Source organism: Flavobacterium oncorhynchi (assembly GCF_002217355.1).
In the GTDB taxonomy this organism is placed as follows: Bacteria; Bacteroidota; Bacteroidia; order Flavobacteriales; family Flavobacteriaceae; genus Flavobacterium; species Flavobacterium oncorhynchi.
In genome coordinates this window covers 115,344-161,566 of record NZ_MUHA01000013.1, presented here as the reverse complement: position 1 = coordinate 161,566, position 46,223 = coordinate 115,344, and the positions used below count along the sequence as shown (strand labels likewise).

Genomic DNA, 46,223 nt, shown 5'->3' with positions numbered 1-46,223 from the left:
ATATAACCGGAATTTGCAATAAAATTCTAAAGTAATATTTTCGAAATCAATAGTTTTGTACTTAGACGAATACTCTTTTAAATATTTGAAAGTAGTATTGTAAACTTTTATCGTTCCTTCTCTTTTATTCAATTTACTTTCTTCGATGTAGTTTTCGACAAAAGTTAGGAAAGATTTCTTTTTAGGTTTTAAAAGGTGATCACTTAATTCGTTTTCAATTTCCTTTTTTAGTAAAATATTTGTTGGCTGAATACCATCATTCAATAGTCTTCGGAAAACGTTTTTGATTGCACTTTCAATTTTATCAAGTCTAGTATTGAATTCAGGATATTCTTTAAACTGTTTTGTTTCCTTAGCTCGCTGGCTTGTTGGATTCCAAAATTTAGGATTTATACTTTCACCTGTAGAATATTTAAATCTTGAGTACTGATAGTTATAAATTAAATAGACCAAAGTGTTATTTTTGGAGCTAGGTTCTTTGAGTATAAATTTTGCTTTTGCCATATAAACAAATATATACAAAAATTGATAGGGGACGAATGAGGGGACGAATTTTTTTATTTTAGTCTTTTTTCTTCTAATTTCATTTTGCTAAAATATCCCTATTTTTAGGTTTTAACGCCAGTAAATACGGTAAAATACGATAAAAATTGATAAAGTTATCGGTGGTGCAGGTGGGACCACTTCTTTAGAAATAGAAAGCCTTTACAGTGATGTAGAGGCTTTTTTGTTTTTCTAAATCTTTGCTTACTAGGGGGTAATAGAAGATTCTTGTTATTCCGTTTTTAAGTAAAATCATTTTTTTTATTTCAATTTTTATAATTCTAGAGGCGTACATTTAGGATTGCGGCTGTTTTATTTAGGATTGTACATTTAGTTAAAAGCTAATTTTAACTTTAGACTATGGTACAAAATCGTAAAATTAACAGCCTAATGAAATTTTTAATAACTTTATTATATTACTAACATATAAATTATTAGCGTATGGAAAGAGTGATTTTAACAATCAAAGTATTTGCTTCAATTTTAGTTGTTGTTGTGTTATTAACTTTTACAAGTTGTTCAAACAAAGATGGTAATTCTTATAATTTGCAAGCAAAAGTAGATTCTCTACAAATTGAACTTAAAAAGTTTAAAGATGAAAAAGCTCTCACGGAAATGAGACTTGTAAGGTTTGATTCGCTGGATTTTGATTTTTACAGCAATCAAGATTGGAAAAACTTCAATATTAGTCATGCCGATGATATCAAGGTGTACTATCCTGATGGACTGATTACAAAAGGTTTGGCCCCGCAACATATTGATATGTTAACGCCAATGTTTGTGTTTGCGCCTGATACAAAAATAAAGAAACATCCAGTTAGATTTGGAAGCGGTGATTGGACTTGTGTGATTGGTGAAATGGAAGGAACTTTCTCTAAGCCTATGCCAATTGGAAATGGTAAAACAATTCCGCCGACAAATAAAAAATTCAAACTTTCTATGGCAACTATCGGACAATGGAAAGACGGAAAGATGGTGGCGGAATATTTGTTTTGGGACAACCAATCATTTATGAAACAAATTGGTTTGGCTAATTAGTTAAAAAAAGTGTGACTTGATGAGTGAAATTTAATTATTCTAGAACAATTAAAAATAGGAGTTTATAGCAATTATATTAAATTTTTGTGCAACAAACTATAGTCGTATGATCTTTTGATTGGTTGTATAATCATGAGATAGCTACGGTCAATACACATATTTAGAATAGAAAGCCTTTACAGCAATGTAAAGGCTTTTTTGTTTTTGGGCTTTTAGGTAAGTTGTTGAAATTTCATTGTTTAATTAAAAATGAATTAAATTTATACTGCAAAGACAAATTTAATCAGGACAAGACAATGGATAATTTAACGCCTGAGCAGCGAAGAAAAAATATGCAGGCTATAAAAAGCACCGCAACCAAAGACGAAGTTAGGATTGCAAAGGCTTTATGGCAGCTTGGCTATAGGTATCGAAAGAATAATAAAAAGGTATTTGGTAAGCCTGATTTGACTTTTGCAAAGTATAAAATTGCCATTTTTATAGACAGCGAATTTTTTCACGGTAAAGATTGGGACTTAAATCAAGAACGCATTAAGTCGAATCGTGAATATTGGATTCCTAAAATAGAACGAAATAGGAAACGCGATGCTGAGGTTAATGCTTATTTAATTTCAGAAGAATGGAAAGTAATACGTTTTTGGAGCAAAGAAATTCAGAAAGAACTAGATACTTGTTTACTGAAAGTTCAAAGCGAAATTGAGTTTTCAAAGAGTAAAAGCGAAGGGAAATAGAGTTTAAATGTTTTTCTTCTTTTCGACTTTTTCGATAACTTTAGAAATCTCATTAGCCAATCTTTCAATAACAGGCATGCTTACCGAATTTCCTGCTTGTTTGTATAAGTTAGAATTTGAAATAGAAGGAAGTTTAAAGCTGTCTGGAAAACCTTGAAATCTAAAACATTCGCGAGGCGTTAGTTTTCGAAATCCATGATCTGTTATAATAATTGGAACGTTATGTCCGCCAGTTCCCATATTTGCAGTCAAAGTTGGGCATAAACCAGCTTTGTTTTCTCTAACATAATGTCTCCTGAATTGATAAATTTTGCCTTTATCGACAATAGATTCTTTTAGCGTATTGTACATGTATTTATCCTCGCCATAATAAAACTTATCCGGTACTTTTTCAGTAAGGATTAAATCTTTTACTGTGGTAGTCAGATTTTCTTTTTTGGGAAACTCAAATCTAAACTTTTTGTTATTGACAAAGTTTTTGTCAAAAGCAACCATAAAAAGCCTTTCCCTGTTATGAGGCGTGTTTCCGAAATCTTTAGTATTTAAAATAGCGCTGTCAAACGTGTAGTTTCGTTTTTTTATTTCGCTTTCGATGACCTTAAGAGTATTGCCTTTGTCATGTCCTCTTAAGTTCTTAACGTTTTCAAGGAAAACGACCTTAGGTCTCATTTCGTCAATAAAATCAAGGATTTTAAAAAAATGATTTCCCCTTCTGTCTTCAAAACCTTTTCTGTGTCCCGCAAGCGAAAAAGGCTGACACGGAAATCCAGCCGTTAAAATATCTATTTTTTCAAGAGAACTTAAATTTAAGTTCATTACATCGCCTTCAATTAAATCGTGTTCGAAATTTGATTTGTAAGTTTTGCATGCGTGTTTGTCAAATTCATTGGCCCATTTTAGATTAAAACCGGCTTTCTTAAAACCTAGACATATGCCGCCTACACCTGCGTACAAACTTCCAACTGTAAATTTATTCTCCATTATTTGTTTGGCTAAAGGAATGATGTCTTGCGCTTTTTATTCTGTATTATTTCCTGCAAATATATTAATTAGAGTATAGTTGATGATGGTCAGGACTTAAAAAGAAATTGTATTTTATTTTTCAGTCTCGTACTTTACAGTTCTTTCTGACTTATTTAAAGAAGATGCGTTTTTTGAAATTTTATTCTGTGGGAAGTTTTTAAATTTCATGATGCTAAAAAGTGTTTTAAAAAGATCTAAAAGGGAAACAGTTGGGAAATTTTGTGTTTTTTATAAAATACGCATATATTTGATATAAGAATTATACTACAGGTAAATTTATTGGATAGGTGGGACTGTTTTGGCTTATCAAAGTTGCTTTTTTGTAAAAGATTGTTTTTTGACAATGAAATTTGGAATTTATGAGAATTGTAAGAACTGTTTGGCTGGTCTTTTTTTTGATGGTATTTAACCCGCTATATATTTTGGCTGAGGAGATGCCGCCTCCGCCGCGTGCTGGAGAAACGAAGCCTCCGCCGCCAACAAAAGTGCCAATTAATGAGGATCTTTCTTTTTTAATTGCAAGCGGATTAATTCTGGGAATAACAATTATATATCGAAATAAAACAAAAAAAGCTTCAATTTAATTTGAAGCCTTTTCGTTTAAAATTTTTTCTAAAACTATTTGTTTATTGAATAAAGTCTTGAAATGTATTTTCCAACAACATCAAACTCTAAGTTTATTTTAGAGCCAACCTTGAAATTTTTGAAATTAGTATTTTCAAAAGTATAAGGAATAATAGAAACGCTGAATTCGTTGGTTTTAGAATTTACAACCGTCAGACTTACTCCGTTTACTGTTATAGAGCCTTTTTCAATTGTAATATTGCTGAGGTTTGCGTCGTAATCGAAAGTGTAATTCCAACTTCCGTTAGCCTCTTCGATTTTTGTGCATGTACCAGTTTGGTCAACGTGGCCTTGTACAATATGTCCGTCAAGACGGTCGCCAAGTTTCATGCCTCTTTCTAGATTTACAATATCATTAACCTTCCAGTCGCCAATATTGGTCTTTAAAATAGTTTCTTCAATTGCAGTAACCGTATAAAATGAATCGTTTATAGCAACTACCGTAAGGCAGATTCCGTTGTGCGAAACACTTTGGTCAATCTTTAATTCGTTTGTAATAGAGGAGTCGACAGTTACATGTAAGTTGTTTTTGTCTTTTTGTATTTCGTGAATCCTTCCTAGGGTTTCTATAATTCCTGTGAACATTGTGGTTTTATTTTACTAAATTTGCACATCAAAATTAGTAATAAATAAGCTGAGCTCATGAATAAAAAAGCAGAAAATATAATTGTTGGAATTTCAGTTGGAGATTTAAACGGTATTGGAAGCGAAGTTATACTAAAAACATTTGAGGATTCTCGAATGCTTGAATTGTGTACACCGGTTATTTTTGCAAATGCTAAAATTCTATCCTTTGTTAAAAAAAGTTTTACTTCGACTGTTCAGTTTCATGGAATAGATAAATTAGATCAGATTGTTCCAGGAAAAGTAAACGTGTTTAATCTTTGGAGAGAAGGAGTTGATATTAACTTAGGAACTAATGATGAAAAAATAGGAGAGTATGCTATAAAATCATTTGTAGCAGCAACAAAAGCTTTAAAAGAAGGTTTGGTTGATGTACTCGTTACGGCTCCTATAAATAAATACAATATTCAATCTGAAGAATTTAAATTCCCAGGTCATACCGATTATCTAGACCAAGAGTTAGAAGGTAATGCTTTAATGATGATGGTTCAGGATAATTTAAGAGTAGGTTTGTTGACAGATCATGTGCCTATAAGTGAAGTTTCTTCTCATTTAACAGAAGAATTAATCACAAGAAAGATTGAAACAATCAGAAAATCTTTAATTCAAGACTTTAGTATAGTAAAGCCAAAAATTGCAGTTTTAGGATTAAATCCGCATTGCGGCGACGGCGGAGTGATTGGAAAAGAAGATGATTTAGTTTTGAAACCGGTTTTGAAAAAAATATTCGATTCTGGAACTATGGTTTTCGGACCATTTTCTGCCGATGGATTTTTTGGAAGCGGTCAATATGAGAAATATGATGCCGTTGTAGCGACTTATCACGATCAAGGATTAATTCCGTTCAAAACATTATCTTTTGGTAAAGGGGTTAACTATACAGCAGGTTTAAATAAAATTAGAACATCGCCGGATCATGGAACTGGTTATGATATTGCTGGAAAAGACATGGCAGATTTCAACTCGTTTAAAGAGGCCGTTTATCTTGCGCTTGATATTTTTCGCTCGCGTAATCAGTATGAGGAGATTAGCCAAAAACCTCTTAAAATAAAAGAAAAACAGTTATAAACAAAAAAAGGTGAATAAGATTATTAGATTTATAATAATTTTATATCTTTGCACCCCAATTCAGATATGTAGTTTTATATTCGGATTGTACAAATTGATGTTGAAATGAGCAAAACAAAAGAATTTTTAATTCCTTTTATAGGGTTAAAGCTGGGAAAACACCATTTTGAGTATCAAATAAATAACACGTTCTTTAAAGACTTTGACTATGAAGAGTTTCAAAGTTCTGAAATTAAAGTGAGTTTGGTTTTCGAAAAGAAAAGCAACATGTTAGAGTTAGAATTCAAACATAAAGGGACTGTAAATGTACCTTGTGATCTAACAAGTGAAGATTTTGATCTTCCTTTAAAAGGGAAAATGAAATTGATTGTTCGCTTTGGAGATGAATTCAATGATGATAATGAAGAGTTGTTGATTTTACCGCATGGAGAGCATGAAGTGAATGTAGCACAATACATTTATGAAATGATAGCGCTTTCAGTGCCTCAAAAACGAATTCATCCAGGCGTTAAAGATGGGACTTTACAGACCGAAGCTTTAACAAAGTTGAATGAATTAAGTGTAAAAGAACAAAAGGAAGAGAGTAAACAAGAAGAAGATATTGACCCGCGTTGGGAAAAATTAAAGAAACTATTAACGGATAAATAATATAGTAAAATGGCACATCCTAAGAGAAAGACCTCGAAAACAAGAAGAGATAAGAGAAGAACACATTATAAAGCTACTGTAGCTCAAATCGCTACATGTCCTATTACTGGAGAAGCACATTTATACCACAGAGCTTACTGGCATGAAGGTAAAATGTACTACAGAGGGCAAGTTGTTATCGATAAATCTGAAGCGGTTGCTTAATACGTTTTTGTAAATTATACTAGAACTCTCACATAGTGAGAGTTTTTTTTGTTGGTTATAATTTTCGTTTTTTAAGAAAATACAGGCAAATTCGTTTTGATTTTTTTTGTAATTTTCAAGTCTTTTAAAAATTTTTCAAATAACAATATTTGAAAGGAAATAATAGAATATAATGAATACAATCACAGCCGCAATTACCGCTGTTGGAGGATACGTTCCAGACTTTGTGCTTTCTAACAAAGTGTTGGAAACAATGGTAGAAACCAATGACGAATGGATCACCACTCGTACCGGAATTAAAGAAAGAAGAATTCTTAAAGATGCTGACAAAGGGACATCTTATCTTGCTATACAAGCAGCAAAGGATTTAATAGCAAAAGCAAATATCGATCCTTTAGAAATTGATATGGTTATTATGGCAACAGCAACACCAGATATGATGGTGGCTTCTACAGGAGTTTATGTTGCAACAGAAATTGGAGCAACTAATGCATTTGCTTATGATTTGCAAGCAGCTTGTTCAAGTTTCTTGTACGGAATGTCAACTGCTGCGGCTTATGTACAATCTGGAAGATATAAAAAAGTACTATTAATTGGTGCAGATAAAATGTCATCAATTGTAGATTATACAGACAGAGCCACTTGCATTATTTTTGGTGATGGAGGCGGTGCTGTTTTATTTGAGCCAAATTATGAAGGTTTAGGTTTACAAGATGAGTATTTAAGAAGCGATGGAGTAGGTCGTGATTTTCTTAAAATACCAGCTGGAGGATCTTTAATCCCAGCTTCAGAAGATACTGTAAAAAACAGACAACACAATATTATGCAAGATGGTAAAACAGTATTTAAATATGCTGTAACCAATATGGCAGACGCTAGCGAGCTGATCTTGAAAAGAAACAATCTAACAAATCAAGATGTTGATTGGTTAGTGCCGCATCAAGCAAACAAACGCATCATTGATGCAACTGCAGGAAGACTTGAACTAGAAGAGTCTAAAGTATTAGTTAATATTGAAAAATATGGTAATACAACTTCAGGAACATTACCTTTGGTACTTTATGATTTTGAGAAACAACTCAAAAAAGGAGACAATATTATTTTAGCTGCATTTGGCGGTGGATTCACTTGGGGATCTATTTACCTAAAATGGGCTTACGATAAAAAATAAATCAAAACTAAAAACGAGTCATTATGGATTTAAAAGAAATTCAAAACCTAATCAAATTTGTAGCAAATTCGGGAGTTGCAGAAGTGAAGTTAGAAATGGATGATGTAAAAATCACGATCAGAACAACTTTAGAAGGAAATGTAACAGAAACTACTTATGTACAGCAATTGCCAGCTCAGGCAGCATTACCACAAGCAGCTGCACCGCAAGTAACAGCGCCAGTAGTTGTAAATGTAGCGGCTGAGCCACAAGCTCCAGCTGAAAATTCTAAATTCATAACGATAAAATCTCCAATTATTGGAACATTTTATAGAAAACCATCTCCAGACAAACCAGTTTTTACTGAAGTAGGAAGCACTATCGCAAAAGGAGATGTTCTTTGTGTAATTGAAGCAATGAAATTATTCAACGAAATCGAATCAGAAGTTTCAGGAAAAATTGTTAAGATTCTTGTTGACGATATGTCTCCAGTTGAATTTGATCAACCTTTATTCTTAGTAGATCCATCATAAATAAATTTAGATTTTAGATTTTAGATTTTAGATTGATCTGACAGAATTAATACAGACATCTAAAATTATCTAATTATCAAATTGTCTAATTATCTAATTAAAATAAGATGTTTAAAAAAATATTAATTGCGAATAGAGGAGAAATTGCACTTCGTGTAATTCGTACTTGCAAGGAAATGGGAATCAAAACTGTTGCAGTTTACTCTACAGCAGATGCAGAAAGCTTGCACGTTAAATTTGCTGATGAAGCGGTTTGTATTGGACCTCCTCCAAGTAACTTATCGTATTTAAAAATGTCAAATATTATTGCTGCTGCAGAAATTACAAATGCAGATGCAATACACCCAGGATACGGTTTTCTTTCTGAGAATGCTAAATTCTCAAAAATTTGTCAAGAGCACGGAATCAAATTTATTGGTGCAGCTCCTGAAATGATCGACAGAATGGGAGATAAAGCTTCTGCAAAAGCTACAATGAAAGCGGCAGGAGTACCATGTGTGCCAGGTTCAGATGGATTATTAGAATCTTACGAACATGCACTAAAAATAGCTAAAGAAATTGGTTATCCAGTTATGATGAAAGCTACTGCTGGTGGTGGTGGAAAAGGAATGCGTGCTATCTGGAAAGAAGATGAGCTTTTAAAAGCTTGGGAAAGTGCACGTCAAGAAGCTGCTGCAGCTTTTGGAAATGACGGAATGTACATGGAAAAACTTATTGAAGAGCCACGTCATATCGAGATTCAAGTTGTTGGAGATTCTTACGGAAAAGCGTGTCACCTTTCTGAAAGAGATTGTTCTGTACAACGTCGTCACCAAAAACTTACTGAAGAAACACCTTCGCCTTTCATGACAGACGAATTACGTGCTGCAATGGGAGAAGCTGCTGTAAAAGCTGCTGAATTCATTAAATACGAAGGAGCTGGAACTGTAGAATTTTTGGTTGACAAACACAGAAATTTCTATTTCATGGAAATGAATACACGTATTCAGGTAGAGCATCCAATTACGGAACAAGTAATTGATTACGATTTGATTCGTGAGCAAATTATGGTTGCTGCCGGAATTCCAATTTCAGGAAAAAACTATTTACCACAATTACACGCTATTGAATGTCGTATTAATGCCGAAGATCCTTATAATGATTTTCGTCCTTCACCAGGAAAAATTACTACGCTTCATATGCCAGGAGGACACGGAGTTCGTCTAGATACTCACGTTTATTCAGGTTATAGCATTCCGCCAAATTACGATTCAATGATTGCTAAGTTAATTACAACTGCACAATCTCGTGAAGAGGCGATCAGTAAAATGAGAAGAGCTTTGGACGAATTTGTTATTGAAGGTGTAAAAACTACAATACCTTTCCATAGACAATTGATGGATGATCCTAAATATATTGCAGGAGATTATACAACTGCTTTTATGGATACTTTCAAAATGAATCCAATTCAAGAATAAATAGTAAAGCTGTCGATTTCGACAGCTTTTTTTTAATCTATGTCATAAACCCGATAAGTTTACTTATCGGGTTTTGTTGTGTTATAGGGTTAAGTAAACACAAAAAGTGTTTACTTTTTACACACTATATAATTGATTTACACACTATTCGTATTTTTTGTATTTTTGTGTATTCAGTGTTAACCTGTTGATAATAAGTGGTTTTGCTGCTTTGGGGTTTGGTATTTGGTTTACGGCACGATAGTTTCTTTATCTAAAGTGTAAAACAACTATTAATTACTAAATATATACATTATGAAAAATCTATTTTTATCAGCCGCAATTGTTTTAGGAAGTTTAACTTCATTTGCTTCAACTAGTCCAGTTACAAACACTATTGTAAAAGTTATTTCGATTGAAGACGAATACACAGAGATTAAACTAGAAGAGCTTCCAGCTCCTATTACTGAAGCTTTGAAAAAAGCATATCCAGATGCAGTAATTACAAAAGCATACAAAAACGAGAAATCTGAATACAAATTAGACGTTACAGTTGGAGAAAAAGTAGGGAATCTTTTCGCTAACGCTGACGGAACTTGGATTAAAAAATAATCCCTAAAGAGTGTTCTCTTGAAAATTCGAATTAGTAATACTAAGATTAAATTAACAATATTAAAATATCACTACCATGAAAAATTTATTTTTATCAGCCGCAATCGTTTTGGGAGGTTTAACATCATTTGCTTCAACTTCGCCAATTTCAAATACAATCGTAAAAACAATTTCAATTCAAGACGAATACACTGAAATTAAAATTGAGGAAGTTCCATCTGCAATAACAGACGCTCTTAAAAAAGCGTATCCAGATGCAATACTTTCGAAAGCTTTTAAAAACGCAAAATCAGAGTATAAATTAGATGTGACTGTGGGAGACAAAGTAGGTTCTCTTTATGCTAACGCTGATGGATCTTGGATCAAAAAATAAGTCAAGTCAACTTTAAAAAAATATAATTATGAAAAAGTTAATCTTATCGGCAGCTATCCTTTTAGGAAGTTTGTCAATTCAGGCAGAAAATACTGTTGCAGCAAAATCAGTTGTAAATACAGTAAATTATCAAGATGAGTATAAAGAAATTGATGCCGTTCCGGCAGCAATCAAAACATCTTTAGACGAAGCTTATCCAGGTGTAAAATTGGAGAAAGCATTTGTAAACGACAAAAAAGAGTACAAAATTGAAATCACTGTTAGAGGTGAAAAATCAACTGTGTACACAGATGCGACAGGAAAAATTATTAAAAAGTAACCATAAAAACTAAGCATTATGAAAAAGTTAATCTTATCTGCAGCACTTATTTTAGGAGGTTTGACATCTCAGGCGGCAATTTCGAATCAGTCAGTTTCTGTTATTGCAACAGTAAACATTCAAGATGGATACACTGAAGTTACAGCAGATGCTGTTCCGGCAGCAGTGAAGTCAACAATCGAGAAATCTTTTCCAGGTACTAAACTTGAAAAAGCGTACAAAAACGATAAAAATGAGTACAAGCTTGAAATTTCAAAAGAGGGTAAGAAATATACTTTTTTCACTGATGCTTCAGGAAATATCATTAAGAAATAATTAAAAACAGAGCACTATGAAAAAGTCAGCCCTTGCAGTAACTATTATTTTAGCGAGTTTGTCACTTCCTGCTTTAGCAGAGACAACTTCAAATAAAGTACAAATGTCTATTTCGGTACAAACAGAATATACCGAGATTACTTCAGATGCTGTTCCGGCAGCTGTAAAAACCGCTCTGCAAACCGCTTATCCAAATGCAAAACTGGAGAAAGCTTTTGTTAATGATAAAAAAGAATACAAACTAGAAATATCGGTTGGTGACCAGAAGGCTACTGTTTTTTCAGATGTCAATGGCAACTGGTTGAAAATATAATTAGGTGAAATTAGATTTATGTTTTTGGTGAAAAGAGATTGCAGCGTGCAATCTCTTTTTTTTTGCATAACTTTGTGAAAATACAATTTTAATAGTCTTATTTTAGCAAAAAAGTCCCTAAAAACAAATGCCAAAGATTTTATTGATAGAAGATGATATTTCGTTTTGTAAACTGCTGGAGAAATTTCTAGTAAAAAAACAATACGAAGTAACTATAGCATTCTCTGCTGCAGAAGCAAGATCAGCAATTAAAACTGAATCGTTTGATTTAATTTTGACAGATCTTCGCCTGCCTGATTCTGACGGCATAGGGCTTATGTCTGAATTTAAAAATTCTCATCCTCAAATTCCAGTTGTATTAATGACTGGATATTCTGATGTAAATACAGCTGTAAAAGCGATAAAGAATGGTGCTGCCGATTATATCTCAAAACCATTTAATCCAGATGAGGTTCTCCTTGTCATTACAAATGCGCTGCAGGTTCCTGAATCAGAATTTGAAGATGAAGCACCGGTTAAAGAAAAAAAGCGAGTAAAAAGGACAGTATCAACTGAAAACGAATTTGTAAAAGGAATTTCGGTTGCTTCAAAAAAACTATTGGATCACATTCAATTAGTAAGTCCTACAGATATGTCTGTTTTAATTATCGGCGAAAGCGGTACTGGAAAAGAAATTATTGCCAAAAGTATTCACCAGCAAAGTCATCGAAAGAATAATAATTTTATTGCAGTAGATTGCGGAGCTATTCCGAAAGAGTTAGCGGCGAGTGAATTTTTTGGGCATTTAAAAGGATCTTTTACGGGAGCAATTAGTGATAAAATGGGGTATTTTGAAGCCGCAAACGGAGGTACACTTTTCTTGGATGAAATAGGAAATCTTTCTTATGAAAATCAAATTCAATTATTACGTGCGCTTCAAGAGCGAAAGATAAAACCTGTTGGAAGCAACAAAGAAATAAATGTCGATATCCGAATTATTACTGCTACAAATGAAGATTTACGTGAGGCAGTAAAAAACGGCGATTTTAGAGAAGATTTATACCATAGAATCAATGAATTCTCGATTCAGTCTCCCTCTTTAAAAGATCGTGATGAAGATTTAATGGTTTTTGCGGATTATTTTCTTGAAAAAGCAAATCAGCAGTTAAATAAAGATATTATAGGATTTTCTCCAGAAGTTGTTACTATATTTCAAAATTACAACTGGCCGGGTAATTTACGCGAATTACAAAATTGCGTTAAACGGGCTACACTTTTGTCTCAGGGCGATTTTATAAAAAGTGATGTATTGCCGGCTGAATTCTTTCAGACTCAAAAGCAGCAAAACACTGGAGGTTCTTTTTCATTATCTGATAACGAAAAAGAAGCCATTATTCAGGCGCTGAATAGAACTCAAAACAATAAATCAGAAGCAGCAAAACTGCTTAAAATTACTAGAAAAACTCTTTACAATAAATTAAAACAATACAATATAGATTAGATTATTTCTTGTTGTAAAGCGTTAAACAGCAAATCTCTTTTGATTTTTAGATCCTGATAAATGTCTTTTACTTGTTCAATTTCAAGATCATTTTGTTCCAGTATTTTTAGAATAGCTCCAATTTCTCGTGCTTCAATCTGTTTGAACATAGGCGCAATTCGATGAGCGATTGCTCGAATATCTGCAATGTTTTCTTTTGCAATAGCATTTTCAAGAGCCGTAAAATTCTCGTTACTGCTAGCCATGAAAGCTTTTAAAATGTCTTTTAAAGCATCATTATCTTGACCCAAAAACTCTTTCAATGTTTTTAAGGAATACAACTGTGCAGCTGTTTCTTCAGCTTCTTGCTCATTTATCACTGTATTTGGGAGTCTGTCATCGGCCAAGATAGACTGAATTGTTTCTATTAGTACTTTTGGCGAATATGGTTTCTTTATTACCGTTGTAAAACCAGCTTCGGTGTAAACAGATGGTTCTAAATCAGTTCTTCCAGTCAAAGCGATTACAGGTTGGTTTTTGTATAATCCTTTCTCAGAAGTCTGAAGTTTGTTTAAAAACATAAAACCATCCATCTCAGGCATCTGAATGTCGGTAATAATAAAATCAAAAGGCGTATTTTGAATAGTTTCCAATGCTTTTACGGCGCTGTTAAAGGATAAAACTTCATGCTTTTCTTGTCGAAGCACACCGCTGGTTAAATTCAAAAGATTAGTGTCGTCATCAATTACAATAAAAGTTAGTTTTTGCGTAAAACCAAGTTTTGGCTTTTCATTTTGTTCAATAGTATTAGTACTGCTGTCAAACTGCAGAGGAAGTTTGATTTTAAATGTGCTTCCTTTTCCAAACGTACTTTCGAGTTTTAAACTTCCACCAAGAATTGCAATTATTTTTTGGCAGATTGATAGACCTAATCCTGTACCGCCGTATTTCTTTTCAATGTTTTCATTAGCCTGTGCAAACTCTTCAAAAACTAATTTTTGATTGCCTTTTTCGATTCCAATACCAGTGTCTTCAATTGTAATTGCAAAAGAGTTTTTATCATCAGTACAATATGCGCTGATCTTAATAAAACCTTCTTCGGTAAATTTAAAGGCATTACCAATAATATTAGTTAAAATCTGTTTTAATCGAAACGGATCGCCAACGATTCTTGTTTTTAATTTTTCGTCAACATTTATAATTAAATCAATGTTTTTTTGTTCGTAAACAGATTGAATGCTTTTGGCAGTATCTTCAATAATTTCAGTTAAAGAAAAAGGAACCTTTTCGATAGTAATTTTTCCAGCTTCAATTTTAGAGAAATCTAATAAGTCCTGAACCAGTTGTGTAATATATTCCGAAGAATTTTTGATGTTCTTAATAAAGTAAGATTGTTTTGTGCTGACATCAGAATTCCCCAAAAGCTCAGAATAACCCACAATGGTGCTCAAAGGAGTTTTTAAATCATGGCTTACTGTCGAAATTAACTGCTCTCGGCTTTTTAATAAATTTTTAGTTTTAAAATTCGCAATTTCAAGCTGTTTCTTATACAATTGCGATTTCGAGTAATCGCTCACAATTAAAATCGAAAAGAAAATAGTCAGTATTAATCCTATAATAGCGGAAGCAGTCACAATTTCATTGACTTTGCGTAATGATTTTTCTTTGAGCGAATTGTTTTTTATCGAATTAATAATGATCTCTCTCTCGATAATTCGAAGAACCTTTCTAAGTTGCTCAGAAATGGCAATTTCGTTTTTTAGTAACTTGTTTTCCTCAAAATTTAAGGATTCCTTTTTCTTTTCAGCCTTCAATTTTACATTACTCAGCAATTTCTTCGAATTGGCTAAAATAGAATCAGAAGCTTGTTTGCTCAAAGTATTAGTGCTGTCATCAGGAATATTTTGGTTCAGATAATCTACGTACTTTTGAAGTACATTTCGCTGATAACTCCCTAATTGATTTGGGTTTTTACTAAAATCCTGAAGCTCCAGTTTTCTGAGCTTAAACTCCATTTTAGTGATTTCATCAATTGCGGTATTTACAGAAACTTCATCATCAGCTTTGTTTTTTATAGTTTTTAGCTTGCGGATGTTTTCTGTTTTTTCAGACAATAAATAAGTAACGCTGTCTAATAGAACTTTTTGATATTCAGTAGTAACAATTTGTTTTAAAGTGTCAATTCTTGCTCTTAAAGAATCTGTTTCGATAAGATAATTTTTAAAATCACTTTCAGAGTTGGTTTGAATTGTTTTTCGGGCTAAACTTTCTGTTTTATAAACGTTTGAAAATAGTTTACTGACTCTTAAAATTTTAGTTTTTTCAAAAGCAATTTTATCTTCCAATTTATTGTAGACTACATTTTCAGAGTATAAAAACCATCCAACAGTAACGACCAAAGCCAGTAATGCAACATAACTGAACAAGACTTTGAGTGCTGTGTAACTTTTTTTACTCTCCATAAATATTTAGGTGTAGATTGAGGAAGTGTTTGAGATATTGGAATTATCTGCAATTTATTCAAAATTTTGATCTCAAAAAAACAAAAACAATCCAAATGTTTATATAATTAAACAGTCTTAAAAAGAAATCAGCCTCAGATTATATAAATATCTGAGGCTGATTTTTTGTTTTTATTTTGAGATTAAAGAGTTTCGTTTAACCATTTAAAGAATTCACCTTGCCAAACTTGAGCGTTTTGAGGTTGTAAAACCCAGTGATTTTCTTCAGGGAAATAAACAAATCGGCTTTTAATTCCTCGCAATTGTGCCGCTTGAAAAGCCTCTTGTCCTTGTCCGATTGGCACACGGAAATCTTTCCCGCCTTGGAAAATCAAGATAGGTTTATTCCATTTTTCAACCATAGTGGCAGGGTTAAAAGTCGTATATGCTTTTTGTGCAACAGCATTGTCTTTTTCCCAATAAGCACCGCCAAAATCCCAGTTGTTAAAGAAAACTTCCTCAGTAGTTCCCAACATACTTACCGTATTGAAAACACCATCATGAGCGATGAAAGTTTTAAAACGGTTTTTGTGAATTCCTGCTAAATAAAATACTGAATATCCACCGTAGCTTGCACCAACACATCCTAAACGGCTTTTGTCGACATAGCTTTCTTTGGCAACATCATCAATTGCAGAAAGATAGTCGTCCATAACCTGTCCGCCCCAGTCTTTACTAATCTGCTCGTTCCATTCAACACCATGACCAGGCATTCCGCGACGATTTGGCGCCACAACAACATAACCTTTCGCTGCCATTAATGAGAAATTCCAACGGAAAGAATACGATTGTGTCAATGCACTTTGAGGTCCGCCTTGACAAAATAATAAAGTTGGATATTTTTTTGAAGCATCAAAATTTGGAGGCAAAATTACCCAAACCAACATTTTTTTACCGTCAGTTGTAGTAACATAACGTTTTTCAGTTTTGCTTAAAGTAAGTGTTTTGTAAGTGTCAGTATTTACATTTGAAAGTTGCTTCCAAGTGTTTTTCTTCAAGTTAAAAGAAAAAATCTCTGGTGCGTGATTCATGTCATTTCTAGTTACAATAATATCATCACCAGCAAATCCTACTAAATCATTTACATCAAAATCACCTTTTGTTATTTGGCGAACAGTAATTGCAATTCTTGTTAATCCAGGAAAATTAACGCTGAAAAGTTGTTTTGTACCATCAACAGGCGCAACAAAAAATACATTTTTCCCGTCTTTACTCCAGATAAAATTATCTACAGTTCCATCCCAGTTTGCCGTTAGATTAGTTTTGATTCCTTTAAACTCAACAATAATGTCGTTTTTATCAGCCTCATAACCATCACGTTTCATTTGCAACCAAGTTAAATTTCCTGTTGGAGAAAATTGCGGTGCAGTGTCATAACCTAAGTTGCCTTCAGTTCTGTTAGTTGTTTTTTGAGTTTCTAAATTGTACTCATAAATATCGGTATTCGTAGAAACCGCATAATCAGTTCCTGCTTTTTTCTTGCACACATATAAAATGCTTTTTCCATCAGGAGACCAGATATAATCTTCGTCACCGCCAAAAGGTTTTTGCGGAGAATCAAAAGTTTCCCCTTTCAAAATGTCAATACCTTTAGCGCCGTCTTTGTTTTCCTTATAAAAAACGTGGTTAAATTTACCTACATTCCAAGTATCCCAATGACGATAATCTAAACCATCATAAATTTGTGCGTCAGATTTATCAAGTTTTGGATAAAAATCTTTACCTAAAACCTTGTCAATTTTTACTTCTTCATTGTACACCAAAAATTTTCCGTCAGGCGAAATGTTTTTGTCGGCCAAAATCGCTTTTGTATCCGTAACTTCAGTTGCATTACCACCGCCTACAGGGATAGTGTAAAATTTAGAATGCGATTTGTTTTCTTCTACAGAAGGAGTAGAAACCTTGAAAACAACATTTTTTTCATCTTTCGAAAGACCAAGTGCACTCACTCTTCCTAATTTCCATAACAATTCAGGCGACATTACATTTTGTCCGATAGCGTTTAAACTCATCATTATTAAGGTTGTAAATAATACTTTTTTCATAATAAAAATTCTATTTTTTGTGGGGCTAAAAATACGAATTTAAAATTCCAAAATTTGTTAAAGTTTATCATCCATTGTCACCCTGAGCGAAGCCAAGGGGCTTTTGTGTTAAAAAGAGGCTTTGACTTCGCTCAGCCTGACATTGAGGAAAAATTCAAAACTAATTGAAGAGGTTTCGCCACGAATTCACGAATTTTTTATTCTCAAAGACTAACAAAAAAATAATTCGTGAATTCGTGGCGAATAAAAAAACATTATTTTTATAAAAACTCTGAAGATGGAACTAAGTTATTGGGAATTAAAGAACTGGTTTACAAATATTGATTACACAATTGTAGGCAGCGGAATCGTTGGTCTGCATGCTGCTTTGCGCTTACGCGAAAGATTTCCTGCTTCAAAAATTCTAGTTATAGAAAGAGGAATGCTGCCGCAAGGTGCGAGTACAAAAAATGCGGGTTTTGCTTGTTTTGGAAGTCTTTCGGAAATTATGGATGACTTAAAAACAAATTCAGAAGAAGAGGTTGTGGGTTTGATCGAAAAACGTTGGAAAGGACTGCAATTACTCCGAAAAAGATTAGGAGATTCTGCAATTGATTTTAAACCTCACGGCGGATATGAATTGTTTTTGAAGGAAGATGAAACTGGTTTTAATGAATGTATTTCGAAAATGCCTTTTATTAATGAAATTTTAAAACCCCTTTTTAAAGCAGATGTTTTTTCTAAAGAAACGGATCGATTTGGATTTGAAAATACTCAGGATTATTTGGTGTTTAATCCATTTGAAGCACAGATAGATACTGGAAATATGATGCAGGAATTGTTGAAACAAGCTGTTTCTGCTGGTATTTTAATTTTAAATCAGCAAACAGTAACCTCGTATTTTGATGCAGGAAATTATGTTGAGCTTGTTCTAAATGATTTTAGTTTTAGATCTAGTAAAGTACTTTTTGCTACAAATGGTTTTGCAGGTTCTTTGACAAAAGGAGAAGTAAAGCCAGCGAGAGCACAGGTTTTAATTACTGAACCCATAAAAAATCTGGACATAAAAGGAACGTTTCATTTAGATCGTGGTTATTATTATTTCAGAAATATAGACGATCGCATTTTGTTAGGCGGAGGTCGAAATCTCGATTTTGAAGGTGAAACGACAACGGAATTTGGGCAGACGAAAATTATTCAAAATAAATTGGAGGAGTTGTTGAAAAATGTAATTTTACCGAATCAGGATTTCAAGATTGCACACCGTTGGAGTGGGATTATGGGAGTCGGAAATAGTAAAAGTTCTGTTGTTGCTCAACTTTCTGAAAACGTGTTCTGTGGAGTGCGTTTAGGAGGAATGGGAGTGGCGATAGGCAGTTTAATAGGAACAGAATTAGCAGATTTAATATAATGGCAATCAAAAAAGCAGAACCCAAAAAAACAACCGCAAGCAAACCTAAACCTAAAACAGCTTCTAAGAAGACAAATCGTTCTTTTGGAGAAAAAGTAAAATGGTTTTTTATTAAACTATGTCTGTGGTTTTTTGGAATCTCGATTGCATCGGTTGTGCTTTTTAAATATGTGCCGGTGCCTTTTACACCTTTAATGGTCATTCGAGCAATCGAAAATAAAATGGCAGGAAAAGAAGTTTACTTTGATCACGATTGGGAGCCAATTGAAAAAATTTCAATGAATTTACAAAAAGCGGTTATCGCCAGCGAAGATGGAACTTTTTTAAGCCACAATGGTTTTGATTTTAAGGCACTTCAAAAGGCTTATAAAAGCAATGAACGCGGACGCCGAATTCGAGGGGGAAGTACAATTTCGCAGCAAACTGCAAAAAATGTTTTTTTATGGCAGGGAAAAAGCTACTTCCGTAAAGGACTTGAAGCTTATTTTACTGTTTTAATCGAATTAATTTGGGGCAAAGAGCGTATCATGGAAGTATACTTAAATAGTATCGAAATGGGAGATGGGGTTTATGGTGCTTACGCCGCAACTGAACATTGGTACCGTCGCGATGCTTCAAGTTTAACGCCTATGCAGGCAGCCGGAATTGCCGCAATTTTGCCAAACCCAAGAAAATTTAAGGCTACAGGTTCTTCAAGTTATATAAACCGCAGAAAAGAAAGAATTGTGCGCGAAATGCGTGCCGTTGGAAAAATTAATTATAATGGGAAGTAAAAACATAATTTTTGCATTTCTCATTTTAACGGCAGCTTTGACTTTTGGTCAAGAAAAAAAAACAGAAATTGGTTTCATATCTGATAACGATTTATACACATCATCAAAAAATGATATGTATTATACTAATGGTTTAGAGCTTTTTTATCGATTTCTGTCTAAAAATGACAATGAAAAAATCAACAAAAAAATTACTGAATTTAGAATCGGACAATATATTTATAATCCGAGATTTATAAACAAAGAGGCAGTTAATGTAAATGACCGTCCGTTTACGGCATATCTTTTTGCCGAAGCAGGAAAAAGTTTTTTTTACCAAAGCGAGTCCGTTTTAAAGACTGATTTTCAGCTGGGTTTTATGGGGCCAAATGCTTTAGGCAGAGAAACTCAGGAAGGATTTCATAAAATTATTGGATATAAAAAAGTGTATGGCTGGGAAAATCAGCTTCATAATGCTTTTGCAGTACAGGCTCATGTAATGTATTCAAAGAAACTATTTCCATCAAAACATAATGATTTTGCAGATCTTCATTGGCAGTCCGATGCCAATTTAGGAACTATTTTTACAGGTGTTTCAACAGGTTTTATGACTAGAATTGGTTTTAAAAAACTGCTTCCGCTTTACGATTCAAATATGCATGATGCTTCGGTAAGTGCAAATGCACAGCCCAATATTAGGGAGTTTTATTTTTACGCTATGCCAAGTGTCAATTATCAGTTTTATGATGCCACAATCGAAGGCAGTATGTTTAATGATACAAGTCCTATAACTTTCGATTTGGTACCGCTTCGCTTCAATGCCGAATTTGGGTTGAAATACCGCCATAATAATTTCAATATGTCGTATTCATTTATTTATCGAGGTCGTGAATTAGAAGGCGATGTTAATGATACCAATAGAGGATATTTTTATGGTTCGATTAGAATGGGGTTTTTGTTACGATAGTTTCTGTTCGAAGATGTCGAGACACAAAGTTTTTAAGGTTATAGTTATATTGCGTGTGGGTTATTAGAAAAATTAATCTTATTTGATAGATCATTATAAAATAATTTATTAGCGGCTGTAAATTATTTCTATATTAGCTTTTGTGAAAGTTTGATAAAACACAAAGTGGGGATAGCTTCAGTTGTAATGATTTTTAATTTTTAAAAGACACAGTGAATATAAATAAACTCATATCACATTTTAATCATTATCTTCCTCTTGACAGTACGGAAAAGCAAGAGCTGAGTAATCGTATTGTCGAAAAAAATATCAAACGAAGACAATTTATCCTTCAGGAAAATGATGTTTGTAAACACTACACTTTTGTCATTTCCGGGCTCTTTAAAATGTATGCTGTCGATCAAAGCGGTACAGAACATAACATCCAGTTTGCTTTAGAAAATGAGTGGATTACTAATATTGGTAGTTTTCATTCTGAACAGCCGAGTCGTCTTTACATTGAAGCTATGGAGCCATCGGTTGTACTGCAGATAGAAAAAACAAACCTTTTATATCTCTATACTTATTTTCCAAAATTTGATCGAAATTTCAGAGTTATTATTGAAAACAAATTCATTGAACTTGAAAATAGAGTGCTGCAAAATATTAGTTCTACAGCCGAAGAGCGATATCAAACATTTTTGACCCAGTATCCTAAACTTTCCAACAGGCTTCCTAATACTCAAATAGCTTCGTATCTTGGTATAACACCCGAATTTTTGAGCAAAATCCGTAAAAATGCTTCTAAAAAATAATTTACTCTTAATATAGTTTAAGGGTATTTCTTAAACTTGTTTATAAGTACTACACTTTTGTTTGTTTCAACTTTGTAATGTAATTAAAACATTATAAAATGAAAAAAATAGCGCTGCCAATTTTTTTGCTGTTAATGATGGCAAGTTGGAAAAATCAAGCACAAAATAAATCAGTAACAAACAATTTAAAACAAGTAGAAATGAATACAACAACAGACAAAACAGCTATAGAAAAATTGCTTTTTTCTTATCGAGATGCCTTAAACTCATCAAATGTATCAACCGTTATGTCATTATATACACAAGACGGTGTATTTATGCCCGCAAATGCCCCAACAGCAAAAGGCCAGCAGCAATTGAAAAATTCGTATGAGTTTGTGTTTAAAGCGATACAATTGAATATTGAGTTTTTTATTGAAGAAATAGAGGTAAGCGGAAAAAATGCTTATGCAATAACCAATTCAAAAGGTACAACATTAATTCATGCCAACGGACAAACTGTTCCAGAGGAAAACAGAGAGGTATTTGTGCTGGTAAAAGAAAATGAAAAATGGAAGATTGCCCGTTATATGTTTAATAAATCAAAATAATGAATTGAATTGTCTTAGAATAAATTGCGTACCGCACGAATCTTTTCGTGTGGTACGCAATTTATTTATAACTTCTACTCATTTACAGCACATTAATTTTCATAAAGTAAACCAGAATCTTACCAACATATCACCATACGAAAGGATTCGTGTGGGAGCGGAGTGTTTTTGTTGAAGTAATTTTTTTTGCTCATAAAGATGTAATGCTAAGAAGTTTAAATACCTCGCATAAATGGACAGCGGTCAAAGCGCTGCTTGAATAGGTCTTGAAAAGTACATTTTTAGAGTTCTATCCCTCTTCGCATTTTGTAATGGTCAAGTCCTTCGCCAAAGCCATTTTTAGATACACTTTCGGTTTTAAAACCATATCTGTTAAAACTTTTCTCCATTACTTGTGTTGTATTAATTACAATATCGTAATTCAAATTTTCACTTTCAATGTTTTGCATTAAATGGTTGAAAAACATATCGGCTGTTTTGAAAAACAATCTATGACCAAGTACATAACGTTTAAACATGACCCAGCATATTCCAAAACACTCATCAGAATCTTTTATGTAATAGCCACCGCAGCCAATAATTTTGTCATCTGAGATTAATACTTTAAAGTTTTTATCAGCATAGTTATCTAAAAAATCTAAAAGAGAAGCATGGTCGTTTTTGTCGAAGTACTTTGGGCAATTAGAAAAGAATATATCTGAAATATCTTCTTTGTCAGAAGCATTATAAGGTCTTATATTTATTGACATGATTTTTATTTTGGAACGACCTAAATTAGGTCTTAGCTTTACAAATATGTGATTTATATTTACAAGTCAAAGGATTTTCCTCATTGCATTCTAGTGTTGAGCTTTGATATAACACAAATTATAATCCATATCAGCAAAGAAAATTAATTTTTCTATCTTTCTTTTGATGGACATTTTTTGAAAAAATCTTAATGACGATTATCGCATTGAATATTTATTTCTTCATTTGATTTGTCGATTATAGAAATACTTGGACAGCCAAAAGAAAGATACTCGAAACCAAAAACAACTTCAGGTTTGTTTTTAAAAAGTTTACCAGTCCATTGCTCAATAGAATCTTCTCCATTTTCATAATTTAGCGGAGCAGGTGATGTGCCTTCGCTTTGGCTGAAAAGTTTTTCGATTATAACTTCTTTGGTTTTTGAATCAACGACTAACAAACGTCTGCCATAAATTATTTTATTGCTGTCTAGATATTCTTGTAAAAAATACTCATAGCTGTCAGTTTTGTAAAAATAAGTATTGCCCATTATTGTACTCTTCAGCAAAGCACGGTCGTTATTTTTCAGTGCTTTAGACGGGTAGTCTTTTTTTGCCATTTTTTTCCACGAAATTGGCTTCAAGCGTTCTTTCGAAAACGGATTTTCTTTACCTATATATACCAAAGCATCTCTGTAATACTCGCTGAATCCGTTTAAATGTTTTTTGTTGATTTCGAAACCAATCATATAATCATAATTACGATACGGTCCGGCATCTCCAATAGAATATACATTTAGCATCGCAGCAGTTTTTAGATTTTTTACTAAAAAAGAGACAAGTTTGTTTTTGGCATAATCGTAAACAAACAATGAATCGGTTTCAGAAATATTGGTTTTAGATAAAAATCTTTTTCTGTAGTTTTTGGCAAAGGTGAAATATTGGGCATCGGCATCTGCCATTTTTTCAAGGTTGGGTAAAGTCAGAGTATCTTTTTCGTTGTCAATAGGATAAATATCCGAAAGAGAAACAAAAGCAACATCGCTGCTGTCTTTTTGCATAAGGTTAAATAGATAAATGCTTTCTTTTTTTGAAGTTTCTTCAGTTTGAGGAGTATCGGTTTCAGCTGCCGTCTGTTCTGTTGCTTTAGGAAGTGTACTTGTAGTGTTTTCTTTTTTGTTACAGGCAGATAGTAAAATTAAAAAAGCGCTTGATAAAAAGAACAATCTTGTTGTCATTGTTTAAATATGATTTTGAGTTTCGATGTGTACGAAAGTACTTTATTTTAATTTCAAATAGAAACTTATAACGTAGTCAAATTCTAATTTTTAGGAATAAGTTATATTCTTTTACGTTGATTTATTTATCCCGAATGATCAACATACAAATACCAAACACCGTTTATTTTTCGCATTATTCCTGAAAATTGTCCAGAACTGTTTTTGCCATTCGGAGCTTCGACACTAAATTTTGCGCTTACAAAAGCATCTTTTTTTGAAAGAGGTTCAATAACAAAATCGGTCATGGTCAATTTTCCCATTCTTTCTTTTGGCCAATATTTTTTGAAAAAATCTGTGATATTGTTTTTTCCATATACCACGCCGCCGCTGTAAATCATACGAACTGAATCTACGGGAGCATAAAAGTCAAGGTAAGCTTCGAGATCACCATTATTCCAGCAGGTTTGCTGTGCTTTTAAACGTTCTAGTATCTGTTGTGAAATTTTATCTTGGCAAATGCCTTTAAAAGAAAACATTAGCAAAAATCCGAGAAGTAAAAATTTTAAGTTACGCATATTGATAGTTTTTTAAGTAAAATTGTAAAAACGAGCTAAAAAAAATGTTGGTAGAAGTTTTAAATGTTTATAGTCTTTATTTTTTCATTTGTTATGCTCCTATTTTTTGAGATATAATTTAAGATAAATACCATAACAATTGATAGAACCAAAATAGGAAAAAAGGACAAGGTAAGAGTATACATTAATTCTTCTTTAAAAAGATAAGTACTCCATGAAGATTCACGATCAACAAAAATGCTGTAATTCCAGAAAAACCATGTTGAAATTATAATCAGTAATTGGGCTGTTATTTTTAGGTGTATTTTTTTTATGAATGCAAGGAACATAAAAATAATTATCAGAAAAACGGTTGTAAATACAGATATTAAATAAGCATCATCAAAAAAATGACTGTCTGGATTTCCGTTGGATATTCGTTCAGAAAGACTTTGCATTGACCAATATATTTCTACGAAAGTGAAAACGAAAAGTAAGAACGCAATTGTAATGAGTTTTTTTAAGAATAAAAGCATTTTAGACTTTAAATTTTGATTCATTTTAAAAGATTTGTGTTTTGAAATTTTATAAACATTCACTTTTTTAAGATTCTTGATATACAAAAGTAATCATATCATTTAGTGAGATGTCTTTCAAAAGGTATAATTCTGTCAAAATAAGTTTTTGTAGAATATAATACTTAACTTTTTGATAATACAGTATTTAGTTATAGTTTCTTACTTTTAATTAAAAATTAAAGCTATGGAAATTAATTGGGTTGTAATGGCGGTTGTTGCAGTACTAGTAGTTATTCTAGTTGTACTTACAATCAGAAAAAATCAAAAAGAGAAAAAGAAACTAACAGATTTATTGAATAATGATTTCAAAAAAGCTGTAAAAAATAGAATAGATGCCGATGATTCGGCAAATGAGAAATAAGAAGCGGGTAAAAACAAAAGAGTTCTTGATTATTTAATTCAAGAACTCTTTTTTAGTATTGTACTGTTAGGTTTATTTGTGACCTAAAGAATATCCATTACCAGTTAATTTTTTTATAATGTTCATAGCAGTAACATCTTGGCTCATTTTATAACCAATAAAATTTCCTCCGTTATTAAATTCTACTTTAAAAACTTTACCATCGTAAGTATAAATTTCTTGATTTAAAGCTTTACCATAGCCTTGAACCATTCCAAATTTACCATACCAAGTTCCGATTACTTTGTTATCTAAATTCGTTACTTCGTATTTTTCAACTGCACCGCTGGTAGTTCCATTGTTTGTAATCATTCTGATGTAACCTATTTTTTCTTTTTTACTAAAAACATTTCCGCTATCATCAATTGTTAAGGCCAATGCGTCTGTTATTGCTTTTTCTGCACTTTGTTGTTTACATCCGTATTTTTCGCCTAAACCAGTTGGTTCGCCATTTACAAATGTGTTTACTTGTTCTAATTGAATTCCGTTTTCTGTAATCATACCTTTTGCAAACAAGGTTTGAATAATGCTTCGGTCAACGTTGAAAGGTGAATATTTTGCAAAATCAAGATCGTTTGCTTTCTTTTCTTCATTAGCAATTTCAATATAAGCTTTTCCAGGTGCAGGATTTTCACAGACTCTCATGTATGCTGTAATTGTATTTGTTCCGTCTAGATTTGAAATTTCATATTGACGAAGTACTTTAGCTGACATTTTAGCAATAGGTTTACCATCTAGTAAAACTTCACCTTTTTTAACTTTGAACTCTTGTGCAAAAGAGCTTGCGCCAGCTAGAGTAAGTAATGCGATCAGAATGCTTTTTTTCATGGGGTTTTGTGTTGGTTTAAAGTTGATTGTGTTTAAAATAAATCATAAAAAAAAACTGTATTTCAATTAAGCAATACAGTTTTTGTGGAGAATATCGGATTCGAACCGATCGCCTCTACGCTGCCAGCGTAGCGCTCTAGCCAAATGAGCTAATCCCCCAAAGTCATAGCAAATAAAGTCAATTAATTTTCAATAAACAAATTTAGAATCCTATCTAAGTAAAAATAGTTGTCAAAACCGTAACTTTACATTTAAAATTATTTTTATGAGTTTAGAAACAACAAAAGGATCGCTGTCGACTTCTTTTCAAGATACAATTGCAACCGTGCAGTTTGGGCATCCTGCAAGTAATTCTTTCCCGCGAGAATTATTAAATAAACTTACATTAGAAATTAATTCATTGAGCCGAAACGACGCTGTTTCACTTATTGTTTTGAAAAGTGAAGGCGAAAAAGCTTTTTGTTCCGGCGCTTCGTTTGATGAACTTCTGCAGGTAGAAAATGAAGAACAGGGAACAGAGTTTTTTTCTGGTTTTGCACATTTGTTAAATGCTATGCGCAGTTGCAGCAAGCTCATAATTGGACGAGTTCAAGGAAAAGCAGTTGGCGGAGGAGTAGGAATAATTGCGGCTTGCGACTATGTTTTTGCAACTCCTCAAAGCGATATTAAATTATCTGAACTTGCAATTGGTATTGGTCCGTTTGTAATTGAACCAGCTGTATCTCGTAAAATTGGAAAAACAGCAATGACAGCAATGACATTGGCCGCACACGAATGGAAATCGGCAGATTGGGCCTTTCAAAAAGGGCTATATTCTGTTTTAGTTGATTCAGAAAATCTAGATAAAGAAGTTGAAAATTTTGCTCAAAAATTAAGTTCATACAATCCAGAAGCATTGCACGAAATGAAAAAGATCATTTGGGAAAACACAGAAAACTGGGAATCGCTGCTTTTTGAACGTGCCGCTATTACAGGTAAATTGGTTTTGTCTGATTTTAGCAGAAATGCTTTGATGCAGTTTAAAAAATAGGCATGACATAAGTCATTGATTTTATACAAACAGTAACATAGTTTTGAAAAAGGATTTAAAACCAATTTTTCACTATATAAATTATTGAATATGACTATTATTTCTTTATTCCAAAAGGTCGATGTTGCAGAGAAAATTAAAAACGCTCCAGACAGCGGATATCAAATAGGTGTTATTATAGGATCGTTTATTCCTTTTGTCGTTTTAGTAGGAATTGCCTATTGGATGTATAACCGTGCTAAAAAAAGAGACGAAAACGGTTATTAATTTGTAAATTTGCAAGCTTAAATTAAAAATCGATGAGTAATATTAGAATTACAAAACAATTTAGTTTCGAAACCGGACATGCATTGTACGGTTACGACGGAAAATGCAAGAACGTTCACGGACACAGTTATAAATTATCGGTAACTGTTATTGGTTCGCCAATTACAGATCGATCGAATGTGAAATTCGGAATGGTAATTGACTTTTCTGATTTAAAGAAAATTGTAAAAGAAGAAATCGTCGATCAATTTGACCATGCGACTGTATTCAATCAAACAACGCCGCATATCGAATTAGCAAATGAATTAAAAAACCGCGGACATCACGTAATATTGGTCGATTATCAGCCAACAAGTGAGAATATGGTAGTTGATTTTGCGGATAGAATCATAGCAAGACTGCCAAAAGGAATTTCGCTGTTCTCTCTTAAACTTCAAGAAACAGAATCTTCGTTTGCAGAGTGGTACGCAAGTGATAACATTTAATATTCAAAAAAGAAATTCCAAATTCCAAACTCTTCGACTTCGCTCAGAGAGACAAAAGTCTAAAATTCTAAGAAGTCCAGTAATCTAAAAATCTAAATGAAAAAAGTATATTTTGCTTCAGATCAGCATTTTGGTGCGCCGACTCCTGAATTGAGTCTGCCGCGCGAAAAGAAATTTGTGGCTTGGTTAGATGAGGTTAAAGAAGATGCCGAAGCAATTTTTTTACTGGGTGATTTATTTGATTTTTGGTTTGAATATAAAACAGTTGTGCCAAAAGGTTTTGTTCGAATTTTAGGTAAATTGGCCGAAATTCGCGACAGCGGTATTCCAATCTACTTTTTTGTTGGAAATCATGATCTTTGGATGAATGATTATTTTGAAACCGAATTGAATATTCCGGTTTACCATGATAACAAAGAATTTACTTTTAACGGAAAAACCTTTTTAATTGGTCACGGAGACGGAAAAGGCCCCGGCGATAAAGGTTATAAAAGAATGAAAAAGGTGTTTACAAATCCGTTTTCAAAATGGCTTTTTAGATGGCTTCATCCAGATGTAGGCGTAAGTTTGGCGCAGTATTTATCTGTTAAAAATAAACTGATTTCTGGTGACGAAGATGTAAAGTTTCTTGGTGAAGAAAACGAATGGCTCGTGTTGTACGCCAAACGCAAACTTGAAACCAAACATTATAATTACTTTATTTTTGGACATCGCCATTTACCAATGATTATTCCTGTTGGTGAAGATTCAAATTATGTAAATCTAGGCGATTGGATTGGTTATTTTACCTACGGAGTTTTCGACGGAGAGACTTTTGAACTTAAAAAATTCGAAAAATAATTACCATTTACTTAGCAGGATAGATTCCTATTTTGTGCGTTCTCAAAATATATTCTGAAAGTTGCTTGCTGTTAGAAAGTTGAAATTTAATTGCACCTGATGCTTTTTTCGGCATATGGCATTCCACACAATTAGCAGCTAATAATTTTTCAGGCATAGTTTTTAAAGTAGTTGCATTGTGTTTTAAACCTTGATGACAACTCATACAGATTTTAGAATACGATGCCATATTCTTAGAAGCATTTTCATGCGGATTATGGCAAGTTATACAATCCATTTTATCACTTTTTATAAAACACTTGCTTTGCGCCATTAAACGAAATTGGTTTCCATGAACATCAAATTTCGTTGTATCAGTTACACTTCTTGTCTCTCTATAAAAATCTGAAAGATTATCGCCGGGTTTAAAGTCAAAACGAGATTTCATTTTCATTCCGTCATTTCCGGCGTGGCAAAGCGCACAGGCATCTAACTTTTGTTGTCTGTTAAGCGTTTTAAAACTTGTAATACTATTGGCGACTTTGATGTTAGGGTTTTTTAGATGAAAATCAACATGCTTTTTTGCTGGCCCGTGACAGCGTTCGCAATCAATTCCGTAAACAATTGTTTTTTTATCAATAACATCTTCAACCTCCATCGATAAAAAGTTCTTATCTGTAGAATTCTGATTAACATTTCTGCTGCTGATATTTGAGCTGTGGCAAGAATAACAGTCTTTTACAACCATACGGTCAAAATACGGTTTGTCTGCCGGAAAACCTGGGCTTGTAGCCCAATTGTTTATAGAATTATAGTAAGAAACTGGTAATTCATATGTATTGCGATCTCGCCAGTATACCGAAGTTTGTGCATGTTTAATTCCAAAAACAATCTCGAAACGATGTGCTTCAACCTCTTTTCCATTTTTATATAAAACCTGATACAAGCTGTCGTTGCGTTTTTCCATGACAATTTTGGTGTTTTTGTCATAGATAAAAGTATGATTTGCTTTGTCAAAATCACCTAAAATATTTGCCGAAATTGCTGGAGCAGTTGCTTTAAAGTGAGCGCTTTTTGCTGCCATGTCATATTGAGTTTGATGACATTGAATACAGCTTTCAGAGCCTGCATAATCAGTGCCTCGCGGATCAATATACTCTTCAGAAGCGTCTTTGCAGTTTGTAAAGAAGAGCGCTAGAATAGTAAAGGCAATAAGAATGCTTATTTTTTTCATTGCCGTAAATATACTTTTTTTTGAATAAAATCAAAATATATTTCAATAATGAAAAAATGTTGTTAAAATATTTAGAATGTTTCTTAGTTTAGCCCTGGACCATAAACATATTCGTCTAATTCGATTTTAAACAAAGAACCTTCAACTAAGTCTTTAATAGATTTTAGTTCTGTCATTGAAACCGCTAAATCTATTGATGAACAAGGAGTTTTTAGTAAAAATTTATGACAAGAATATTTTAACTCACAAGCTTCGCAACAAGCATTTTCGATAATGCTGTCTTCAATTAAATCGCAAAACATATTCAATTCTGAAACTGTAAAATAGAAGCCTGTTTCTTTAAAAACCAACTGTACTTTGTCGAGAATTGTCTGGCTGTTTTGTTTCCAGTAAAAGGCTATGCCGAAGCTGTTGTGATATATTTGTTGTATTTCTCTCATTGTAAATCCTTTTATTCCAGCAAATATAAATATTATTTATATTAATTCTAAATAAAAAAATCATAAAAATTTGAAAAATGTTTTATCATATAAGTAATATAAAGTTCATAGTAAAGGCTTTTTTGTTTTGCTTGATGCAAAAATAAAAAGACCTCCATTTTATTGGAGGTCTCTATATTTAAGATCCATTCTTTAAATGAACTATATGGTTTAAAAACTAATTACTCTTGATTATGATGCTCTTCCATATCTTTATGAAGATCTAAATCTCTAAAAGTTGGAGATATAAAGCCAAAACCTAAAACGGTTAAAAGTGTAATGCTTCCGCCAAAGACAACTGATGTCACAGCTCCCATTAATTTGGCAGTTGCACCGCTCTCAAACGCACCTAATTCATTTGAAGAGCCAACAAAAATCGAATTTACAGCACCAACACGCCCGCGCATATGATCAGGAGTTTTAAGCTGCAAAATGGTCTGGCGAATTACTACCGAAATTCCGTCAGCAAGTCCGCTCAAGAATAAAGCAAAAACAGAAAGCCAGAATGACGTAGAAAGTCCAAATAAGATGATCGACAATCCAAAAACAAATATGGCACCTAAAAGTTTTTTTCCAGCGTTTTTATATAAAGGGATATACGCCGAAACAATCATCGTAATAAAAGCGCCCACAGCAGGCGCAGCTCTTAATATACCAAAACCTTCAGAACCTACTTTTAAAATATCTTGTGCAAAAACGGGTAATAATGCAACTGCACCTCCAAAAAGTACTGCAATCATATCAAGTGACAAAGCGCCTAAAACAATCTGGTTTTTAAATACAAAAGTCAAACCTTCTGTAAGACTGTCTTTTATTGATTCTCCAATCTTCGGATTTATGATTGGTTTTTTACTGATTTGTGATAAGGCAATTAAGGAAAGAATTGAGAATCCGAAAACGAGACACATTGACCAGTGAACACCAATCCAATTAATTGAAAATCCTGCAAGTGCAGGCCCCATAACCGCACCAATCTGCCAAACCGAACTGCTCCACGTAGCGGCATTTGGATATGCTTTTTTAGGAATAATAAGTGATAGTAATGAGAAAATAGTAGGGCCGAGAAAAGCACGAACTAATCCGCCAAGAAATACTAAAAAGTAAATGGCATATAAGATAGACTCAGTCGACCAGCCGCTGACAATTTTTGGCCAAGTCAATAAAAATAATCCAAAACTAATAACTGAAAATCCTAGAATACATTTTACCAATAATCCTTTCTTTTCTCTTTGATCTACAATATGTCCTGCAAACAATGCCATTGAAACCGCTGGAATTACTTCCATTAAACCTATGATTCCTAACGAAAGCGGATTTTTAGTTAAACTGTAAACCTCCCATTCAATCACAATAAACTGCATCGACCAAGCAAAAACCATCGCAAAGCGCAGTAGTAAAAATATATTAAACTCTCTATAGCGAAGCGCTTGATACGGATCTGGTTTTGTTGATTTAGTTGTCATTTGTTCTAATGTCTTTCAGCATAAGCTGTGTTGAAATAGTTCCGTTCCATTCATTTTCAGCCAAAGAATAAGCCAGTTGAAACAGATTCTGATTTTGTGCTATGCTTAATTTTTTTCCGAGTCCAAAGCCAATTGCAGCAATTCCATCAGAATTAGATTGTTTTACAAAAAGCCTTAGATGTTCTTCTTCAGAACCTAAAGTTTTGGCATAACCAGTGTCTTTTATGTCTTTAGTCATGAAAACTGGCGTCATGTTCTGCGGGCCAAAAGGTTCAAATTGTTTTAAAATACGGATGAGTTTTGGAGTGATATCAGAGAAATTAATTTCGGCATCAATTTCAATTTCTGGAGTTCGCATTTCAGGTAAAATAGTTGATGAAACCTGTTTTTCAAAAGCGTCTTTAAAAATCTGATAATTTTCGGCTTTCAAAGTCATTCCCGCTGCATACATATGACCTCCAAATTGTTCCAAATGTTCTGCGCAGGCATCTAACGCATTGTAAACATCGAATCCTTTTACAGATCGGGCAGAAGCCGCATATTTATCTCCGCTTTTAGTAAAAACCAAAGTTGGCCGATAATAAGTTTCGATCAATCTAGAAGCGACAATTCCAATAACGCCTTTGTGCCAGTCTTCCTGAAAAACAACAGTCGAAAACCGATCTTGCTCTTCATTTTGTATAATTTGCTGAAAAGCTTCTTTAGTAATTTGTTTGTCTAGATCTTTTCGATCAGAGTTATATTGTTCGATTTCAGAAGCGAATTGCTGCGCTTGTTCAAAATTAAATTCAGTTAAAAGTTCTACTGCATGATTTCCGTGTTTGATTCTTCCTGCCGCGTTTATTCTTGGTGAAATAATAAAAACGACATCAGTAATATCTAAAACTTTCTTTTTAACCTGATGTACCAAAGCTTTAATTCCTGGGCGTGGGTCGCTATTGATAACCTGTAATCCGAAATAAGCTAAAACACGATTTTCTCCCGTAATAGGAACAATATCTGCAGCAATTGCCGTAGCAACCAAATCTAGATACGGAACTAGATCCTCAATCGTTTCATTTCGGTTTTGACCTAAAGCCTGAATCAGTTTAAAACCAACTCCACAGCCGCATAACTCATCATACGGATAAGTGCAGTCTTCTCTTTTTGGATCAAGAATCGCAACCGCGTCTGGGAGAAACTCACCAGGTCTATGGTGATCGCAGACAATAAAATCGATGTTTTTTGCTTTCGCGTAAGCGATATGATCTATGGATTTTATTCCGCAATCGAGTGCAATAATTAAGGAAAATCCGTTATCGTCTGCATAATCAATTCCTTTAAAAGAAATTCCGTAACCTTCATCATAACGATCTGGAATATAAGTTGCAATATTTGGATAATGTGATTTTAAATACGATGAAACCAAAGAAACCGCCGTTGTTCCGTCAACATCATAATCACCAAAAACTAAAATGTTTTCCTGATTTTCAATTGCCAATTCTATTCTCGCAACTGCCTTCTCCATATCTTTCATCAGATAAGGATCATGAAGATGTTCTAAAGAGGGACGAAAGAAATTTTTAGCATCTTCAAAAGTTTCAATGCCGCGCTGAATCAAAAGCGTTGCAACAAAATCTTCTACATTTAAGGCTTGCGCTAAATGTTTGATTTTATCTTGAGAAGGTTTTGGTTTTATGGTCCAACGCATGGGTTGATTTTAGGTTTTAGAGTATTGGTTTTTAGACTGTAGATTTTTGAAATCGTTTAATCTGATTGCGATTTTTTTTTTGCCACAGATTAAAAGGATTTAAAAGATTTTTTGCCACGAATTGCGTCAATTTCCACTAATTTAATTCGTGCTAATTGGTGTAATTCGTGGCAACCTTCATATTAATCTGTGTTAATCTTTTTAATCTGTGGCAGAATATATTTTGTTTTATTTCGCTTCTAAAGCATTTCCTTCAAACTGTATTCCGTCCCAGCCTAAATTGATGAAATTTCTAATGTTTTGGTGATTTGTTCCGTTTGGATCTCCTAAAACTTCTTCAAAATAAAAAGCGCCAAAACAAGCTAAAGTTTCTTCTTTGCTTAAGTTTTGCAGTTTTGCGAAAGAAAATAATTTACAAGAACCAGAGTTTTCTCCGGCAGCATTATGCTGTGTTCCGTTTTGAAAAGCTGTTGGCGTAAAATTGTAGTTTTCCTCGATTACAGCAATAGTTTCAGGAAATGTTATTTGTGTTGGAGTTTGTTTTACTTTTTCTAAAAAGGGTTGAATGCTCATGATTGTTATGTGTTGATTTTTTTTGCCACTCCCGATAGCTATCGGGATAAAAAGATTTAAAAGGATTATTTTTTTGCCACGAATTTCACGAATTTACACAAATTCAATTCGTGTAAATTCGTGAAATTCGTGGCGAAATTTTTAATTAATCAGTGTTAATCATTTTTAATCTGTGGCTGAAATAATTATTTATTCTTCATCATCCTTAGAAAACTTACTTTTCTTAGGTTCTTTTGTTACAGTTTTTCCAGCAACCACAACTACGATTTCGCCGCGTGGTGCAGTTTTTTCAAAATGTGTTAAAACTTCTTTTGCGGTTCCGCGTACATTTTCTTCGTGTAATTTTGATAATTCTCTTGAAACACAAACTTGGCGGTCTTCTCCAAAATACTGAATAAATTCTGCTAATGTTTTAACGAGTTTATGCGGAGAAACGTATAAAATCATTGTTCTGGTTTCTTCGGCTAAAGCCAAAAAACGAGTTTGACGTCCTTTTTTATCAGGAAGAAAACCTTCAAAAACGAATTTGTCATTTGGTAAACCACTGTTAACTAATGCTGGAACAAAAGCTGTAGCACCTGGAAGACATTCAACTTCAATTTTATTTTCGACACAAGCGCGCGTCAGTAAGAATCCTGGATCTGAAATTGCCGGCGTTCCTGCGTCAGAAATTAAAGCGATGTTTTCGCCGGCTTTTAAACGGGCAATTAAATTTTCGGTGGTTTTGTGTTCGTTGTGCATATGATGGCTGTGCATGTGTGTGCCAATTTCAAAATGCTTCAACAATTTCCCGCTCGTTCTAGTGTCTTCGGCCAAAATCAAATCGACTTCTTTCAAAACTCTAATAGCTCTGAAAGTCATGTCTTCAAGATTACCAATTGGCGTTGGAACGATATATAATTTTGACATAGTTGTTTTTAATAGTTAAACACAGATTACACGAATTAACACGAATAATTAAAGTGTTGAAATTTCACGAATATAAATTAGTGTAAATCTGTGACTCGAGTGATAACGAACAGGCGAAGCAAATTCGTTTTTATGCGAATTTCTTCTCAATAATTCCAAGGAAACGTTCTGCGTAATCATCTTTTCCGTCCCAATTGTTATAATCAGGTTTTACCATGTCGTCAATAAATTCTTTAGCTTCTGCATAAGAATCAAAGGTTAAAAGCTGATTTAAAACACGACTGTAATCTTCAGAACTGTTTCCAAAAAGGTTTTTCGTGAATGCAATTCGGTCATTCAAATCAACGTGGAAACCTTTTGCAAGTTTTTCGTTTAATGTAACAGTTTTAGGTTCTGCTGGAGTTTCTAAAACGGCTGTTTCGACAGCTTTTTTCTCTTTAGATTCCGTGTTTGTTGTATTTGCTGAAACATTCTCAAAACTATCAACTTTTACAAATTGAGCATCAGCATAATTTACGCCTAAAAGCTCTTCTAAAGTCATATGAACTGCTTGAGACTTTGTCTCAGTTTCTATTTTTGGCTCTTCTTTGATTTCTGCAACTATTTCTTCCGTTTCTAATTCGAAAGCCGGAATGAAATCAGGAATTGGTTTTAAATCGCTGATAGTAGTAAACGAAAGTTCGTCAGCAGCTGCGATATCTTTTTTGGCTTCAAAAATTGGCTCTTCAATTTCTTCGGCTTCAGGTTCTTCATTTATTTCTGCAACAGTTTCAGGAATAGTCTCAATTTCAGTTTCTAAAATGACTTCTTCAGAGATTTCTGCAATAATTTCAGGTACAGTTTCTTCTATAACTTCTTCAGTTTTTGTTTCTTCTGCAATTATGGTTTCAGTTACCGTTTCTTCAACTGCAATTGGTTCTTCGATTTTAACTTCTGCAGGAACAATTTCTTCTTTTTTAAAAATAGTTTCGATTTCAGAAGTAATTTCGCTGTGGTTTATAGTAGGTTTTAGACTGTCGAAATTTTCATCAACAAATTTTAATACGGCTAGTTTCTCATATAATTTCTGAGTTTCAAGATACAATTGATTGATATCGGATTTGTTTTTAAGTTTTAAAATTCGATGTGCAATGCTGATTAAGTCGGCTTCCAATTTTTTTTTCATAACTGTTGAAATTATAGTGAATAGGGTATTTTATTATGTTTTGTATCTGAATGTCTTTATTCTGGGAGAAAATCAACGAGATAATTTTTTATTTCTGTTAATAAGCGATTGCGAATCTCCGTTTTGATAAAAATTTTCTACTTTTGAAAAACCGAAAAACAGCAGTTTTTTGCGTCAATTTATTACCAGTACAAAGTAATAAAAACTATTCATTTTTAAAGGTAGAAAAATACAAAATGTTTCTCGAAAATACAGTAAATCACAAAGAACAATTTGGTTGGATTGAAGTTATTTGTGGATCAATGTTTTCGGGTAAGACCGAGGAGTTAATCCGCAGATTAAAACGCGCCCAATTTGCCAAACAAAGAGTCGAAATTTTTAAACCCGCAATCGATACTCGCTATCATGACGAAATGGTGGTGTCTCACGATGCCAACGAAATACGTTCAACGCCGGTGCCTGCTGCGGCCAATATCTTAATTTTAGCACAAGGCTGCGATGTTATTGGTATTGACGAAGCCCAGTTTTTTGATGATGAAATTATTACGGTTTGTAATGATCTTGCCAATCAGGGAATTCGTGTAATTGTTGCTGGACTTGATATGGATTTTAAAGGAAATCCTTTTGGTCCTATGCCGGGACTTATGGCAACTGCAGAATATGTTACTAAAGTTCATGCAGTTTGTACGAGAACAGGAAATCTTGCTAATTATAGTTTTCGTAAAACAGATAATGACAAACTTGTAATGCTTGGAGAAACGGAAGAATATGAGCCATTAAGTCGTGCAGCTTATTTTAATGCTATGAAAAAGAGTCAAGAAAAATAGATTTTAAATTCATTTAAGCTTTATAAACATGAAGGAAAAAGAAAGTAAAAGAAAACAGAATATCATACTATTAGTTATAATTGGAATTGCGATAGCTCTGGCTGTTTATTTTCAATTTTTTCTTTCTGAAAAGGCAGATGAAGTAAATACAGAAATAACAACGTTAGTTGAAAAATACAATAAAAACTGCCCGCTGAAAATTCAAGAAGGGATTCGTCTCGACAGCGTAAGTTTACCTGAAGAAAGAGTTGTTCAGTATAATTTGACACTGTTGAATGTAGAAAAAGTAACTGCTGAAGTTGATGTGATACAAGTAGAAATGGAAAAAAGTCTCTTAAGTACCGCAAAAGCAAATACGGGACTACAAGTTTTTAGAGACAATGATTATACTTTGATTTACAGTTATTGCGATAAAAAGAAGACGTTCTTATTTAACGTGAAAATATTACCAGATCAATATAAATAAATTAATGTTCTCTGAGACATTGTTAAAATGTTTGTCACCCTGAGCGAAGTCGAAGGCTCGGCTAACACAAAAGGGCTTCGACTTCGCTCAGCCTGACAAAATTAATCTTACAGATTAAAAAAAAAATTATAAAACAAAACCCGACAGTTTTAAAAAATGTCGGGTTTGTTGTTTTAAATGAACTTATTTAAATAAAAGAATTAAATTTTCTTTCTCATTCTTGCTACAGGAATATCTAATTGTTCGCGGTATTTTGCAATTGTTCTTCTTGCGATTGGATATCCTTTTTCTTTTAAAATTTCAGCCAATTGATCGTCTGGAAGTGGTTTCTTTTTGTCTTCTTCTTCAATAGTATTCTTAAGAATCTTTTTGATCTCTAAAGTTGAAACATCTTCTCCTTGGTCATTTTTCATGGCTTCAGAAAAGAATTCTTTAATCAGTTTTGTTCCGTAAGGTGTTTCAACATATTTACTGTTGGCAACACGTGAAATTGTCGAAATATCTAAACCAACCATATCAGCAATGTCTTTTAAGATCATTGGTTTTAGTTTGGTTTCGTCGCCGTCTAAGAAATATTCTTCCTGATAATGCATAATTGCATTCATGGTTACAAAAAGCGTTTCCTGACGTTGTCTGATTGCGTCGATAAACCATTTAGCCGAATCCAGTTTTTGTTTGATAAACTGAACCGCATCTTTCTGCGCAGATGATTTATCACGAGAATCTTTATACGTCTGCATCATTTCCTGATAATCTTTAGAAACGTGCAGGGAAGGAGCATTTCTTCCGTTTAAAGTCAATTCTAATTCGCCGTCAACAATTCTGATCGCGAAATCGGGAACTACATTTTCGGTTACTTTATTATTTCCTGTAAAAGATCCGCCCGGTTTTGGGTTTAGTCTTTCAATTTCGTGAATTGCTTTTTTAAGCTGTTCGTTCGAAACGCTGTATTTCTGTAAAAGTTTGTCGTAATGTTTCTTCGTAAAAGCATCAAACTGATTTTCGATAATATCGATTGCCAAATCAACGTATTCTGTCGGTGTTTTGTGCTTTAATTGCAATAATAAACATTCCTGCAAATCGCGCGCTCCAACTCCCGAAGGTTCAAGTTCGTGAATTACAGTCAGCATTTTTTCGACCATCGCTTCATCAGTATAAATTCCCTGAGTAAAAGCCATGTCGTCTACAATATCCGGAACGCTTCTGCGGATGTAACCCATATCATCAATACTTCCAACAAGGAATTCGGCGATTTCGCGTTCTTCATCGTTCAAAATAAAAGTATTCAGCTGATTGATTAAATCCTGATGAAAACTAATTGGAGACGCAAAAGGTGTTTCGCGCTCTTCGTCGTCACTATAATTATTAACTTGAGTTTTATAATCAGGCGTATCGTCGTCGCTTAAATATTCGTCAATATTAATGTCGTCTGCTTCGATTCTGTCCGATTCTGCATCATCATAATCGTCGTAGTCTTCATTAGCGAATTCATCTGCTTCGTATTCGTCTTCTTTACCAGCTTCAAGAGCTGGATTTTCGTTCATTTCTTCTAATAAACGCTGTTCAAAAGCTTGCGTAGGCAATTGAATTAACTTCATCAGCTGTATTTGCTGTGGAGATAATTTTTGGGATAATTTTAAATTTAAAAATTGCTTTAGCATATAAAAAGGTGCTAAGATGCTAAGGTACTAAGGTACTGAGCATCTTATGTTGACGAATTAAACTCGCATTTGATTTATTTTTATTTCTGTTTAAAAAACTTAGAACCTTAGTATCTCAGTACCTTAGAACCTCAGATTAAAATTCAGCGCTACCAGGAGTTCTTGGGAAAGGAATTACGTCTCTAATGTTTGTCATTCCAGTTACAAACAATACCAAACGCTCAAATCCTAAACCGAAACCTGCGTGAGTTGCCGATCCAAATCTTCTTGTATCTAAATACCAGTATAATTCTTCTTCATCGATTTCTAAAGCTTTCATTTTTTCAATTAAAACATCGTAACGCTCTTCTCTTTCAGAACCGCCCACGATTTCTCCAATTCCAGGGAAAAGAATATCCATTGCACGAACTGTTTCTCTTCCTGGTTCTGTGTTGTCGTTCAAACGCATATAAAATGCTTTGATATTTGCCGGGTAATCAAATAAAATTACCGGACATTTAAAGTGTTTTTCTACTAAATAACGCTCGTGTTCTGATTGTAAATCAGCGCCCCATTCGTTGATGATATATTGGAATTTCTTCTTTTTATTTGGAGTTGAATCTCTTAAAATGTCAATTGCTTCTGTATAAGAAACACGTTTGAAGTTGTTTTCTAAAACGAAGTTCAATTTCTCTAATAAAGCCATTTCGTTTCTTTCAGCTTGTGGTTTTGATTTTTCTTCTTCAAGAAGTCTTCCTTCTAAGAATTTCAAATCATCTCCACAATTGTCTAAAGCATATTTAATTACATACTGAATAAAATCTTCAGCCAAATCCATGTTGTCATCAAGGTTGTTGAAAGCAACTTCTGGCTCAATCATCCAGAATTCTGCCAAGTGACGAGAAGTGTTTGAGTTTTCTGCTCTAAACGTTGGTCCAAAAGTATAAATCTGACCCAAAGCCATTGCAAATGTTTCACCTTCTAATTGCCCAGAAACCGTTAAGTTCGTATGTTTTCCGAAGAAATCTTTTTTGAAATCAATGTTTCCTTCTTCTGTTTTTGGAAGATTATCCAAAGGCAAAGATGTTACTTGAAACATTTCACCAGCACCTTCAGCGTCAGCCCCAGTGATAATTGGCGTGTTTACATACACAAAACCTTTTTCCTGAAAATATTTGTGAACCGCGAATGACAATACCGAACGCACACGCATAATCGCACCAAAAGCATTCGTACGTACGCGTAAGTGAGCGTTTTCGCGTAAAAACTCCAAAGAGTGTTTTTTAGGCTGCATTGGGAATTTCTCAGCATCAGAATCTCCAAGAATTTCAATTTTTGAAACCTGAATTTCATATTTTTGACCTGCGCCTTTACTTTCAACCAAAGTTCCAATTACAGAAACCGCAGCTCCAGTCGTGATTCTTTTTAAAGTCTCTTCCGGCGTATTTTCAAAATCAACAACACATTGAATATTATTAATTGTAGAACCGTCATTAAGCGCGATGAACTGATTATTTCTAAAAGTTCTCACCCATCCTTTTGCATTCACTTCCTGTAGCGTCGTCGTACTGTTTAATAAGTCTTTAACCTTTGTGTGTTTCATTTTTATTTTAGATTTTAGATTGCTGATTTTAGACTAAAATAAAATCAGTGTTTTTTATATCGAATTGCAAATATAAACGATAATAATTAATTTTTGAAGCTATTTCCCGCTCTCCGCTGTATCTTTTTCTTGCTAAAGGAGCAAGAAAAAGGATACCGCTCCTATCGGGGCTAGGGCACTCGTTTTCAGGAGAACCGTTTTATAAATTTAGTTTTTCTCTCATTTTTGTCATTTCGACGAAGGAGAAATCTTCGTAAGAAACTCGACAAAGTTAGGAATTGCAGTGCGGAGCTACTTGCGGAGATTTCTCCTTCGTCGAAATGACAATATTGTGGTAAATAGTTATTTTAAAAAGTCGTACAATCTTAAAATAAACAACAACGCACCAGCAATTATAAGAAATAACCAATATTTTTTTAGAGATTTTAAATCTTCTCTATTTGTCGACTTTAAAATTATTCCAAAAACAATTGAGATTACAGCTGTAAATAGACCTAACATATTTAATGTTTATTTATCCAAATTCTCCAATTCCTCTTTCTTAGTTTTTTTCTTCTCAAAAGTCAAAACTAACGAAGGCAATACAACTAAATTTGCAAACATTGCAAAAGCCAAAGTACAAGAAATTAATCCTCCAAGTGCAATAGTTCCGCTAAAGCTTGATAATGTAAAAGTCGCAAAACCTAGAATCAAAACTACTGATGTATAGAAAGTACTGATTCCAGTTTCTCTTAAAGCACTGAAAACTGATTTTTTAACCTTTCCGCCGCTTTGAAGCAAGTCATGTTTGTATTTTGCCATAAACTGAATCGCATTATCTACCGAAATTCCAAATGCAATACTGAACACTAAAATTGTGGACGGTTTTAGCGGAATTCCGAAATAACCCATCAATCCAGATGTAATGCAAAGCGGTAAAATATTTGTAATTACAGACGCCATTACCATTTTGAAAGATCTAAACAAATACAGCATTAAAATCGCAATAACCGCGATTGCAAAAATCAGTGATTCGATTAAATTATCTACTAAATACGATGTTCCTTTTTGGAAAACCAATGCTTTTCCAGTAACGGTAACTTCATAACGGTCTTTTGGAAAAATTTCATCTATTTTATTGTGAAGTTTTTTCTCCACTTTTGCCATTTCGTCCGTACCAATATCTTTCATGAAAGTCGTGATTCGGGCATATTGTCCAGTCGAATCAACATAAGCCTTCATTAGGTTTTCTTTGCTGTTTTTGGTCGCGTTTTTGGCGTAGCTCAAAATAAAAGCCTGTTCTTGCGAAGTTGGTAATTGATAATATTCTGGATTTCCGTTGTAGAAAGCCTGTTTTGAATATTTAACTAAATTCACAATCGAAACTGGTTTTGCTAATTCTGGAATTTCTGCAATTGTAGTTTGCAATTCATCCATTTTGCGAATAGTCGAAGCCTTCATAACACCTTTTTTCTTTTTGGTGTCAATCATAATTTCAAGCGGCATTACACCGTTGAATTCTTTTTCGTAGAATAAAATGTCTTTAAAGAAAGAGGCACTTTTTGGCATTTCACCAATTAAACTTCCTGAAACTTTCATCTGCGAAACTCCAATTACACTGAAAACCAAAAGTAAGCCATAAACGATATATACAATTTTACGTTTTGTTTTAACCAGATTTTCGACAACATTTAAAAGTGTCGAAATATATGTTTTAGTTAAATGATATAAGTGTTTTTCTTTTGGCAGCGGCATAAAACTGTATATAATCGGCACAATAAAAAGTGTCAATAAATACACAGAAATTACGTTGATTGAAGTTACTAGACCAAACTCAAAAAGCAAATCATTTCCAGTAATCATAAAGGTTGCGAAACCAATTGCTGTTGTTAAATTCGTCATTAAAGTCGAAACTCCAATTTTTGAAATTACACGCTGTAATGCTTTTGCCTGATTGTTATGTAATTTGATTTCCTGCTGGTATTTGTTGATTAGGAAAATACAGTTTGTAATACCAATTACGATAATTAACGGCGGAATAATGGCTGTTAAAATCGTGATTTTATAACCAAATAATCCCAGCGTTCCAAAAGACCAGATTACACCAACAATTAAAATACAAATTGAAATGAATGTTGCTCTGAACGAACGGAAAAAGAAAAAGAATATTAAAGAAACAGTAAGTAAAGCTGCACCGATAAAAAGACCAATTTCACCTTTCATATTGTCCGCATTGATCGTTCTGATATACGGCATTCCAGAAACACGAAGATCAATTCCGGTAGTTTTTTCAAATTTATCGATTTTCGGAACTAAATTTTCTAGGATAAAAGTCTTTCTTTCAGCAGTATTTACTAATGCTTTATTGATATAAATTGCAGAACGAACACTGCCGCTTTCTTTATTGAATAAAAGTCCTTCGTAAAAAGGTAAATTATGAAATAAATCATACTGAACCGTTTTTAAATAAGCTGGATCTAAAGCTTTACTTTGGTCAATAAACGGTGATAAAACAAATTTTTCGTTAACGGTATCTTTTTCAAGTTTCTTTAAATCATTTAATGAAACCACTAAATCAACTTCCTTAGATTTTTTTAAACCTGTCATTAACTCATTCCAAGCAGCATAATTTTTTGGAGTAAAAAATTTAGGATCTTTAAAACCAATTACTACAAGATTTCCTTCCTCGCCAAATTTGTCCAGGAATTTTTGATAATCTTTATTTGCAACGTGTTCTTTAGGAAGCAGATTTGCTTCGGTATAAGTCATTGAAAGATTCTTCCATTGCAAAGCAAGGAAAATGGTTAAAGCAGAAAGTACAATTAGAATTGTTATTCTGTTTTTAAGTATAATTCGGGCCAGTTTCTCCCAAAATCCAACTTGGATAGTGTTTTTCATAAATTCTTTAAAAATGGATGCAAATGTAGTGAAAAGTGCTCAAAATCATAAACAATAGATTGTATTTTACTTAATGTTAACACAAATATTCATATCGTTTTTTGTGATAAATTTCTTTCTTTACACTGTTTAATCATCAGCTTTTCTCATATTTGCAATTAATTTAAAAGGAAAAGAAAATGAGTTGGATTTTATTAATTATTGCAGGACTTTTTGAAGTTGGCTTTGCATCATGCCTTGGAAAAGCAAAAGAAACAGCAGGAATGGTATCTACTTACTGGATGATTGGTTTTTTTGTATGCCTTTCGATCAGTATGATTTTATTGTATAAAGCGACACAGGTACTGCCAATTGGAACGGCTTATGCGGTTTGGACAGGGATTGGAGCTGTTGGAACTGTTCTGGTTGGGATTTTAATTTTTAAGGAACCAGCTACTTTTTGGAGAATATTTTTCCTTTCAACATTAATTGCCTCAATTATTGGATTGAAATTTGTTTCTAGTCATTAAAAAATGATGACTGCCTACGGGATAAACGAATCAAATGGATTTACGGAGATAGATTTACTTTAATTTCGTAGTCTGTAATGAAAAACTTTTTATAAATGATGGATTCAAAACAAATTAAATTTTTAACTATAGGATTGAGTTTATTGATTTTTGGTATTTCATTAACTCAGAATGCTTTGGTTGTAAATTATAATAATGAAATAAGAGTATCTTCATCTTTAGATTATCTTTTAATGGGGGCTATTGCTTTTTTGGGAGGAGGATTGTTAGAACAAATTATCTGGCTGGCGAACCCATTATCATTTTTTGCAATTAGATTTTTAATTAAGAATGATAAAAGAGCAATTTTGTTGAGTTTAATAGCATCTGGTTTAGCGATACTTTTTTCATTTTGGACTCAAATATTGGGAGCAGAAAGTGGGGCTATGGCGAAGATAGTTTCTTTTGAATTAGGTTATTATCTTTGGCTTGCCAGTATTTTAATTTTAACAATTGGAATTTTAATTAATCATAAAGTATTATTAAAAACAACTCTACAACCTTAACCAATGCAAGAAAACAATACCACAACATTTATTTTTTTAGCGATTCTTTTACTTCTTATAATCATAATTTGTTTTATGATTTACCAATTAATGCAGGCGAAGAAGGCAAAAGATGATGCCGAAAGGAGTTTTTATGCGCTTGAAGTAAAGGTGAATGATTTACAGTTAGAGACATTAGAGTCCAAACTGAATCCGCATTTGTTTAAGAATATTCTAAATTCAATTCAGTCGCACGCTTATCAAACCTATTTTGCTTTAGATAAACTGGCGAATGTTTTGGACTATATTTTATACGAAAGCAAAAAGAAATTTGTTACCGCAAAAGAAGAAATTGATTTTGCATTGAATTTGATCGAAATCAATAAAATCAAGATTAGTCCGCTTTTCGAATTAAAGGTAAAAACCAACATTAATAAGGAAGATAAATTGTACGATCAGCCTTTGCTGGCGCCGTTAATTTCGATTGACTTAATTGAGAATGCTTTTAAACATGCTGATTTGCAAAGTGCAGATGCTTTTATATCGGTTGTCTTTGAGTTTCGCGATAATGCTTTTTTTATGACGGTTTCGAATAAAATCTCAGATAAAAAAGTACTTAAAAAAGAACGAAGCGGTTTTGGTCATGCTACGCTCGAACATCGTTTACGAATTATTTATAAAAATAATTTCAAATTGGACAGGTTTGTAGAAAACGATATTTATATTGCTCATCTAAAAATTGATCTCCTTGAATACAAAACTGAAATGCTTGCTGCTGGACGATGAGCTTCCCGGATTAACGTACTTAAAAATGCTTTGTGAACAAATTCATGAAGTCGAAATTGTAAAAACGTATAATAATCCAGAGAAACTTTTGTCAGATATTCCGAATCTCGATTTTGATTTATTAATATCAGATATCGAAATGCCTGGAATGGATGGACTTCATCTGGCGGAAATGCTCAGTGATAAAATGGTTATTTTCTGCACGGCTTACAAAGAGTATGCAGCCGACGCTTTTAATATTGATGCGATAGATTATATTACAAAACCTGTAAAATTAGAACGTCTGCAAAAAGCGATTACAAAAGCTGTAGAACGTTTCGAAAAGCCTGATGCAGCTAAAAAATTTATTCAGCTAAATACAGATAAAGGCAAAACACTGCTTTATTTTAATCAAATACAATATATAAAAACAGCCTCAAGCGACAGTCGCGATAAAACGGTTTTGCTTGCAGATGGAAGTTTCTTGAATTTGAAGAATGTTAAATTCGCTACACTTTTAGAGGAGCTGCCTGATGCC

51 protein-coding genes and 1 tRNA gene (1 of these 52 only partly in view) are annotated in these 46,223 nt (G+C 33.3%); 31 read left to right on the top strand and 21 right to left on the bottom strand.

The features are described from left to right. On the bottom strand, positions 1-504 hold a 504-nt coding region (locus B0A75_RS11265; protein ID WP_208861264.1), incomplete at its 3' end, for a phage integrase SAM-like domain-containing protein. 480 nt (positions 505-984) lie between these two features. Here B0A75_RS11265 and B0A75_RS11260 point away from each other — a divergent pair. Beyond that, a complete protein-coding gene (locus B0A75_RS11260; protein WP_089054369.1) occupies positions 985-1,581 on the top strand; it encodes an ester cyclase in 597 nt (198 codons plus the stop codon). Positions 1,582-1,877: 296 nt separating this feature from the next. Then, on the top strand, positions 1,878-2,312 hold the full coding sequence (locus B0A75_RS11255; protein WP_089054377.1) for a very short patch repair endonuclease: 435 nt from the start codon (positions 1,878-1,880) through the stop codon (positions 2,310-2,312). A 3-nt stretch (positions 2,313-2,315) separates the two neighbouring features. Here B0A75_RS11255 and dcm read toward each other — a convergent pair whose 3' ends face one another. Next, the gene (gene dcm, locus B0A75_RS11250) at positions 2,316-3,293 is read right to left on the bottom strand and encodes a DNA (cytosine-5-)-methyltransferase (protein ID WP_089054368.1); all 978 of its coding nucleotides are present in this window, start codon (positions 3,291-3,293) and stop codon (positions 2,316-2,318) included. A gap of 401 nt (positions 3,294-3,694) precedes the next feature. On the opposite strand from dcm, the gene B0A75_RS11245 reads away from it, so the two are divergent. Continuing rightward, positions 3,695-3,919: a hypothetical protein gene (locus B0A75_RS11245; protein ID WP_089054367.1), complete on the top strand. Its 225-nt coding sequence runs from the start codon at positions 3,695-3,697 to the stop codon at positions 3,917-3,919. A 34-nt stretch (positions 3,920-3,953) separates the two neighbouring features. On the opposite strand, the gene B0A75_RS11240 is transcribed toward B0A75_RS11245, so the two are convergent. Continuing rightward, the gene (locus B0A75_RS11240) at positions 3,954-4,544 is read right to left on the bottom strand and encodes a riboflavin synthase (RefSeq protein ID WP_089054366.1); all 591 of its coding nucleotides are present in this window, start codon (positions 4,542-4,544) and stop codon (positions 3,954-3,956) included. Between the two features lie 57 nt (positions 4,545-4,601). Here B0A75_RS11240 and pdxA point away from each other — a divergent pair, with 57 nt between their 5' ends. The 12 genes from pdxA (at position 4,602) to B0A75_RS11180 (ending at position 13,034) form a co-directional block, all read left to right on the top strand. Then, the gene (gene pdxA / locus B0A75_RS11235; RefSeq protein ID WP_089054365.1) at positions 4,602-5,651 is read left to right on the top strand and encodes a 4-hydroxythreonine-4-phosphate dehydrogenase PdxA; all 1,050 of its coding nucleotides are present in this window, start codon (positions 4,602-4,604) and stop codon (positions 5,649-5,651) included. A gap of 105 nt (positions 5,652-5,756) precedes the next feature. Next, entirely contained in the window at positions 5,757-6,299 is a 543-nt protein-coding gene (locus B0A75_RS11230; protein WP_089054364.1) for a YceD family protein, read from the top strand. A 9-nt stretch (positions 6,300-6,308) separates the two neighbouring features. Beyond that, positions 6,309-6,503 carry a 50S ribosomal protein L32 gene (gene rpmF / locus B0A75_RS11225; protein ID WP_008465217.1) on the top strand — a complete coding sequence of 65 codons (195 nt, stop codon included), beginning with the start codon at positions 6,309-6,311 and terminating at the stop codon, positions 6,501-6,503. A 172-nt stretch (positions 6,504-6,675) separates the two neighbouring features. After that, complete coding sequence (locus B0A75_RS11220) at positions 6,676-7,674, top strand: beta-ketoacyl-ACP synthase III (RefSeq protein WP_089054363.1); 999 nt, start codon at positions 6,676-6,678, stop codon at positions 7,672-7,674. A gap of 23 nt (positions 7,675-7,697) precedes the next feature. Beyond that, on the top strand, positions 7,698-8,186 hold the full coding sequence (accB, locus tag B0A75_RS11215; protein WP_089054362.1) for an acetyl-CoA carboxylase biotin carboxyl carrier protein: 489 nt from the start codon (positions 7,698-7,700) through the stop codon (positions 8,184-8,186). A gap of 107 nt (positions 8,187-8,293) precedes the next feature. Next, on the top strand, positions 8,294-9,643 hold the full coding sequence (accC, locus tag B0A75_RS11210) for an acetyl-CoA carboxylase biotin carboxylase subunit (protein WP_089054361.1): 1,350 nt from the start codon (positions 8,294-8,296) through the stop codon (positions 9,641-9,643). Positions 9,644-9,937: 294 nt separating this feature from the next. Then, a complete protein-coding gene (locus B0A75_RS11205; protein WP_089054360.1) occupies positions 9,938-10,234 on the top strand; it encodes a hypothetical protein in 297 nt (98 codons plus the stop codon). Positions 10,235-10,310: 76 nt separating this feature from the next. After that, a complete protein-coding gene (locus B0A75_RS11200; RefSeq protein WP_089054359.1) occupies positions 10,311-10,607 on the top strand; it encodes a hypothetical protein in 297 nt (98 codons plus the stop codon). Positions 10,608-10,635: 28 nt separating this feature from the next. After that, positions 10,636-10,926: a hypothetical protein gene (locus B0A75_RS11195; RefSeq protein ID WP_089054358.1), complete on the top strand. Its 291-nt coding sequence runs from the start codon at positions 10,636-10,638 to the stop codon at positions 10,924-10,926. Between the two features lie 18 nt (positions 10,927-10,944). Then, positions 10,945-11,241 carry a PepSY-like domain-containing protein gene (locus tag B0A75_RS11190; protein WP_089054357.1) on the top strand — a complete coding sequence of 99 codons (297 nt, stop codon included), beginning with the start codon at positions 10,945-10,947 and terminating at the stop codon, positions 11,239-11,241. Between the two features lie 16 nt (positions 11,242-11,257). Further along, on the top strand, positions 11,258-11,554 hold the full coding sequence (locus B0A75_RS11185) for a hypothetical protein (RefSeq protein ID WP_089054356.1): 297 nt from the start codon (positions 11,258-11,260) through the stop codon (positions 11,552-11,554). Between the two features lie 127 nt (positions 11,555-11,681). Continuing rightward, entirely contained in the window at positions 11,682-13,034 is a 1,353-nt protein-coding gene (locus B0A75_RS11180) for a sigma-54-dependent transcriptional regulator (protein ID WP_089054355.1), read from the top strand. Here the strand turns inward: B0A75_RS11180 and B0A75_RS11175 are convergent. Then, positions 13,031-15,475, bottom strand: coding sequence for an ATP-binding response regulator (locus B0A75_RS11175; protein ID WP_089054354.1), 2,445 nt, complete (start codon positions 15,473-15,475; stop codon positions 13,031-13,033). The genes B0A75_RS11180 and B0A75_RS11175 overlap by 4 nt on opposite strands. A 182-nt stretch (positions 15,476-15,657) precedes the next feature. Next, entirely contained in the window at positions 15,658-17,559 is a 1,902-nt protein-coding gene (locus B0A75_RS11170; protein WP_089054353.1) for a S9 family peptidase, read from the bottom strand. Positions 17,560-17,836: 277 nt separating this feature from the next. Between B0A75_RS11170 and B0A75_RS11165 the strand changes: the two genes are divergently transcribed. The 5 genes from B0A75_RS11165 (at position 17,837) to B0A75_RS11145 (ending at position 22,052) form a co-directional block, all read left to right on the top strand. Beyond that, positions 17,837-18,949 carry an NAD(P)/FAD-dependent oxidoreductase gene (locus B0A75_RS11165; protein WP_089054352.1) on the top strand — a complete coding sequence of 371 codons (1,113 nt, stop codon included), beginning with the start codon at positions 17,837-17,839 and terminating at the stop codon, positions 18,947-18,949. Further along, the gene (mtgA, locus tag B0A75_RS11160; RefSeq protein ID WP_089054351.1) at positions 18,949-19,722 is read left to right on the top strand and encodes a monofunctional biosynthetic peptidoglycan transglycosylase; all 774 of its coding nucleotides are present in this window, start codon (positions 18,949-18,951) and stop codon (positions 19,720-19,722) included. The genes B0A75_RS11165 and mtgA overlap by 1 nt, the downstream gene beginning before the upstream one ends. Further along, entirely contained in the window at positions 19,712-20,668 is a 957-nt protein-coding gene (locus B0A75_RS11155; protein WP_089054376.1) for a lipid A deacylase LpxR family protein, read from the top strand. The genes mtgA and B0A75_RS11155 overlap by 11 nt, the downstream gene beginning before the upstream one ends. Before the next feature lie 212 nt (positions 20,669-20,880). Continuing rightward, the gene (locus tag B0A75_RS11150) at positions 20,881-21,462 is read left to right on the top strand and encodes a Crp/Fnr family transcriptional regulator (RefSeq protein ID WP_089054350.1); all 582 of its coding nucleotides are present in this window, start codon (positions 20,881-20,883) and stop codon (positions 21,460-21,462) included. 98 nt (positions 21,463-21,560) lie between these two features. Then, on the top strand, positions 21,561-22,052 hold the full coding sequence (locus B0A75_RS11145; RefSeq protein WP_089054349.1) for a YybH family protein: 492 nt from the start codon (positions 21,561-21,563) through the stop codon (positions 22,050-22,052). 281 nt (positions 22,053-22,333) lie between these two features. Here the strand turns inward: B0A75_RS11145 and B0A75_RS11140 are convergent, their stop codons facing one another. From B0A75_RS11140 to B0A75_RS11125, 4 genes are all read right to left on the bottom strand, one after another. After that, positions 22,334-22,801 (bottom strand): N-acetyltransferase, encoded by a 468-nt coding sequence (locus tag B0A75_RS11140; protein ID WP_089054348.1) that lies wholly within the window; start codon positions 22,799-22,801, stop codon positions 22,334-22,336. 188 nt (positions 22,802-22,989) lie between these two features. Next, entirely contained in the window at positions 22,990-24,018 is a 1,029-nt protein-coding gene (locus B0A75_RS11135; protein WP_089054347.1) for an oxidoreductase, read from the bottom strand. A gap of 125 nt (positions 24,019-24,143) precedes the next feature. Then, entirely contained in the window at positions 24,144-24,575 is a 432-nt protein-coding gene (locus B0A75_RS11130) for a YybH family protein (RefSeq protein WP_089054346.1), read from the bottom strand. A 59-nt stretch (positions 24,576-24,634) separates the two neighbouring features. Next, positions 24,635-25,114 carry a hypothetical protein gene (locus B0A75_RS11125; protein ID WP_089054375.1) on the bottom strand — a complete coding sequence of 160 codons (480 nt, stop codon included), beginning with the start codon at positions 25,112-25,114 and terminating at the stop codon, positions 24,635-24,637. A 202-nt stretch (positions 25,115-25,316) separates the two neighbouring features. Between B0A75_RS11125 and B0A75_RS20520 the strand changes: the two genes are divergently transcribed. Next, on the top strand, positions 25,317-25,493 hold the full coding sequence (locus B0A75_RS20520) for a hypothetical protein (protein ID WP_165765118.1): 177 nt from the start codon (positions 25,317-25,319) through the stop codon (positions 25,491-25,493). 72 nt (positions 25,494-25,565) lie between these two features. Here the strand turns inward: B0A75_RS20520 and B0A75_RS11120 are convergent, their stop codons facing one another. Together B0A75_RS11120 and B0A75_RS11115 are read right to left on the bottom strand one after the other, a co-directional pair. Beyond that, positions 25,566-26,360, bottom strand: a complete 795-nt coding sequence (locus tag B0A75_RS11120; RefSeq protein ID WP_089054345.1) for a hypothetical protein — start codon at positions 26,358-26,360, stop codon at positions 25,566-25,568. Positions 26,361-26,445: 85 nt separating this feature from the next. Then, positions 26,446-26,519 (bottom strand) — tRNA-Ala (locus B0A75_RS11115). Between the two features lie 106 nt (positions 26,520-26,625). Here B0A75_RS11115 and B0A75_RS11110 point away from each other — a divergent pair. The 4 genes from B0A75_RS11110 (at position 26,626) to B0A75_RS11100 (ending at position 28,982) form a co-directional block, all read left to right on the top strand. After that, a complete protein-coding gene (locus tag B0A75_RS11110) occupies positions 26,626-27,390 on the top strand; it encodes an enoyl-CoA hydratase/isomerase family protein (RefSeq protein WP_089054344.1) in 765 nt (254 codons plus the stop codon). Positions 27,391-27,480: 90 nt separating this feature from the next. Further along, positions 27,481-27,657 (top strand): hypothetical protein, encoded by a 177-nt coding sequence (locus B0A75_RS20515; RefSeq protein WP_165765117.1) that lies wholly within the window; start codon positions 27,481-27,483, stop codon positions 27,655-27,657. Between the two features lie 32 nt (positions 27,658-27,689). Further along, the gene (locus B0A75_RS11105; protein ID WP_089054343.1) at positions 27,690-28,142 is read left to right on the top strand and encodes a 6-pyruvoyl trahydropterin synthase family protein; all 453 of its coding nucleotides are present in this window, start codon (positions 27,690-27,692) and stop codon (positions 28,140-28,142) included. Positions 28,143-28,238: 96 nt separating this feature from the next. After that, on the top strand, positions 28,239-28,982 hold the full coding sequence (locus B0A75_RS11100; RefSeq protein ID WP_089054342.1) for a UDP-2,3-diacylglucosamine diphosphatase: 744 nt from the start codon (positions 28,239-28,241) through the stop codon (positions 28,980-28,982). Between the two features lie 7 nt (positions 28,983-28,989). Here B0A75_RS11100 and B0A75_RS11095 read toward each other — a convergent pair whose 3' ends face one another. From B0A75_RS11095 to B0A75_RS11065, 7 genes are all read right to left on the bottom strand, one after another. Continuing rightward, on the bottom strand, positions 28,990-30,195 hold the full coding sequence (locus B0A75_RS11095) for a cytochrome c3 family protein (protein ID WP_089054341.1): 1,206 nt from the start codon (positions 30,193-30,195) through the stop codon (positions 28,990-28,992). An 83-nt stretch (positions 30,196-30,278) separates the two neighbouring features. Then, complete coding sequence (locus B0A75_RS11090; RefSeq protein ID WP_089054340.1) at positions 30,279-30,635, bottom strand: hypothetical protein; 357 nt, start codon at positions 30,633-30,635, stop codon at positions 30,279-30,281. A gap of 221 nt (positions 30,636-30,856) precedes the next feature. Then, positions 30,857-32,137, bottom strand: coding sequence for an MFS transporter (locus B0A75_RS11085; RefSeq protein WP_089054339.1), 1,281 nt, complete (start codon positions 32,135-32,137; stop codon positions 30,857-30,859). Beyond that, positions 32,127-33,827, bottom strand: a complete 1,701-nt coding sequence (gene recJ, locus B0A75_RS11080; RefSeq protein ID WP_089054338.1) for a single-stranded-DNA-specific exonuclease RecJ — start codon at positions 33,825-33,827, stop codon at positions 32,127-32,129. Before recJ ends, B0A75_RS11085 begins: the two co-directional genes overlap by 11 nt. Before the next feature lie 228 nt (positions 33,828-34,055). After that, positions 34,056-34,400: a HopJ type III effector protein gene (locus B0A75_RS11075; protein WP_089054337.1), complete on the bottom strand. Its 345-nt coding sequence runs from the start codon at positions 34,398-34,400 to the stop codon at positions 34,056-34,058. A gap of 189 nt (positions 34,401-34,589) precedes the next feature. Beyond that, a complete protein-coding gene (gene rsmI, locus B0A75_RS11070) occupies positions 34,590-35,309 on the bottom strand; it encodes a 16S rRNA (cytidine(1402)-2'-O)-methyltransferase (RefSeq protein ID WP_089054336.1) in 720 nt (239 codons plus the stop codon). Between the two features lie 130 nt (positions 35,310-35,439). Continuing rightward, positions 35,440-36,474, bottom strand: coding sequence for a hypothetical protein (locus B0A75_RS11065; protein WP_089054335.1), 1,035 nt, complete (start codon positions 36,472-36,474; stop codon positions 35,440-35,442). A gap of 236 nt (positions 36,475-36,710) precedes the next feature. On the opposite strand from B0A75_RS11065, the gene B0A75_RS11060 reads away from it, so the two are divergent. Both B0A75_RS11060 and B0A75_RS11055 read left to right on the top strand, forming a co-directional pair. Beyond that, entirely contained in the window at positions 36,711-37,301 is a 591-nt protein-coding gene (locus tag B0A75_RS11060) for a thymidine kinase (protein ID WP_089054374.1), read from the top strand. A gap of 28 nt (positions 37,302-37,329) precedes the next feature. Next, positions 37,330-37,767 (top strand): hypothetical protein, encoded by a 438-nt coding sequence (locus B0A75_RS11055; RefSeq protein ID WP_089054334.1) that lies wholly within the window; start codon positions 37,330-37,332, stop codon positions 37,765-37,767. Between the two features lie 200 nt (positions 37,768-37,967). On the opposite strand, the gene rpoN is transcribed toward B0A75_RS11055, so the two are convergent. The 3 genes from rpoN to B0A75_RS11040 all read right to left on the bottom strand — a co-directional run bounded on the left by rpoN (position 37,968) and on the right by B0A75_RS11040 (position 43,887). Continuing rightward, positions 37,968-39,428 carry an RNA polymerase factor sigma-54 gene (rpoN, locus tag B0A75_RS11050; RefSeq protein WP_089054333.1) on the bottom strand — a complete coding sequence of 487 codons (1,461 nt, stop codon included), beginning with the start codon at positions 39,426-39,428 and terminating at the stop codon, positions 37,968-37,970. A gap of 136 nt (positions 39,429-39,564) precedes the next feature. Further along, complete coding sequence (gene asnS / locus B0A75_RS11045) at positions 39,565-41,010, bottom strand: asparagine--tRNA ligase (protein ID WP_089054332.1); 1,446 nt, start codon at positions 41,008-41,010, stop codon at positions 39,565-39,567. Between the two features lie 510 nt (positions 41,011-41,520). Continuing rightward, on the bottom strand, positions 41,521-43,887 hold the full coding sequence (locus B0A75_RS11040) for an efflux RND transporter permease subunit (protein ID WP_089054331.1): 2,367 nt from the start codon (positions 43,885-43,887) through the stop codon (positions 41,521-41,523). 179 nt (positions 43,888-44,066) lie between these two features. Here B0A75_RS11040 and B0A75_RS11035 point away from each other — a divergent pair, with 179 nt between their 5' ends. The 4 genes from B0A75_RS11035 to B0A75_RS11020 all read left to right on the top strand — a co-directional run. Next, positions 44,067-44,396, top strand: coding sequence for a DMT family transporter (locus tag B0A75_RS11035; protein WP_089054330.1), 330 nt, complete (start codon positions 44,067-44,069; stop codon positions 44,394-44,396). A 95-nt stretch (positions 44,397-44,491) separates the two neighbouring features. Then, on the top strand, positions 44,492-44,941 hold the full coding sequence (locus tag B0A75_RS11030) for a hypothetical protein (RefSeq protein WP_123872358.1): 450 nt from the start codon (positions 44,492-44,494) through the stop codon (positions 44,939-44,941). Positions 44,942-44,944: 3 nt separating this feature from the next. Further along, complete coding sequence (locus B0A75_RS11025; RefSeq protein ID WP_089054328.1) at positions 44,945-45,706, top strand: sensor histidine kinase; 762 nt, start codon at positions 44,945-44,947, stop codon at positions 45,704-45,706. After that, a protein-coding gene (locus tag B0A75_RS11020; protein WP_089054327.1) for a LytR/AlgR family response regulator transcription factor crosses the window boundary here: on the top strand, positions 45,669-46,223 show its 5' portion. The gene runs 165 nt beyond the window's last position; 555 of the gene's 720 nt are visible here — the first part of the coding sequence; its start codon is at positions 45,669-45,671; its stop codon lies beyond the right edge, outside the window. The genes B0A75_RS11025 and B0A75_RS11020 overlap by 38 nt, the downstream gene beginning before the upstream one ends.

Bases quoted from the DNA above. Each gene is read 5' to 3' on its own strand.
- rpoN (WP_089054333.1), bottom strand. From the start codon at position 39,428: ATGCTAAAGCAATTTTTAAATTTAAAATTATCCCAAAAATTATCTCCA.
- B0A75_RS11030 (WP_123872358.1), top strand. From the start codon at position 44,492: ATGATGGATTCAAAACAAATTAAATTTTTAACTATAGGATTGAGTTTA.
- B0A75_RS11180 (WP_089054355.1), top strand. From the start codon at position 11,682: ATGCCAAAGATTTTATTGATAGAAGATGATATTTCGTTTTGTAAACTG.
- B0A75_RS11230 (WP_089054364.1), top strand. From the start codon at position 5,757: ATGAGCAAAACAAAAGAATTTTTAATTCCTTTTATAGGGTTAAAGCTG.
- B0A75_RS11200 (WP_089054359.1), top strand. From the start codon at position 10,311: ATGAAAAATTTATTTTTATCAGCCGCAATCGTTTTGGGAGGTTTAACA.
- B0A75_RS11240 (WP_089054366.1), bottom strand. From the start codon at position 4,544: ATGTTCACAGGAATTATAGAAACCCTAGGAAGGATTCACGAAATACAA.
- B0A75_RS20520 (WP_165765118.1), top strand. From the start codon at position 25,317: ATGGAAATTAATTGGGTTGTAATGGCGGTTGTTGCAGTACTAGTAGTT.
- B0A75_RS11025 (WP_089054328.1), top strand. From the start codon at position 44,945: ATGCAAGAAAACAATACCACAACATTTATTTTTTTAGCGATTCTTTTA.
- B0A75_RS11125 (WP_089054375.1), bottom strand. From the start codon at position 25,114: ATGAATCAAAATTTAAAGTCTAAAATGCTTTTATTCTTAAAAAAACTC.
- dcm (WP_089054368.1), bottom strand. From the start codon at position 3,293: ATGGAGAATAAATTTACAGTTGGAAGTTTGTACGCAGGTGTAGGCGGC.
- B0A75_RS20515 (WP_165765117.1), top strand. From the start codon at position 27,481: ATGACTATTATTTCTTTATTCCAAAAGGTCGATGTTGCAGAGAAAATT.
- recJ (WP_089054338.1), bottom strand. From the start codon at position 33,827: ATGCGTTGGACCATAAAACCAAAACCTTCTCAAGATAAAATCAAACAT.
- B0A75_RS11085 (WP_089054339.1), bottom strand. From the start codon at position 32,137: ATGACAACTAAATCAACAAAACCAGATCCGTATCAAGCGCTTCGCTAT.
- B0A75_RS11185 (WP_089054356.1), top strand. From the start codon at position 11,258: ATGAAAAAGTCAGCCCTTGCAGTAACTATTATTTTAGCGAGTTTGTCA.
- rsmI (WP_089054336.1), bottom strand. From the start codon at position 35,309: ATGTCAAAATTATATATCGTTCCAACGCCAATTGGTAATCTTGAAGAC.
- B0A75_RS11110 (WP_089054344.1), top strand. From the start codon at position 26,626: ATGAGTTTAGAAACAACAAAAGGATCGCTGTCGACTTCTTTTCAAGAT.
- B0A75_RS11190 (WP_089054357.1), top strand. From the start codon at position 10,945: ATGAAAAAGTTAATCTTATCTGCAGCACTTATTTTAGGAGGTTTGACA.
- asnS (WP_089054332.1), bottom strand. From the start codon at position 41,010: ATGAAACACACAAAGGTTAAAGACTTATTAAACAGTACGACGACGCTA.
- B0A75_RS11175 (WP_089054354.1), bottom strand. From the start codon at position 15,475: ATGGAGAGTAAAAAAAGTTACACAGCACTCAAAGTCTTGTTCAGTTAT.
- accC (WP_089054361.1), top strand. From the start codon at position 8,294: ATGTTTAAAAAAATATTAATTGCGAATAGAGGAGAAATTGCACTTCGT.
- B0A75_RS11205 (WP_089054360.1), top strand. From the start codon at position 9,938: ATGAAAAATCTATTTTTATCAGCCGCAATTGTTTTAGGAAGTTTAACT.
- B0A75_RS11040 (WP_089054331.1), bottom strand. From the start codon at position 43,887: ATGAAAAACACTATCCAAGTTGGATTTTGGGAGAAACTGGCCCGAATT.
- B0A75_RS11090 (WP_089054340.1), bottom strand. From the start codon at position 30,635: ATGAGAGAAATACAACAAATATATCACAACAGCTTCGGCATAGCCTTT.
- B0A75_RS11055 (WP_089054334.1), top strand. From the start codon at position 37,330: ATGAAGGAAAAAGAAAGTAAAAGAAAACAGAATATCATACTATTAGTT.
- B0A75_RS11255 (WP_089054377.1), top strand. From the start codon at position 1,878: ATGGATAATTTAACGCCTGAGCAGCGAAGAAAAAATATGCAGGCTATA.
- B0A75_RS11195 (WP_089054358.1), top strand. From the start codon at position 10,636: ATGAAAAAGTTAATCTTATCGGCAGCTATCCTTTTAGGAAGTTTGTCA.
- B0A75_RS11220 (WP_089054363.1), top strand. From the start codon at position 6,676: ATGAATACAATCACAGCCGCAATTACCGCTGTTGGAGGATACGTTCCA.
- mtgA (WP_089054351.1), top strand. From the start codon at position 18,949: ATGGCAATCAAAAAAGCAGAACCCAAAAAAACAACCGCAAGCAAACCT.
- B0A75_RS11060 (WP_089054374.1), top strand. From the start codon at position 36,711: ATGTTTCTCGAAAATACAGTAAATCACAAAGAACAATTTGGTTGGATT.
- B0A75_RS11100 (WP_089054342.1), top strand. From the start codon at position 28,239: ATGAAAAAAGTATATTTTGCTTCAGATCAGCATTTTGGTGCGCCGACT.
- B0A75_RS11260 (WP_089054369.1), top strand. From the start codon at position 985: ATGGAAAGAGTGATTTTAACAATCAAAGTATTTGCTTCAATTTTAGTT.
- rpmF (WP_008465217.1), top strand. From the start codon at position 6,309: ATGGCACATCCTAAGAGAAAGACCTCGAAAACAAGAAGAGATAAGAGA.
- B0A75_RS11075 (WP_089054337.1), bottom strand. From the start codon at position 34,400: ATGAGCATTCAACCCTTTTTAGAAAAAGTAAAACAAACTCCAACACAA.
- B0A75_RS11035 (WP_089054330.1), top strand. From the start codon at position 44,067: ATGAGTTGGATTTTATTAATTATTGCAGGACTTTTTGAAGTTGGCTTT.
- B0A75_RS11140 (WP_089054348.1), bottom strand. From the start codon at position 22,801: ATGTCAATAAATATAAGACCTTATAATGCTTCTGACAAAGAAGATATT.
- accB (WP_089054362.1), top strand. From the start codon at position 7,698: ATGGATTTAAAAGAAATTCAAAACCTAATCAAATTTGTAGCAAATTCG.
- B0A75_RS11170 (WP_089054353.1), bottom strand. From the start codon at position 17,559: ATGAAAAAAGTATTATTTACAACCTTAATAATGATGAGTTTAAACGCT.
- pdxA (WP_089054365.1), top strand. From the start codon at position 4,602: ATGAATAAAAAAGCAGAAAATATAATTGTTGGAATTTCAGTTGGAGAT.
- B0A75_RS11165 (WP_089054352.1), top strand. From the start codon at position 17,837: ATGGAACTAAGTTATTGGGAATTAAAGAACTGGTTTACAAATATTGAT.
- B0A75_RS11145 (WP_089054349.1), top strand. From the start codon at position 21,561: ATGAAAAAAATAGCGCTGCCAATTTTTTTGCTGTTAATGATGGCAAGT.
- B0A75_RS11135 (WP_089054347.1), bottom strand. From the start codon at position 24,018: ATGACAACAAGATTGTTCTTTTTATCAAGCGCTTTTTTAATTTTACTA.
- B0A75_RS11120 (WP_089054345.1), bottom strand. From the start codon at position 26,360: ATGAAAAAAAGCATTCTGATCGCATTACTTACTCTAGCTGGCGCAAGC.
- B0A75_RS11130 (WP_089054346.1), bottom strand. From the start codon at position 24,575: ATGCGTAACTTAAAATTTTTACTTCTCGGATTTTTGCTAATGTTTTCT.
- B0A75_RS11095 (WP_089054341.1), bottom strand. From the start codon at position 30,195: ATGAAAAAAATAAGCATTCTTATTGCCTTTACTATTCTAGCGCTCTTC.
- B0A75_RS11245 (WP_089054367.1), top strand. From the start codon at position 3,695: ATGAGAATTGTAAGAACTGTTTGGCTGGTCTTTTTTTTGATGGTATTT.
- B0A75_RS11065 (WP_089054335.1), bottom strand. From the start codon at position 36,474: ATGAAAAAAAAATTGGAAGCCGACTTAATCAGCATTGCACATCGAATT.
- B0A75_RS11155 (WP_089054376.1), top strand. From the start codon at position 19,712: ATGGGAAGTAAAAACATAATTTTTGCATTTCTCATTTTAACGGCAGCT.
- B0A75_RS11105 (WP_089054343.1), top strand. From the start codon at position 27,690: ATGAGTAATATTAGAATTACAAAACAATTTAGTTTCGAAACCGGACAT.